This is a genomic window from Kitasatospora sp. NPDC059462 (genome assembly GCF_042749955.1).
Lineage (GTDB): Bacteria > Actinomycetota > Actinomycetes > Streptomycetales > Streptomycetaceae > Kitasatospora.
Genome location: NZ_JBHYUU010000051.1, coordinates 1 through 45,016 on the forward strand (window position 1 = coordinate 1; position 45,016 = coordinate 45,016).

At 72.5% G+C, this 45,016-nt stretch carries 42 protein-coding genes and 1 pseudogene; 24 read left to right on the top strand and 19 right to left on the bottom strand.

The genetic code is table 11. The annotated features are described in order from the left end of the window. The first annotated feature begins 106 nt into the window (after window positions 1-106). The 3 genes from ACFXAM_RS15800 (at window position 107) to ACFXAM_RS15810 (ending at window position 3,054) form a co-directional block, all read left to right on the top strand. Window positions 107-1,432, top strand: a complete 1,326-nt coding sequence (locus ACFXAM_RS15800) for a hemolysin family protein (RefSeq protein WP_380291451.1) — start codon at window positions 107-109, stop codon at window positions 1,430-1,432. A gap of 75 nt (window positions 1,433-1,507) precedes the next feature. Further along, window positions 1,508-2,503: a tryptophan--tRNA ligase gene (gene trpS / locus ACFXAM_RS15805; protein ID WP_380291519.1), complete on the top strand. Its 996-nt coding sequence runs from the start codon at window positions 1,508-1,510 to the stop codon at window positions 2,501-2,503. Beyond that, complete coding sequence (locus ACFXAM_RS15810; protein ID WP_380291453.1) at window positions 2,500-3,054, top strand: 2'-5' RNA ligase family protein; 555 nt, start codon at window positions 2,500-2,502, stop codon at window positions 3,052-3,054. Before trpS ends, ACFXAM_RS15810 begins: the two co-directional genes overlap by 4 nt. Here the strand turns inward: ACFXAM_RS15810 and ACFXAM_RS15815 are convergent. Together ACFXAM_RS15815 and ACFXAM_RS15820 are read right to left on the bottom strand one after the other, a co-directional pair. After that, window positions 3,039-5,579 carry a CDP-glycerol glycerophosphotransferase family protein gene (locus ACFXAM_RS15815; RefSeq protein WP_380291455.1) on the bottom strand — a complete coding sequence of 847 codons (2,541 nt, stop codon included), beginning with the start codon at window positions 5,577-5,579 and terminating at the stop codon, window positions 3,039-3,041. The two genes, ACFXAM_RS15810 and ACFXAM_RS15815, sit on opposite strands and share 16 nt — an antisense overlap. A gap of 209 nt (window positions 5,580-5,788) precedes the next feature. Next, window positions 5,789-9,364, bottom strand: coding sequence for a CDP-glycerol glycerophosphotransferase family protein (locus ACFXAM_RS15820; protein WP_380291457.1), 3,576 nt, complete (start codon window positions 9,362-9,364; stop codon window positions 5,789-5,791). Window positions 9,365-9,514: 150 nt separating this feature from the next. Here ACFXAM_RS15820 and ACFXAM_RS15825 point away from each other — a divergent pair, with 150 nt between their 5' ends. Both ACFXAM_RS15825 and ACFXAM_RS15830 read left to right on the top strand, forming a co-directional pair. Next, entirely contained in the window at window positions 9,515-10,516 is a 1,002-nt protein-coding gene (locus ACFXAM_RS15825) for a glycosyltransferase family 2 protein (protein ID WP_380291458.1), read from the top strand. A gap of 72 nt (window positions 10,517-10,588) precedes the next feature. Beyond that, entirely contained in the window at window positions 10,589-11,557 is a 969-nt protein-coding gene (locus ACFXAM_RS15830; protein ID WP_380291460.1) for a YihY/virulence factor BrkB family protein, read from the top strand. Window positions 11,558-11,572: 15 nt separating this feature from the next. Here the strand turns inward: ACFXAM_RS15830 and ACFXAM_RS15835 are convergent, their stop codons facing one another. Beyond that, window positions 11,573-12,787: a D-alanyl-D-alanine carboxypeptidase family protein gene (locus ACFXAM_RS15835; protein WP_380291462.1), complete on the bottom strand. Its 1,215-nt coding sequence runs from the start codon at window positions 12,785-12,787 to the stop codon at window positions 11,573-11,575. A gap of 146 nt (window positions 12,788-12,933) precedes the next feature. Here ACFXAM_RS15835 and ACFXAM_RS15840 point away from each other — a divergent pair, with 146 nt between their 5' ends. Further along, window positions 12,934-13,191, top strand: coding sequence for an SCO4848 family membrane protein (locus tag ACFXAM_RS15840; protein ID WP_380291463.1), 258 nt, complete (start codon window positions 12,934-12,936; stop codon window positions 13,189-13,191). 89 nt (window positions 13,192-13,280) lie between these two features. Here the strand turns inward: ACFXAM_RS15840 and ACFXAM_RS15845 are convergent, their stop codons facing one another. From ACFXAM_RS15845 to sdhC, 4 genes are read right to left on the bottom strand one after another with little or no spacing between them, the layout of a single operon-like run. Beyond that, window positions 13,281-14,054 carry a succinate dehydrogenase iron-sulfur subunit gene (locus ACFXAM_RS15845; RefSeq protein ID WP_344343381.1) on the bottom strand — a complete coding sequence of 258 codons (774 nt, stop codon included), beginning with the start codon at window positions 14,052-14,054 and terminating at the stop codon, window positions 13,281-13,283. After that, window positions 14,054-15,796: a succinate dehydrogenase flavoprotein subunit gene (gene sdhA, locus ACFXAM_RS15850; protein ID WP_380291464.1), complete on the bottom strand. Its 1,743-nt coding sequence runs from the start codon at window positions 15,794-15,796 to the stop codon at window positions 14,054-14,056. The genes ACFXAM_RS15845 and sdhA overlap by 1 nt, the downstream gene beginning before the upstream one ends. Window positions 15,797-15,835: 39 nt before the next feature. Further along, window positions 15,836-16,327, bottom strand: coding sequence for a succinate dehydrogenase hydrophobic membrane anchor subunit (locus tag ACFXAM_RS15855; RefSeq protein WP_030300556.1), 492 nt, complete (start codon window positions 16,325-16,327; stop codon window positions 15,836-15,838). An 8-nt stretch (window positions 16,328-16,335) separates the two neighbouring features. Beyond that, complete coding sequence (gene sdhC, locus ACFXAM_RS15860; protein ID WP_093861779.1) at window positions 16,336-16,716, bottom strand: succinate dehydrogenase, cytochrome b556 subunit; 381 nt, start codon at window positions 16,714-16,716, stop codon at window positions 16,336-16,338. Window positions 16,717-16,982: 266 nt separating this feature from the next. Between sdhC and ACFXAM_RS15865 the strand changes: the two genes are divergently transcribed. Further along, entirely contained in the window at window positions 16,983-17,771 is a 789-nt protein-coding gene (locus ACFXAM_RS15865; RefSeq protein WP_380291465.1) for a hypothetical protein, read from the top strand. A gap of 11 nt (window positions 17,772-17,782) precedes the next feature. On the opposite strand, the gene ACFXAM_RS15870 is transcribed toward ACFXAM_RS15865, so the two are convergent. The 3 genes from ACFXAM_RS15870 to ACFXAM_RS15880 form a co-directional block, all read right to left on the bottom strand. Continuing rightward, the gene (locus ACFXAM_RS15870; protein WP_380291466.1) at window positions 17,783-18,433 is read right to left on the bottom strand and encodes a 2-oxo-4-hydroxy-4-carboxy-5-ureidoimidazoline decarboxylase; all 651 of its coding nucleotides are present in this window, start codon (window positions 18,431-18,433) and stop codon (window positions 17,783-17,785) included. Between the two features lie 154 nt (window positions 18,434-18,587). Beyond that, window positions 18,588-20,246 carry an alpha/beta hydrolase gene (locus tag ACFXAM_RS15875; RefSeq protein WP_380291468.1) on the bottom strand — a complete coding sequence of 553 codons (1,659 nt, stop codon included), beginning with the start codon at window positions 20,244-20,246 and terminating at the stop codon, window positions 18,588-18,590. A gap of 100 nt (window positions 20,247-20,346) precedes the next feature. Continuing rightward, on the bottom strand, window positions 20,347-21,090 hold the full coding sequence (locus tag ACFXAM_RS15880; RefSeq protein ID WP_380291470.1) for an SDR family oxidoreductase: 744 nt from the start codon (window positions 21,088-21,090) through the stop codon (window positions 20,347-20,349). Between the two features lie 104 nt (window positions 21,091-21,194). Here ACFXAM_RS15880 and ACFXAM_RS15885 point away from each other — a divergent pair, with 104 nt between their 5' ends. From ACFXAM_RS15885 to ACFXAM_RS15920, 8 genes are all read left to right on the top strand, one after another. Beyond that, on the top strand, window positions 21,195-22,823 hold the full coding sequence (locus ACFXAM_RS15885; protein WP_380291472.1) for a methylmalonyl-CoA mutase: 1,629 nt from the start codon (window positions 21,195-21,197) through the stop codon (window positions 22,821-22,823). Between the two features lie 232 nt (window positions 22,824-23,055). Then, window positions 23,056-24,309: an amidohydrolase gene (locus ACFXAM_RS15890; protein WP_380291474.1), complete on the top strand. Its 1,254-nt coding sequence runs from the start codon at window positions 23,056-23,058 to the stop codon at window positions 24,307-24,309. A 269-nt stretch (window positions 24,310-24,578) separates the two neighbouring features. Next, window positions 24,579-25,643 carry a BMP family protein gene (locus ACFXAM_RS15895; RefSeq protein ID WP_380291476.1) on the top strand — a complete coding sequence of 355 codons (1,065 nt, stop codon included), beginning with the start codon at window positions 24,579-24,581 and terminating at the stop codon, window positions 25,641-25,643. A gap of 213 nt (window positions 25,644-25,856) precedes the next feature. Beyond that, complete coding sequence (locus ACFXAM_RS15900; protein ID WP_380291478.1) at window positions 25,857-27,518, top strand: ABC transporter ATP-binding protein; 1,662 nt, start codon at window positions 25,857-25,859, stop codon at window positions 27,516-27,518. Window positions 27,519-27,522: 4 nt separating this feature from the next. After that, entirely contained in the window at window positions 27,523-28,710 is a 1,188-nt protein-coding gene (locus tag ACFXAM_RS15905; RefSeq protein WP_380291480.1) for an ABC transporter permease, read from the top strand. Continuing rightward, window positions 28,707-29,975 (top strand): ABC transporter permease, encoded by a 1,269-nt coding sequence (locus tag ACFXAM_RS15910; RefSeq protein ID WP_380291482.1) that lies wholly within the window; start codon window positions 28,707-28,709, stop codon window positions 29,973-29,975. Before ACFXAM_RS15905 ends, ACFXAM_RS15910 begins: the two co-directional genes overlap by 4 nt. Beyond that, window positions 29,972-30,370, top strand: coding sequence for a cytidine deaminase (locus ACFXAM_RS15915; RefSeq protein ID WP_380291484.1), 399 nt, complete (start codon window positions 29,972-29,974; stop codon window positions 30,368-30,370). Before ACFXAM_RS15910 ends, ACFXAM_RS15915 begins: the two co-directional genes overlap by 4 nt. 107 nt (window positions 30,371-30,477) lie before the next feature. Beyond that, window positions 30,478-31,755 (top strand): thymidine phosphorylase, encoded by a 1,278-nt coding sequence (locus tag ACFXAM_RS15920; RefSeq protein WP_380291486.1) that lies wholly within the window; start codon window positions 30,478-30,480, stop codon window positions 31,753-31,755. A 32-nt stretch (window positions 31,756-31,787) separates the two neighbouring features. Here ACFXAM_RS15920 and ACFXAM_RS15925 read toward each other — a convergent pair whose 3' ends face one another. The 3 genes from ACFXAM_RS15925 to ACFXAM_RS15935 form a co-directional block, all read right to left on the bottom strand. Beyond that, the gene (locus tag ACFXAM_RS15925) at window positions 31,788-32,018 is read right to left on the bottom strand and encodes a hypothetical protein (RefSeq protein WP_380291488.1); all 231 of its coding nucleotides are present in this window, start codon (window positions 32,016-32,018) and stop codon (window positions 31,788-31,790) included. Next, on the bottom strand, window positions 32,015-32,740 hold the full coding sequence (locus ACFXAM_RS15930; RefSeq protein WP_380291490.1) for an alpha/beta fold hydrolase: 726 nt from the start codon (window positions 32,738-32,740) through the stop codon (window positions 32,015-32,017). The genes ACFXAM_RS15925 and ACFXAM_RS15930 overlap by 4 nt, the downstream gene beginning before the upstream one ends. A 124-nt stretch (window positions 32,741-32,864) precedes the next feature. After that, a complete protein-coding gene (locus ACFXAM_RS15935) occupies window positions 32,865-34,151 on the bottom strand; it encodes an MFS transporter (RefSeq protein WP_380291491.1) in 1,287 nt (428 codons plus the stop codon). Window positions 34,152-34,256: 105 nt separating this feature from the next. On the opposite strand from ACFXAM_RS15935, the gene ACFXAM_RS15940 reads away from it, so the two are divergent. The 3 genes from ACFXAM_RS15940 to ACFXAM_RS15950 all read left to right on the top strand — a co-directional run bounded on the left by ACFXAM_RS15940 (window position 34,257) and on the right by ACFXAM_RS15950 (window position 37,095). Continuing rightward, the gene (locus tag ACFXAM_RS15940) at window positions 34,257-35,210 is read left to right on the top strand and encodes a LysR family transcriptional regulator (RefSeq protein ID WP_380291493.1); all 954 of its coding nucleotides are present in this window, start codon (window positions 34,257-34,259) and stop codon (window positions 35,208-35,210) included. A 174-nt stretch (window positions 35,211-35,384) separates the two neighbouring features. Further along, window positions 35,385-36,533 (top strand): adenosine deaminase, encoded by a 1,149-nt coding sequence (locus ACFXAM_RS15945; protein WP_380291495.1) that lies wholly within the window; start codon window positions 35,385-35,387, stop codon window positions 36,531-36,533. A 205-nt stretch (window positions 36,534-36,738) separates the two neighbouring features. Continuing rightward, the gene (locus ACFXAM_RS15950) at window positions 36,739-37,095 is read left to right on the top strand and encodes a hypothetical protein (protein ID WP_380291497.1); all 357 of its coding nucleotides are present in this window, start codon (window positions 36,739-36,741) and stop codon (window positions 37,093-37,095) included. A gap of 131 nt (window positions 37,096-37,226) precedes the next feature. On the opposite strand, the gene ACFXAM_RS15955 is transcribed toward ACFXAM_RS15950, so the two are convergent. Beyond that, complete coding sequence (locus ACFXAM_RS15955) at window positions 37,227-37,409, bottom strand: PspC domain-containing protein (protein ID WP_350554659.1); 183 nt, start codon at window positions 37,407-37,409, stop codon at window positions 37,227-37,229. Window positions 37,410-37,636: 227 nt separating this feature from the next. Then, on the bottom strand, window positions 37,637-38,560 hold the full coding sequence (locus ACFXAM_RS15960; protein ID WP_380291499.1) for a zinc-binding alcohol dehydrogenase family protein: 924 nt from the start codon (window positions 38,558-38,560) through the stop codon (window positions 37,637-37,639). A 93-nt stretch (window positions 38,561-38,653) separates the two neighbouring features. On the opposite strand from ACFXAM_RS15960, the gene ACFXAM_RS15965 reads away from it, so the two are divergent. Beyond that, complete coding sequence (locus ACFXAM_RS15965) at window positions 38,654-39,088, top strand: MarR family winged helix-turn-helix transcriptional regulator (protein WP_380291501.1); 435 nt, start codon at window positions 38,654-38,656, stop codon at window positions 39,086-39,088. Between the two features lie 3 nt (window positions 39,089-39,091). Here the strand turns inward: ACFXAM_RS15965 and ACFXAM_RS15970 are convergent, their stop codons facing one another. Continuing rightward, window positions 39,092-39,925, bottom strand: coding sequence for a MerR family transcriptional regulator (locus ACFXAM_RS15970; protein WP_380291503.1), 834 nt, complete (start codon window positions 39,923-39,925; stop codon window positions 39,092-39,094). Between the two features lie 122 nt (window positions 39,926-40,047). On the opposite strand from ACFXAM_RS15970, the gene ACFXAM_RS15975 reads away from it, so the two are divergent. Then, window positions 40,048-40,524, top strand: a complete 477-nt coding sequence (locus tag ACFXAM_RS15975) for an Lrp/AsnC family transcriptional regulator (protein ID WP_380291505.1) — start codon at window positions 40,048-40,050, stop codon at window positions 40,522-40,524. 20 nt (window positions 40,525-40,544) lie between these two features. Here ACFXAM_RS15975 and ACFXAM_RS15980 read toward each other — a convergent pair whose 3' ends face one another. Beyond that, window positions 40,545-40,667, bottom strand: coding sequence for a hypothetical protein (locus ACFXAM_RS15980; protein ID WP_380291507.1), 123 nt, complete (start codon window positions 40,665-40,667; stop codon window positions 40,545-40,547). 229 nt (window positions 40,668-40,896) lie between these two features. Next, window positions 40,897-41,262, bottom strand: coding sequence for an ATP-binding protein (locus tag ACFXAM_RS15985; protein ID WP_380291509.1), 366 nt, complete (start codon window positions 41,260-41,262; stop codon window positions 40,897-40,899). 211 nt (window positions 41,263-41,473) lie between these two features. Between ACFXAM_RS15985 and ACFXAM_RS15990 the strand changes: the two genes are divergently transcribed. The 3 genes from ACFXAM_RS15990 to ACFXAM_RS16000 are packed head-to-tail and all read left to right on the top strand — an operon-like array spanning window position 41,474 to window position 42,999. Then, window positions 41,474-42,358, top strand: coding sequence for a helix-turn-helix domain-containing protein (locus ACFXAM_RS15990; RefSeq protein ID WP_380291511.1), 885 nt, complete (start codon window positions 41,474-41,476; stop codon window positions 42,356-42,358). Between the two features lie 10 nt (window positions 42,359-42,368). Beyond that, window positions 42,369-42,569, top strand: a complete 201-nt coding sequence (locus tag ACFXAM_RS15995; protein ID WP_380291513.1) for a DUF397 domain-containing protein — start codon at window positions 42,369-42,371, stop codon at window positions 42,567-42,569. Window positions 42,570-42,600: 31 nt separating this feature from the next. After that, complete coding sequence (locus ACFXAM_RS16000; RefSeq protein WP_380291515.1) at window positions 42,601-42,999, top strand: hypothetical protein; 399 nt, start codon at window positions 42,601-42,603, stop codon at window positions 42,997-42,999. A 127-nt stretch (window positions 43,000-43,126) separates the two neighbouring features. Here the strand turns inward: ACFXAM_RS16000 and ACFXAM_RS16005 are convergent, their stop codons facing one another. Then, window positions 43,127-43,585 (bottom strand): hypothetical protein, encoded by a 459-nt coding sequence (locus ACFXAM_RS16005; RefSeq protein ID WP_380291517.1) that lies wholly within the window; start codon window positions 43,583-43,585, stop codon window positions 43,127-43,129. Window positions 43,586-43,908: 323 nt separating this feature from the next. Here ACFXAM_RS16005 and ACFXAM_RS16010 point away from each other — a divergent pair. Continuing rightward, window positions 43,909-45,016: pseudogene (locus tag ACFXAM_RS16010) on the top strand (hypothetical protein); the annotation flags it as partial.

Below are 45,016 nucleotides of genomic sequence, written 5' to 3' on the forward strand. Positions count from 1 at the left end.
GGTTTTGTTTTTCATCCCCCGGCCGGCGCCCCCGCCCCCCGGGCCCCCCCGCCGGCCGGGTGGCCCCCCCCGGGGCGCGGGGGGCCCGTCGCCCTACACTCCCGCTGTGACCGAAACCTTCGAGGACGCCGCGCTCGTCCTCGTCTTCATCGTCCTGGGCGGCCTGTTCAACGTCGCCGAGATCTCGCTGATCTCGCTGCGCGAGGGCCAGATCCGGACGCTGGAGGCCCGCGGCACCCGGCGGGCGGCCCGGGCCGCGCACCTCGCGGCCGACCCCAACCGCTTCCTGGCGGCCGTCCAGGTCGGCGTCACCTGCATGGGGTTCCTCTCCGCGGCCTTCGGCGCCGACACGCTGGCCGGCAAGGTCGCCCCGCTGTTCGTGCGGGCCGGGCTCTCCGAGGGCGTCGCCGACGCCACCGCGCTGGTCGGCCTCACCCTGGTGATCAGCTACGTCTCGCTGGTGCTCGGCGAGCTCACCCCCAAGCGGATCGGCCTCCAGCGGGCCGACTCCATCGCCGTGCTGGCCGCGCCGGTGGTCGACGTCATGTCGGTGGTGCTGCGCCCGGCGATCTGGCTGCTCGGCCGCTCCACCGACCTGATGGTCCGGCTGTTCGGCGGCGACCCGGCCGCCGGGCGCGGCTCGATGAGCTCCGAGGAACTCCGCGGCCTGGTCGCCGCCAACACCGAACTCGGCAGCGACCAGCGGACGTTGATCGCCGATGTGTTCGCCGCCGGGGAGCGCCAGCTGCGCGAGGTGATGGTCCCGCGCACCGAGGTGACCTTCCTGGACGCCGAGCGCCCGCTCGCCGAGGTCCGCGCCCAGGCGGACTCCTCGCCGCACTCCCGCTACCCGGTGGTCGAGGGCAGCTACGACGCGGTGACCGGCTTCGTGCACGTCCGCGACCTCTACGGCGCGCGCGGCGAACGCGCGGTCAAGGTCCGCGACCTCGCCCGCCCGGTCAAGCTGCTGCCCGGCACCAAACGGGTGCTGGAGGCGATGGGCGAGATGCGCCGCGAGGGCCATCACCTGGCGATCGTGGTCGACGAGTACGGCGGCACCGCCGGCATCGTCACCCTGGAGGACCTCGTGGAGGAGGTGATCGGCGAGATCCGCGACGAGTACGACACGCCCGAGCCCGTCCCCACCCGGCGGCTGGCCGGCGGCGGCATGGAGCTCGACGGCCTGCTCAACCTGGCCGACTTCGCCGGGGAGACCGGCGTCACCCTCCCCGAGGGGCCGTACGAGACGGTGGCCGGCTGCCTGGTCGCCGCGCTCGGCCGGCTGCCCGCCGACGGCGACCGGGTGCGGATCCCGGCCGGCCCCGGCGTGGAGGTGCTGCTGACGGTGGCCAAGCTGGAGGGCAGGCGGATCGCCCGGGTCGGGGTGAGTGCGGTCACACTGGCCGGGCCGCCGGGGCCGGAGGTTTCCTGACCGGTCGGTGGAGCTGGAACAATGGCCCGCATGGTCAACGCAGCGGTCACTGGTCCGGTCAAGGACCGTCCCCGGGTGCTCTCCGGCATCCAGCCCACCTCCGGCTCGTTCCACCTCGGCAACTACCTGGGCGCGGTGCGCCAGTGGGTCGACCTGCAGAAGGAGAACGACGCCTTCTACATGGTCGTCGACCTGCACGCGATCACCATCGAGCAGGATCCGGCGACGCTGCGCCAGAACACCCGGATCTCCGCCGCCCAGCTGCTCGGCGCGGGCCTGGAGCCGGAGCACTGCACCCTGTTCGTCCAGTCGCACGTGCCCGAGCACGCGCAGCTGGGCTGGGTGATGAACTGCCTCACCGGCTTCGGCGAGGCCTCCCGGATGACCCAGTTCAAGGACAAGTCGGCCAAGCAGGGCGCCGCCGGGACGTCGGTGGGCCTGTTCACCTACCCGATCCTCCAGGTGGCCGACATCCTGCTGTACCAGGCGGACGCCGTCCCGGTGGGCGAGGACCAGCGCCAGCACGTGGAGCTCACCCGCGACCTCGCGGAGCGCTTCAACACCCGCTACAGCCCGACCTTCACGGTCCCGAAGCCGTACATCCTCAAGGAGACGGCCAAGATCCAGGACCTCCAGGACCCGGCGATCAAGATGAGCAAGTCGGCGTCCTCCGCCAAGGGCCTGGTGAGCCTGCTCGACGAGCCGAAGGCCAGCGCCAAGAAGTTCAGGAGCGCCGTCACCGACACCGGCACGGTGGTCTCCTACGACGAGCAGGAGAAGGCCGGCGTCTCCAACCTGCTGCGGATCCACTCCGCCCTCAGCGGGCAGTCGATCGAGCAGCTGGTGGCGCACTTCGAGGGCAAGATGTACGGGGCCCTGAAGACCGAACTGGCCGACCTGTTCTCCGAGTGGGTGACGCCGTTCCAGGAGCGCACCCGGACCTTCCTGGACGACCCGGCCGAGCTGGACCGCGTCCTCGCGCTCGGCGCCGAGAAGGCCCGCGCGGTGGCGTCCGAGACGCTGGCCCAGGTGTACGACCGGATCGGCTTCCTCCCGGCCGCCAAGCGGTGACTCCGCTGACGCGCCTGCCCGGTGGTGAGGGTCTCCCGGAGACCCTCACCATCGGCGTGTCCGTCGGCGTCCCGGATCCGTACGGCACCGCGATCCAGGACGCGCGGGCCGGGCACGGCGATCCGCTGGCCCGGTCGATACCCACGCACGTCACGCTGCTGCCGCCCACCGACGTCCCGGCCGAGGCGCTGCCGAAGATCGAGGAGCACCTGGCCGCGGTGGCCGCCGCGCACCGGCCGTTCCGGATGGTGCTGCGCGGCAGCGGCAGCTTCCGCCCGGTCTCCCCGGTGGTGTTCGTCCGGGTCGAGGAGGGCGAGCAGGAGTGCCGGCTGCTGGAGGCGGACATCCGCTCCGGCCCGCTGGCCCGGGAGCTGGCCTTCCCGTACCACCCGCACGTGACGGTGGCGCACGGTCTCACGGACGACGTGCTGGACCAGGCCCACGAACAGGCCCGGTCCTTCCACGCGGCCTTCCCGGTGCCCGGGTTCGGCCTGTCCCGGTTCGACGCCGACGAGGTCTGGCGTCCCTGGCGGGCCTACGGCTTCGGCTGACCGGCGCGCCCGGCGGGACCGCCGAGCTCCAGCATCCGGTCGACCACCCGGCGGGCGGCGGCGCCGTCGTCCAGCGCGCAGTGCACCTCCTGGAAGCGCCGGTAGCGCTCGGCGTACCCGGCGGGCACGGCGCCCCCGGTGTCGGCGAGTTCGCGCAGCGCCGCGACCAGCGCGGCCGAGTCCTCCAGCAGCGGGCCGGGGGCCTGCGCCTCGAAGTCGAAGGCGAAGCCCCGCAGGGTGTCCCGGTAGTGCGCCAGGTCGTAGGTGAAGAACAGCACCGGGCGGCCGGTGATGGCGAAGTCGAAGAGGATCGACGAGTAGTCGGTCACCAGGACGTCGGCGATCAGCAGCAGCTCCTGCACGTCCGGGTAGTCGGCGCAGTCCACGGCGAAGCCGTCCCCGGTGCCGGTCAGCGGCTCGCGGACGTGCGTGTGCGGCCGCAGCAGCAGGACGTGGTCGTCGCCGAGCGCCCGCCGGGCCCGGTCGAGGTCCAGCCGCAGGTCGAGCCGGAAGCCGTCGCCGTCCGGACGCGGCCGGTCCTCCCGCCAGGTCGGCGCGTAGAGCACCACCCGCCGGCCCTCGGGGATGCCGAGCCGCGCGCGGACGGCCGCCGCCCGCCGCCGGTCGGGGCGGGCCAGCACGTCGTTGCGCGGGTAGCCGGACTCCAGGATCTCGCCGCGGTAGCGGAAGGCCCGGCGCAGGATCGGGGTGGCGAAGGGGCTGGGGGAGAGCAGCAGGCTCCAGTGCGGGGTCTCCCGGTCGAGGGCGGCGAGGTAGCCGTGGTCGGCGAGCCAGGTGTTCTCGACGTCGTGGGCGATCCGCTTGAGCAGCGCGCCGTGCCAGGTCTGGACGACGACCTGGCCGGGGCGGCGGCGCAGGAAGTCCGGGAAGTGGGTGTTGCCGACGAGGTAGCGGCTGGTGCCCAGCGCCCGGTACCACTCGGGGCTCCAGACCCGTACCGCGCGGACCCCGGGCGGCAGCTCGGCCTGGGCGTCGTCGACCACCCACAGGTGCTCCAGCGGCGTGCCGCGGCGGGCGAGTTCGGCGTGCACGGCGCGCGGCGAGTCGGCGTAGCCGAGGCCGCCGAAGACGTCGTACAGCACGGCCTCGCGCAGCGGCTCGCGGCGGGCGGCGGGGTAGCCGGCGGTGCGCTGGCGGGCCTGCGTCCAGGCGCTGCGCTCGGTGGCGCTGAGGACGGGCGTGGAGTCCAGCAGCAGGGTGTCGTGCCAGCGGCGCTCCAGCACGATCCGCTTGCCGCCGGCCTGGGTGGCGGCGGGCAGCGCGGCCAGGACGGCGGGCGCGGCGGTCAGCGGACGGGCCGGGCCGGTCCCGCCGACGGGGTGCAGGGCGGCCTCCCACAGGCCCTTGCGCAGCGGCAGCGCGGTGCCGTCGGAGCCGGTGCGGGTGACCGGCAGCCGGACCGTGAACCGCGCGTCGGGGCCGAGCTCGACCGGGTGGCGGACCTCGGTGCCGCTGCCGCCGTGCCGCAGCACGAGTTCCAGCGGGCCGGGGGCGGGGCAGTGGCCGGAGAGCTCGAAGCCGCCGGGCCGGGCGGCGAGCCGCTCGACCCAGCCGGCGGCGGGCCGCACGCACAGCTGGAGCCGGCCGTCGGCGAGGTGCTTGAGGTGCAGCACCCGGTCCTCCGCGCCGGGCAGCGGGTGCTGACCGGCGATCGGACCGCCGCGCTCGTCCAGGACGAGCTGCTCGACCGCGCCGTCGGGGTCGACCAGGTCGGCGTCCCAGTGCTCCAGCTCGCCGGTGCCGCGGCCCTCCGCGGTGAACAGCGCGTACGGCAGGCGCACGGTGACGGTCCGTCCGGTGCGGTGGGCCGGCTCGGTGAGCACGGTGGCGCTCTCGCGGTGGCGCAGCCGCAGCACGGTGCGGGCCTGGCCGGGGTCGGCGGTGGTGAGGTGCAGGCCGATCCCGTCGGGGCCGGGCTCGGCCCCGTCGAGGCGGACGGCGGGGCGTTCGAGCCGCAGGACGAGCCGGCCGTCGGCGAAGTGCGGCTGGAGGCGGATGTCGTGGTCCACCCAGCGTGCGGGCGGGTACTCGCCGGAGCCGCACCAGTAGGGGGCGAGGCCGCCGTACTGGCGGCGCAGCCGGGTGGGGCGGCCGAGGGTGAACAGGGTGGCCTCGACGCTCCAGTCGCCGAGCAGCCAGCCGTCGGCGCCGCGCAGCCGGCGGGGTTCGACCAGGGCGGTGAAGCCGGCCCAGTCGTGGTTGTGCTCGGGCTGGGCGCTGTCGTCGGTGATCTCGGGGAAGCGGCGGGGCCGGGTGGGGACGTGGACCGGCTCGTCCTGGTGGTGGCGGCGCAGGGTGAGCCAGGTCCAGGCGGAGCCGGGGTGGGCGGTGGACCGGTCGTCGGGGCGGGCGAAGCCGGTGAGTTCGAGGCCGCGGCCGCTCCAGCGGGCGCGCAGCAGCCCGAGGGAGGCGTTCTCCTCCTCGCTCGGCAGCGGGGCGCCGAAGCGGGCGTCGCCGAAGCGCGGCGCGGCGTGCGGGAGGACGAAGCGGGTGAGGACAGCCATTTCCACGAACCTTTCTCGGCGAGAATTTCCATCTCACCCGGAAAAGCATCCGAGGTCAATTTGGGAATGGCGTTGTAATTAGCTGAAAAGTTCCTCGGGGAAACGCGAGTTCGAAATTCCGGAATATCGTGCGAGGCCGTGCCGGAAAGCGCCGGAGGCGCCCGGCGCGGTGTTCGCGTCGGGCGCCTCCGGCACCGGTGGAAGGCCGGTCAGGCCTCGCGGCTCAGCATCGCGTCCACGGCCCGGGCGGCGGCGTGGCCGTCGTCGAGGTCGCAGTACTTCGCGCGGAACGCCGCGTACTTCCCGGCGTACTCGGCGGTGATCCGGTCCACCTGGCCGAGCGCCGTGACCAGCTCCTCGGAGGTGGCCAGCAGCGGGCCGGGCGCCTCCGCCTCGAAGTCCAGCGAGAAGCCGCGCAGGTTGTCGCGGTAGTGCGCCAGGTCGTAGGTGAAGAACAGCACCGGCTTGCCGGTCGCGGCGAAGTCGAAGGTCGACGCCGCGTAGTCGGTCACCAGGACGTCGGCGACCAGCAGCAGCTCGGCCATGTCGGGGTAGCTGCTGACGTCCCAGACGTAGCCGTTGCCGGCCTCGGCGATCTGCTCGCGGACGTTGGCGTGCCGGCGGACCAGCAGCACCTGGTCGTCGGCGAGCGCGGCCCGCGCCGCCTCCAGGTCCAGCTGGAGGTTCAGCTGGTAGCCGCCGTAGTGGCGGCGCCGGTCCTCGCGCCAGGTCGGCGCGTACAGCACGACCTTCTTGCCCTCGGGCAGGCCGAGCCGCTCGCGCACCCGCTCCGCGGTCTTCTCCTTGTCGGCGGAGAAGAACAGGTCGTTGCGCGGCAGGCCGCTCTCCAGGATCTCGCCCTTGAAGTCGAAGGCCCGGCGCAGCACCGGGGCCGCCCAGGTGCTGCCGGCCAGCAGGATGCTCCAGTTCGGAACCTCCTTGGCGAGGCCCTTCAGGTAGTGCGCGTCGGTGAACCAGACCTTCTCGAAGTCGTGGCCGACCTGCTTCAGCGGCGAGCCGTGCCAGGTCTGCAGGACGATCTGGCCGGGCCGGCGGACGAAGAAGTCCGGCAGGTGCGCGCTGGTGACGACGTACTTCGCGGTGGCCAGCGCCTCGAACCACTCCGGGCTCCAGAGCCGGACGGCGCCCGCCGACTGCGGCAGGTCCGCCTGGAGGTCGTCGGTGCCCCACAGGTGCTCCAGCGGCAGGCCGCGGCGCACCAGCTCCTCGTGGATCGCCCGCGGCGAGTCCGCGTAGAGACCGCCGAGCGCGACGTTGTAGAGCACCGTGTCGCGCAGCGGCAGCCGGCGGGCGGCCGGGTAGTCGGCCGTCCGCAGCTGGCGCTGGCGCCAGCCGCTGCGCTCCTCCGGAAGCAGTATGTTCTCCGACTCCAGCTGCAGGCCGTCGTGGTGGCGGCGCTCCAGCACGATCCGCTTGCCGCGGGCCTCCACCTCCAGCGGCAGCGCGTCCCAGCAGGTGGGCGCGATCAGCGCGTAGGAGGCCATGTCCGGGTGGAAGGTGGCGCCGACCGGGCGGAACGAGATGTTCCAGCCGCCCTGGGCCAGCGGCACGTTGCCCGCGAAGGACGCGGTCGGCACGGCGGGCAGCGCGGTGCGGAACCGGCCGTCGGAGATCTCCACCGGGTAGACGTGCTGCTCCTCGCCCCAGTGGTGGCGGGCCACCAGCTCCCAGCGGTGGGTGCCGGGCAGCGGGAAGGTGCCGCTGAGCAGGAAGCCGTCCGCGCCGCGCGCGGTGACCTCGTGCACTATCGGCTGCAGCAGCTGGTCCAGGAACTGCAGGTAGCCGCCCGGGGAGGGCTTGGTGTACAGGGCGCGCCGCTGCTCGGGCGCGGCGTCCGCGTTGAGCACCAGGTTGAGCTGCTCCGGGGCGTTGCGGTCGTCCCAGGCGAGCGGCGTGGTGGTGCCGTCGGCCAGCACCAGGGTGGTGTCCCAGCGGTCGCGGGCGCGCTCCTCGGCCAGCGGGTCCAGTTCGGCCCAGCTCTCGCGGACCTCGGTCAGCTCGGCGACCGGGAAGGAGGCGCGGAACTGCTGCAGGCTGCCGACCGGGGTGCCCGCGGACACCGGGAAGAACAGCTCGCGCTCGGACTCCACGTGGGTGAGCCGCAGCTTGGCCCCGGCCAGCCGGACGCCGGAGCGGGCCGCGCCGGCCACCTCGACGGTGCCGTCCTGCGCGGTGAGCCCGGTCACCCGGATCCGCACGTTCTCCACCCGCAGGTAGACGCTGCCGTCGCGGACGAACGGCACGATCCGCACGTCCGGCTCGACCCAGTGCGAGGGCAGGTAGAGCGCGGTGTCCGCCCAGCCGGCCCAGATCCGGCCCTTGTAGACGCCGCCCTTGCCCGCGCCGGCGACCAGGACGCGCCAGTTGCCGTCCTTCCACTGGCCGCGGTGCTTGAGCTTCTCCGGGTCGACGGCGACGGTGAAGCCGGCCCAGTCGCAGTTGTAGAGGTCGTGGTGGTTGGTGGCGGTGGCCTCGGGGCTGTACTGGGTCTTCATCGGCACCGCGATGACCCGGCGGCCCTTGGCCTCGCGCAGCACCAGCGTGCGGACCATGTCGTGCTTGTTGGCCGCGCCCAGCTGCTCCGGGTACGCGTGGCCGGTCAGCCGCAGCCGGCCGCCCTCCCAGCGCGACTCGTACAGCCGGCTGCGGATGACGGTGGAGTTGCGCAGGCTGAGCAGGCCCGGCGGCACGCTCTTGCGGCCGCCGCGCAGGAACGGGTAGTCGGCGTACGGGCGCAGCAGACCCTTGGCGATGACGCCGCCGTTGCTCTCGCCCTCGTACTTGATCTGCTCGACGAACTCGTCGATCCGGCCCTGCAGGGTCAGGTGGTACTTCAGGCGCAGCGGCGCGCGCAGCTTCTTGACCTGCTCCGGGCCGATCGAGCGCAGCAGCCGGCTGACGCAGCGGATGTAGGCCTCCCGGTACTCCTTGTCGCCGTCGACGACGGACCAGAAGAACATCGGGATCTCTTCGACGAGGGTGTTCTCGTCGTAGGTCTTCAGGTACTCCGCGAAGCGCGGCTCGGTCTGCTTCTTCAGCCAGCCGCGGACCAGCTCGACCGAGGTGACGCGGTCGATCAGGCCCTTGGGGTTGGTGCGCATCTGGGTGATCGACATCTCGCCGACCTCGCGCTCGCGCCAGTGGTAGATCGGCTCGGAGAGCACGTCCACGCTCTTGGCGAGGTAGTGGTGCGGCACGCTGACCGGGGCGTCCTCGTACAGGATGCCCTCGGGGTAGAGGATGCCGGCCGCGTCGAAGAACGAGCGGCGGTACACCTTGTTCCACGCCGTGCGGTCGGTGACCAGCGACGGGATCTCGGTGATGTGCGTCTTGAGCACGGTCTTGGCGAACGGGCGGCTGTGGCCGCCGGACTGGTAGTAGCCGATCGCGCGGAACCGCAGCACGTTGCCGGTGGCGAAGTCCGAGCCGGTCTCGTCCAGCGTGTTGATCATCAGCTCGTACGCGCTGGGCGGCATCGAGTCGTCGCTGTCGACGAAGCAGAGGAACTCGGCGTCCGGGTCGATGTGCCGGATGCCGGTGTTGCGGGCCGCGCCGAGGCCCTTGTTGACCTGGCGCACCAGCCGGAAGCGGGAGTCCTTGGCGGCGTACGCCTCGGCGAGGGCGGCGCTGTTGTCCTTCGAACCGTCGTCGACCATGACGCACTCGAAGTCCGTGAACGTCTGGGCGGCGATCGAGTCGAGGCACTCCACGAGGTAGCGCTCGACGTTGTAGATCGGGACGACGATGGAGAGGCGGGGAGCCATCGGCTACGCAGGCCTTTCTCGGGAAGGAGCGTGGCAGCCCGTTCGGGGTCTGACCGCACTTTGATCGGTGCGTACGTGCCCGTCGATCCTACCGTCCGGCCCGCGGACCCCCGGGGCCCCCGGTCGTCCCGCCCCACTACCCTGGGGCCCATGCCCCGCTTCAGCGTGATCGTCCCGGTATACGGCGTCGAGGAGTACCTCCCCGAGTGCCTCGCCTCGGTGCTCGGCCAGGACGGCCCGGACTTCGAGCTGATCGCGGTGGACGACCGCTCCCCGGACGGCTGCGGCGCCCTGCTCGACGGGGCCGCCGCCCGCGACGCCCGGGTGCGGGTGCTGCACCTGCCGGAGAACGTCGGCCTCGGCCGGGCCCGCAACGCCGGCCTGGAGGTCGCCACCGGCGACTACGTGCTCTTCCTGGACAGCGACGACACCCTGACGCCCGGTCTGCTCGCGGCGGTGGACGACCGGCTCGCGGCCGGCGGCGACCCGGACGTCCTGGTCTACGACTACGCCCGCACCTACGCCGACGGCCGGGTCGTGCGGGCCGCCTCCGCGAAGGTCTTCGGCGCCCCCTCCCGGGACGTCTTCGGCCTCACCGACCGCCCCGACCTGCTCGAACTGCTCCAGGTGGTCTGGAACAAGGCCTACCGCCGCGACTTCGTCACCGCCCAGGGCCTGACCTTCCCGGCCGGTTACTACGAGGACACCCCCTGGACGTACCCGGCGCTGCTCGCCGCCCGGAGCATCACCCTGCTCGACCGGGTCGGCGTCCACTACCGCCAGCGCCAGGAGGGCGGCAACATCCTGGCCACCGCCAGCCGCAAGCACTTCGACGTCTTCGGCCAGTACGACCTGGTCTTCGCGTTCCTCGACGGCCGCCCCGACCTGGAGCGCTGGCGCCCGGTGGTCTACGGCCGGATGCTGCACCACCTCAACACCGTGGTCTCCCGGCCGGGCCGGGTCCCGCCCGGCGACCGCCGGGAGTTCTTCCGCCGCGCCGCCGAGCACTGCGCCCGGCTGCGCCCGGCCGGCTACCGGCCGTCCGGCGGGGTGGCGGGGCTGCGCACCGAACTGCTCGGCCACGGCCGGTACACCGCCTACCAGGCGGTCCGGGCGCTGGCCCGGGCCCGGCGGATGGTCCGCCGCCCCTGAGGGCGAGGGCCCGTCGGGCCGGCCCGGCCGAGCCTGACGGCTGTTCGGGGGATGCCCGGGTATAACCGGACGGTGGACTTCCTGACCCGTCTTCCGGTGATCGGCCCGCTCGTCGCGCGGGTGCTGCGCAGCCGCCCGTACCGCGCCTACGAGCACTTCACCGCGCTGCGCGGCAACCGGCTGGCCGGCGCGGTCACCTTCTTCGGCTTCCTCGCGCTCTTCCCGCTGCTGACGGTCGCGCTGGCGATCGCCGTCGCGACGCTCAGCGACAGCCGGGTCGAGGACATCCAGCACCGCATCTCCGACCAGCTGCCCGGCATCTCGGACGCCCTCAACCTGCCCTCGCTGGTGGCCAACGCGGGCGCGGTCGGGCTGGTCAGCGGGGTGCTGCTGGTGCTGTCGGGGCTCGGCTGGGTGGACACCATGCGGACCTCGATCCGGGACCTGTGGCAGCTGCCCGACGAGGAGGGCAACCCGCTGCTGCGCAAGGCCTGGGACTTCGTGGTGCTCGGCGGCCTGGGCGCGGTCTCGCTGGTCTCGCTCGGCGCCTCGGCGGCCGGGACGACGCTGGCGGGCCGGATCGCCGACTGGGCGGGCCTGGGCTCCGCCGGTCACCTGCTCACCGCGGCCGGCCTGCTGATCGCGGTGGCCTCGGACATGCTGCTCTTCGCCTACCTGCTGGCACCGTTCCCGCGGATCGGCCACCAGCACCGGCGGGACGTCCTCCAGGCGGCGCTGATCGGCGCGGTCGGCTTCGAGCTGCTGAAGATCCTGCTCTCCTCGTACCTCGGCTCGGTCGCCGGGCGCAGCCTCTACGGCGCCTTCGGCGTGCCGGTGGCGCTGCTGCTCTGGATCAACTTCGTCTGCCGGCTGCTGATGTTCTGCGTGGCCTGGACCGCGACCGCGGACCCGGAGGCCGCCCGGGAGCGGGCCAGGGAGCGTGCCCGGGCCATGGTCGAGGCCGCCGACCGGGAGGCCGGCGAGGCGGACGACACGCCCGGGGCCCGGGACACGACGCGGGCCCGGCCCCAGGAGGACTGAGACCGGGCCCCGGGGTCAGCGGGCGGCGCGTCGGCGGCCGAGCAGCAGCAGGGCGCCCGCGCCGCCCGCCGCCAGGGCCAGCCCGACGGCGACCCAGCCGGCCGGCCCGGGCCCGCCGTCGTCCCCGTCCGCGGTGTCGGTGGTGGCCGGGGCGGCGTCGGTGGTGGCCGTGGGCGTGGGGTGCGGCGGCGGGGCGGGCGCCCCGGCGGTGCCGCCGGCCTGGCCGGTCGGCGCCGAGGTGACGCTCTCGCCCTCCTCGACCAGCTTGCCGACCGGGGTGACCTTGCCGGCCGCCGCGAAGCCCCAGTCCAGCAGCGCGGCCGTCTCGTCGTACACCTTCTGGTAGCTGGACGGGTGCATGACCGTCACCAGCAGGGTGCGCCCGCCGCGTTCGGCGGCGCCGACGAAGGTGGAGCCGGCGTTGGTGGTGAAACCGTTCTTCACGCCGATCAGGCCGGGGTACTTGCCGAGCAGGCGGTCGGTGTTGGCGATCCCGAAGCTGCCGCGCTGCCCGGTGTTCTTGTCCACCGCGCCGGGGAACATCGCGTCGCGGGTCGCGCAGTACGCCCGGAAGTCCGGGTTGCGCAGCCCCGCCCGGGCGAACAGCGTGAGGTCGTAGGCCGAGGAGACCTGGCCGTCGGAGTCGTAGCCGTCCGGCGAGACCACCTTGGTGTCCCGGGCCTGGAGCGCCTCGGCCCGCGCCTGCATCTCGGTGACGGTCTGCTGCACCCCGCCGTTCATGTGCGCGAGGACGTGCACCGCGTCGTTCCCCGAGCTCAGGAAGACCCCGCGCCAGAGGTCCTCGACCTTGTAGTCGAGGTCCTCCTTGATGCCGACCAGGCTGCTGCCCGCACCGATCCCCTGGATCTCCTCGGGCGCCACCCGGTGCACGGTGTTGCGGTCGAACTTGGGCAGCACGGTGTCCGCGAACAGGATCTTCAGGGTGGACGCCGGGGCGAGCCGCAGGTGCGGATTGCCGGCCGCCAGCACCTCTCCCGACGTCGCGTCGGCCACGATCCAGGACTGTCCGGTGAGGTCGCCCGGCAGCGCCGGGGCGCCCGCCAGCGGATTGACCTGGACCCCGGGCAGTCCCAGCCGCTCCCCGCCGATCACGGCCGGCGGGGGCGGCGGCTCGAACGGGGCCGCGACGGCTGCCGGGGCGGCGATCAGGAGCGGGAGCGCCGCGGCGGGCGCGGCGAGCAGACGTGCGAGCTTCGAGCAAGTGGGCACCAGCAGACGGTACCCAGTCCGGGCCCCCGCCGTCCGCCCGGTTGCCCCGCCGGACCGCAAGGAGGGCCCCACCGTACGCCGAACGGACGCCCCGCATACTGGGAGGGCACACCGTCTTCACCTCCCCGCCGCACCGAGGACCCCCCATGAAGCTCAGCCGCCGCACCTCCTGGTTCCTGACCGCCTTCGGCGTCTGGTCCATGATCATCTGGACCACCTTCGTCAAGAACCTCTGGAAGGACTCCGGCGGCCAGGCCTTCACCGGCGGCGACCACTCCCAGCCGACCGCCTTCTTCTGGGTCCACCTCCTGCTCGCCGTGACCTCCTTCGTCCTCGGCGTCGCGATCGGCGGCATCGGCGTCCGCGGCCTGCGCGCGACCCGGCGGGAGACCGCCGCCGGCTGACGCGCCCGCCCCGGCGGCCCGCGCCGGACAGCCCGAAGGCCCCCGTCCGCAGCGGACGGGGGCCTTCGTCGTACGGGGCTGCTCCGGGATCAGAAGCGGCGGGTCACCAGGGCCCGCTTCACTTCCTGGATCGCCTTGGTGACCTCGATGCCACGCGGGCAGGCCTCCGAGCAGTTGAAGGTGGTCCGGCAGCGCCAGACGCCCTCACGGTCGTTCAGGATCTCCAGACGCTGCTCCGCACCCTCGTCGCGCGAGTCGAAGATGAAGCGGTGGGCGTTGACGATCGCGGCCGGGCCGAAGTACTGGCCGTCGTTCCAGAACACCGGGCAGGACGACGTGCACGCGGCGCACAGGATGCACTTGGTGGTGTCGTCGAACCGCTCGCGGTCCTCGGCGGACTGCAGGCGCTCGCGGGTCGGGTCGTTCCCCTTGGTGATGAGGAACGGCATGACGTCCTTGTACGCCTGGAAGAACGGGTCCATGTCCACGACCAGGTCCTTGAGGACCGTCAGGCCCTTGATGGCCTCGATCGTGATCGGCTTCTCCGGGTTGACGTCCTTGATCAGGGTCTTGCACGCCAGCCGGTTGCGGCCGTTGATCCGCATCGCGTCGGAGCCGCAGATGCCGTGGGCGCAGGAACGGCGGTAGGTGAGGGTGCCGTCCTGCTCCCACTTGATCGTGTTGAGCGCGTCCAGGACGCGCTCCTTCGGGTCCATCTCCAGCTGGTAGTCGACCCACACCGGCTCCGGGTGCTCCTCCGGGTTGAACCGGCGGATCCGGAAGGTGACGGTGATCAGCTTGGTGCCACCGGCCTCGACCGCGTCCAGAGCGGCCGAGTGCTTCTCCACGGTCGGAGTGCTCATCAGTACTTACGCTCCATCGGCTGGTAGCGGGTCTGCACGACCGGCTTGTAGTCAAGGCGGATGGAGGTGCTGCCGTCCTCGGCGACCTCCTGGTACGCCATGGTGTGCTGCATGAACTTCACGTCGTCACGGGTCGGGAAGTCCTCGCGGTAGTGACCGCCGCGCGACTCCTCGCGGGCGAGCGCGGAGACCGCCAGGACCTCGGCCAGGTCGAGCAGGTTGCCGAGCTCGATGGCCTCCAGCAGGTCCGTGTTGTAACGGAAGCCCTTGTCCTGGATGGAGACGTTCTTGTAGCGCTCCTTCAGCGCGGCGACGTCCTCGACGGCCTGCTTCAGGGTGGCGCCGGTGCGGTACACCATCGCGTTGGTGTCCATGGTCTCCTGCAGCTCCTTGCGGATCTGCGCCACGGACTCGGTGCCGGTGGCCTCGCGCAGGCCGTCGACCATGTTCTGGACCAGCTGCTCGGCGTTCTCCGGCAGCGGCACGAACTCGTTCGCCTCGGCGAACTCGGCGGCGGCGATGCCGGCGCGGCGGCCGAACACGTTGATGTCCAGCAGCGAGTTGGTGCCCAGGCGGTTGGCACCGTGCACGGACACGCAGGCGACCTCGCCGGCCGCGTACAGGCCCGGGACGACGTCGGTGTTGTTGCGCAGCACCTCACCCTCGATGTTGGTCGGGATGCCGCCCATGGCGTAGTGCGCGGTGGGCTGGATCGGGATCGGGTCCGTGTAGGGCTCGATGCCGAGGTAGGTGCGGGCGAACTCGGTGATGTCCGGGAGCTTGGCGTCCAGCTGCTCCGGCGGCAGGTGGGTGAGGTCCAGGTAGACGTGGTCGCCGTCCGGACCGCAGCCGCGGCCTTCGCGGATCTCGGTGTAGATCGCGCGGGAGCAGACGTCACGGGACGCGAGGTCCTTCATGACGGGGGCGTAGCGCTCCATGAAGCGCTCGCCGTCCTTGTTGCGCAGGATGCCGCCCTCGCCGCGGGCGCCCTCGGTGAGCAGGATGCCCATCCGCCAGATGCCCGTCGGGTGGAACTGGAAGAACTCCATGTCCTCCAGCGGCAGGCCGCGGCGGTAGGCCACCGCCTGGCCGTCACCGGTGAGGGTGTGGGCGTTCGAGGAGACCTTGAACATCTTGCCGGTGCCGCCGGAGGCGAACACGACGGCCTTGGCCTGGAAGACGTGGATCTCGCCGGTGGCCAGCTCGTAGGCGACGACGCCGGCCGTGCGGCCCTCGTTGATGAGCAGGTCGAGGACGTAGAACTCGTTGAAGAACTCGACGCCGTGCTTGACGCAGTTCTGGAACAGCGTCTGCAGGATCATGTGGCCGGTGCGGTCGGCCGCGTAGCAGGAACGGCGGACCGGGGCCTCGCCGTGGTTGCGGGAGTGGCCGCCGAAGCGGCGCTGGTCGATCCGGCCCTGCTCGGTGCGGGAGAAGGGCAGGCCCATCTTCTCCAGGTCGAGGACGGCGTCGATGGCCTCCTTGCACATGATCTCGGCGGCGTCCTGGTCGACCAGGTAGTCACCACCCTTGACCGTGTCGAAGGTGTGCCACTCCCAGTTGTCCTCCTCGACGTTGGCGAGGGCGGCGCACATGCCGCCCTGGGCCGCGCCGGTGTGGGACCGGGTGGGGTAGAGCTTGGTCAGGACGGCGGTGCGGCTGCGCTGCGTCGACTCGATGGCGGCGCGCATGCCGGCGCCGCCGGCGCCGACGATGACGGTGTCGTACTGGTGAATCTGCATGGGGGTTCTAACTCGCCTCTGGCCTCTGTCGATGTCCGATTAGATGTTCGGGTCGAAGGTGAAGATCACCAGGGTTCCGAGCAGCACGGTGAAGACCGTGGCGGTACCCATGAGGCCCTTCAGCCAGAGCCGGGTGGAGTCCTTCTCGGCGTAGTCGTTGATGACCTGGCGCATGCCGTTGGCGCCGTGCAGCATGGCCAGCCAGAGCATGGTGAGGTCCCAGACCTGCCAGAACGGCGAGGCCCAGCGGCCGGCCACGAAGGCGAAGCCGATCTTGGAGACGCCGCCGTCGAGCACCAGCATGATCAGCAGGTGGCCGAGGATCAGCACCACCAGGACGATGCCGGACAGGCGCATGAACAGCCACGCCAGCATCTCGAAGTTGGTGCGGGTGCGGCGCGGGGTCTTCTTGGTCCGCTGGCGGGCCGGCTCGATCACGAAGGCGTCGGCCGGGTTCCCGGTGCCGAGGCCCTTGCCGGTGTGCGCCTGCGCGGAGGGGACCACCACAGCGTCGGAGATTTCCGTGGACATGTCTCAGATCACTTCCCGAACCAGGAGGTCAGCGTGTGCTGCAGGATCGGGTAGAAGGCGCCGGCCATCAGGACGACCCAGACTCCGACCACGGACCAGAGCATCTGCTTCTGGTACTTCGGGCCCTTCGACCAGAAGTCGACGGCGACGACGCGCAGGCCGTTGAGGGCGTGGAACAGGATGGCGGCCACCAGGCCGTACTCCATCAGGTTCACGAGCGGCGTCTTGTACGTCTGGATGACGGTGTCGTACGCCTCGGGCGACACCCGCACCAGGGCGGTGTCCAGGACATGGGCGAACAGGAAGAAGAAGATGAGGACGCCGGTGACTCGATGAGCCACCCAGCTCCACATGCCTTCCCGGCCGCGGTACAGCGTTCCAGCCGGCACGGAAAAACCCTCCGGAAGCGATTGGGGGCTCGGCCGGCTTCGGTGTCGGTCAGCCCGGCCGGGTACGGTCCACCGGCCGCGAGCATCCTATCGACGCGCTGTCGGGAACCGCCTCCGGGGGCCCGAGGTGTGATCAAACAGGCACTTCTGGCCTAGCTGACCGGGAACCGCCGTGCGATTTGCGACACGGAGTGACGAATAGGTGGCGGAAAGTCGCGCTACGGTGGGCGACCCCCGTCCGCGCCGACACCCCCGCCGAGGCCCCCGTGCCGCATCCCGCTCCGCGCCCGCCCCGCCCCCTGCTGCTGTCCGCCGTCCTGCTCCTCGCCGCCGGCTGTGCCGCCCCCGCGGGCGGCTCGGCCGACCTGGCGTCCCCCGCCGCCGCGCCCCGCGAGCTCTCCGCCGCCGAGCTGCGGGCCGCCGCGGTGACCGACGCCGAGCTCGGGACCGGCTTCACCGTGACGGTGATCACCCCCGGCCACGGCGAGACCGGCCCGGACGGCGGCCGGGAGGCCGCCGACAAGCCGGTCTGCCAGCCGCTGCTGGACGCGGTGGCCCCGGCGGCCGCCGCCGCCCGGGCGGGCGCGTCGGCCTCCGCCGCGCCGGTGCCGGCGGTGCCCTACGCGGAGACCGATCTGAGCGTGGCGCTGGCCGCCGACCCGGCGGGCAGCCTCTACGGGGGGCTGCTCGGCTACCGGGGCGACCGGGCGGCCCGGCTGCAGGAGGAGCTGGAGGGGCTCTTCGGCCCGTGCGCGGAGTTCCTCTCCACGGCCCCGCCGCCCCCGGCGGAGAAGGGCCGGGGCGTGACCCGCACCGCGCACCGGCTGAACCGCAACGACACGCCCACGCCCGAGGGAGCCGACGCGGCGACGGGTTTCACCCTGACGAATGAATCGGGCTCGGTGGTGCTCGCGCAGCGCGCCGTCCTGGCGAGGGTCGGCCCGGCCCTGGTGGTGTTCAGCACGGTGGGCGTCGGCGCCGAGCCGGCCCCCGCGCCGGACGAGCGGGTCGTCCGGCGGCAGGTGGCCAAGCTGCGTGCGGCCCAGCGGGGCTGAGCGCCCCCGGTTCAGCGGGCCGCGGCCCGCGAATGGGTGGCGACCAGGTGCTCCAGGCGGGTGAGGGCGATCCGGCGCAGCTCGTCGGCGGCGACCAGGCGCTCCTCGTCGGGATCGTTGGCGAGACGGGTGCGGATCGAACCGAGGACGGTGTCGAGCATCTCCTCGGGGTCGATGCCCTCCAGGCAGACCACGAAGACGTGGCCGTACCGGGCCTCGTACGCGGCGTGCGCCGCCCGCAGGGCGGTGTGCGCCGCCTGGCTGCCGGGTGCGCGCATGCCGAGGAGCGGCTGCGGCATCCAGCTCTCGTCCGCCAGCGCCTCGGCCAGGTCGGCCGGACGCAGGTCGTACGAGGCCTCGCTGGCGGCGGCGAGCAGGGACTCTATGTCGGGGTAGGGCCGGTGCGCGGTGAGCCGCAGGGCCCAGCGGTGGCTGCCGCAGCAGGCCAGGAGGGCTTCCTCGGCGGCTCCGGCGTCGGCCTCGTTGAACCGGTGCAGCCCGAGGAGGGTCGGCTCGTCCCGGGGATCGAGCCTCGGTGACGGGATGTCGCTGGCCAGCGGGTCCTCCTCGTGAGGGCGGGAAGGTGCCGGTGATGGGGGCGGTGGGAGTGGTGGATGACACGGCGGTGAAGCCCGGTGAAGTACGAGGCTGCGGAACGGCATCCAATGCCCGTCCGGCTGTGGCTCAAAGGTAGTTGAGCGCTCATCAGTTGGGGAGGGCGCGCGCGGATTTCATCCGAACGAGCTATCAAGTTGTGACGTTGACACCCCGGTGTCAGCGCCCTCCCCGTCGTCACCGGCTACGCCGCGCGACGCGTCACTCGCACTTCGTCCCGGCGGCCGGCAGCGTGCCCTCGGTGAGGTACGCGGCGTAGGCGGCGTCGATGCAGCCGTTGCCCGAGCCGAAGGCGCCGTGGCCCTCGCCGACCCGGGTGAGCAGGGTGGCGTTGGCGAAGCCCTTGGCCAGCGACTCGGCGGCCGCGTACGGGGTGGCCGGGTCACCGGTGGTGCCGACCACCAGGATCGGGGCGGCGCCCTCGGCCCGGACGGTGTGCGGCTTCTCGGGGGTCTTGAACGGCCAGTTGACGCAGGAGCCCTCGCTGAAGTCCTCGACGGTGACGTCCTTGGCGAGCAGCGGCGCCTCCTGCTGGAGCTTCTGCACCGCCTGCTGCGCCGCCTCGGCGGACGGCGCGGGGGAGGCGCCGTCGGCGCAGCGGATCGCGACCAGGGCCTCCGACTCGGGGGAGTAGTGGCCCTTCTCGTCCCGGCCGTTGTACATGTCGGCGAAGCCGAGCAGGCCGTCGCCCTGGCCGGCCTTCATCGCCAGCGCCAGCGACATCCGCAGGTACTGCCACATGGTCTTCTCGTCGCCGTAGAGCAGGGCGGTGACGCCGGTCCAGCCCGTTCCGCTGCCGACCTTGCGGCCGTCCTTGGTGGGCAGGGGCTTGTCGCGCAGCCCGTCGAGGAAGTCGGCGGCCTTCTTGGCGGCCTTGTCCTTGCTCTTGCCGAGCGGGCACTCGTCGGCGTGGTTCTCGACGCAGTCCACGGCGAAGCGCTCGAAGGACTTCTCGAAGCCGATGATCTGGTTGACGCTCTTGTCCAGCCCCTGCTCGGCGGGGTCGACGGCGCCGTCGAGGATCAGCCGGCCGACGTTCTTCGGGAACTCCTCGGCGTAGAGCGCGCCGAGGTAGGTGCCGTAGGAGATGCCGAGGTAGTTGAGCTTCTGGTCGCCGACGGCGGCGCGCAGCACGTCCAGGTCGCGGGCGGTGCTGCGGGTGCCGACGAAGGGCAGCAGCTTGCCGGACCTGGCCTGGCAGGCGGCGATGAAGTCGGCGGCGTTCTTCTCCGCCCGGGCCTTGGCCGCGGCCGGGTCGAGCGGGCTGTCCTCGGCGTTGAGCGCGTCGCGCTGCTTGTCGTCCAGGCAGGTGACCGGGGAGCTCTCCCCGGTGCCGCGCGGGTCGAAGCCGATCACGTCGAAGCGGTTGTGCAGGGTGCCCTCGAACTGCGTCTCGCCGTACTTGACGGTCTCCACGCCGGAGGCGCCGGGACCGCCGGGGTTGATCACCAGCGAGCCGAGCTTCTGGTCCTGCTTGGCGGCCGGGTTCTTGATCAGCGCGAGGTCGATCGCCTCGCCCGCCGGGTCGGCGTAGTCGAGCGGGACGTGCAGCTTGCCGCACTTCATCAGGGAGAGGTCGATCTTCTGCTCGGCGGCCTTGGCGTCCGGCGGGCAGGCGGCCCAGGCGATCTGCTGGCCGTAGAAGGGCTTGAGCGCCGGGTCGTCGGCGCCGGTGGGCTTCACCGTCGGGGTGGGCGTGGGCGTCGCGGTCGGGGTCTCGGCGGCGGCGCTCGACGGTGCGGGGGCGGCCTGCTCCTGAGCCGGCTTCTCGTCTCCTCCGCAGGCGGTCGCGAGGAGCAGGCTGCCGGCCGCGAAGGCGGCCAGCAGAAGGCGCGGGCGGGTGGCCCGGTGAGTGTTCATCGCACGTATGTACCACTCACGGGTGACAGTTCGGATGCTGACCCCCCTGTCGCCCCACCGCCCGCGCCCTCCCGGACCGCGGTCCGGGCCTGGCGGCGCGTCAGAGCTCGCGGTGCACCTTGTGGTTGGCCGCCTGGGCGCGCGGGCGGACCACCAGCAGGTCGACGTTGACGTGCGACGGCCGGGTGACCGCCCAGGCGACGGTGTCGGCGATGTCCTCGGAGGTGAGCGGCTCGGCGACGCCCGCGTACACCGCGGCGGCCTTCTCCTCGTCGCCGCGGAACCGGGTCACCGCGAAGCCCTCGGACTTCACCATGCCCGGGGCGATCTCGATCACCCGGATCGGCTCCCCGCACAGCTCCAGGCGCAGCGTTGCGGCGATGGTGTGCGCCGCGTGCTTGGCCGCCACGTAACCGCCGCCGCCCTCGTACGCGGCCAGCGCGGCGGTCGAGGAGAGCACCAGGACGGTGCCGTCGCCGCTCGCCCGCAGGGCCGGCAGCAGCGCCTGGGTCATGTGCAGCACGCCGAGCACGTTGACCTGGTACATGGCCAGCCAGTCCGCCGGGTCCCCGGTCTCCACGCTCTCCGCGCCGATCGCCCCGCCGGCGTTGTTCACCAGCACGTCCACCCGGCCGATCGCCGCGGCGAAGGCGTCCACGGCGGCCCGGTCGGTGACGTCCAGGGTGTACGCCCGGCCGCCGGTCTCCTTCGCCAGCGCCTCGATCCGCTCGGTGCGGCGGGCGGTCAGCACCACCTCGAAGCCCTCGGCGGCCAGGCGGCGGGCCGTCGCCGCGCCGATCCCGCTGCTCGCACCGGTGACGACGGCCACCTTCTGCTCGGTCATTGCCACTCCTGAGATATCCCGGTCGGTTCGACCGATCATCTCAAGGCCTTCGGCGCTACATTGCGAGAGGAGTGGACCCGCCCGCCGACCCCGCGGAGGACCCCATGACCGCCGACCCGCCCGCCGGGCCGCCCCCCGGCCCGCGCCGCACCGAGTCCGGCTTCCCGTTCGCGCCGGTGTACGGCCCCGAGGCCCTGGCCGGCCGGACCCCGCAGGAGCGGCTGGGCCGCCCGGGGGAGTACCCGTTCACCCGGGGGATCCACCCGACCATGTACACCGGCCGGCCGTGGACGATGCGCCAGTACGCGGGCTTCGGCACCGCCGCCGAGTCCAACGCCCGCTACCGGCAGCTGATCGCCGGCGGCTCCACCGGCCTCTCGGTCGCCTTCGACCTGCCCACCCAGATGGGCTACGACTCGGACGCCCCGCTCGCCGCCGGCGAGGTCGGCCGGGTCGGCGTGGCGGTCGACAGCGTGGAGGACATGGCCGAGCTGTTCGCGGGCATCCCGCTCGGCGAGGTCTCCACCTCGATGACCATCAACGCCCCGGCCGCCGTGCTGCTGCTCCTCTACCAGCTGGTCGGCGAGGCCCAGGGGGTCGCGCCGGCCGGGCTCACCGGCACGGTGCAGAACGACGTGCTGAAGGAGTACATCGCCCGCGGGACGTACATCTTCCCGCCGCAGCCCTCGCTGCGGCTGGTCGCCGACCTCTTCCGGTACTGCCGGGCCGAGATCCCGCGCTGGAACACCATCTCGATCTCCGGCTACCACATGGCCGAGGCCGGGGCCACGCCTGCGCAGGAGATCGCCTTCACCCTGGCCGACGGCATCGCGTACGTGCGCGCCGCGCTGGCCGCCGGTCTGGCGGTGGACGACTTCGCGCCCCGCCTCTCCTTCTTCTTCGTGGCCCGCGCCACCCTGCTGGAGGAGGTCGCCAAGTTCCGCGCCGCCCGCCGGATCTGGGCCCGGGTGATGCGCGAGGAGTTCGGCGCCCGGGACCCGCGCTCGCAGCGGCTGCGCTTCCACACCCAGACCGCGGGCGTCCAACTGACCGCCCAGCAGCCCGAGGTGAACCTGGTCCGGGTCACGGTGCAGGCGCTCGCGGCGGTGCTCGGCGGCACCCAGTCGCTGCACACCAACTCCTTCGACGAGGCGCTGGCGCTGCCCACCGAGAAGGCCGCCCGGCTCGCCCTGCGCACCCAGCAGGTGCTCGCCCACGAGACCGACGTGACCGCCACCGTCGACCCGTTCGCCGGCTCCTACGCGGTGGAGGCGCTGACCGACGAGGTGGAGGCCGCGGCGCTCGGGCTGATGGCACGGGTCGAGGACCTGGGCGGGGCGGTGGCGGCGATCGAGGCCGGCTACCAGAAGGCGGAGATCGAGCGCAGCGCCTACCGGATCCAGCGGGAGACCGAGGCGGGCACCCGCACCGTGGTCGGGGTCAACCGGTTCCGGCTCGGGCCGGGGGAGTTGGCGGCCGAGGAGCCGTACCGGCCGCTGCGGGTGGACCCGGCGATCGAGGCCCGGCAGGCCGGGCGGCTGGCCCGGCTGAGGGCGGCCCGGGACGGCGCCGCGGTGGGCCGGGCGCTGGACGCGCTGCGCCGGGCCGCCGGGGGGCGGGAGAACGTGCTGTACCCGATGCGCGAGGCGCTGGCCGCGCGGGCCACCGTCGGCGAGGTCTGCGACGCGCTGCGCGAGGTGTGGGGCCGGCACGTCCCGGTCGAACGCTTTTGAGCCAATGTGCGGCGCGCGCGGGGCCCGTGCGGAGCCGTCCGGGAGGCCGTCAACCGGCCGGTGGAGCCTGCCGTGACCTTGATCGTCGATGGTCGTTGCACAGAGCAGGCACCATGGGGAAGGCGGCTGAAACAAGATGTCATACCCACCAACGCGGCCGGTATGCGCCCATCCGGGGACTTCTTTGCGGGAAGTCGGGCCAAATCCCCCCAACAGGCCTACCCTTGTTGAGATGAACCGTCGTGAGTCCGCCCAGTCGGCCGTCACCCTCACCGCTGCCCGCCCCGCCGCCGGTCTCCGCGACCGGGTACGGGAGCTGGAGCCCGAGCTGATCGCCTTCCGGCGGGACCTGCACCGGCACCCGGAGCTGGGCCGCCAGGAGTTCCGAACCACCGGCCTGCTGCGCGACCGCCTGGTCGCCGCAGGCCTCGCCCCCCGGATCCTGCCGGGCGGCACCGGAATGCTCGTCGACATCGTTCCCGAGTCCGCCCCGCGCGGCGCGGAGTTCCTCGCCTTCCGCGCCGACATCGACGCCCTGCCGATCGACGACGCCAAGACCGACGTCCCCTACCGTTCGAGCGTCCCCGGCCGGGCCCACGCCTGCGGCCACGACGTGCACACCTCGGTGGCGCTCGGCACCGCGCTGGTGCTCGCCGGGGCGGCCCGCTCCGGCGAGCTGCGGCGCCCGGTTCGGATGGTCTTCCAGCCCGCCGAGGAGGTCATGCCCGGCGGCGCGCTGGACGTGATCGCGGCCGGCGGGATGGAGGGCGTCGGCCGGATCTTCGCCGTGCACTGCGACCCCAAGGTGGAGGTGGGCCGGATCGGCCTGCGGGTCGGGGCGATCACCTCCGCCTGCGACCGCCTGGTGCTCCACCTGGACGGCCCCGGCGGCCACACCGCGCGCCCGCACCTGACCACCGACCTGGTCACCGCGGTCGCCCGCACCGCCGCCGAGCTGCCGGCCGCGCTGGCCCGCCGGATGGACCCGCGCTGGGGCGTCTCGCTGGTCTGGGGCCGGATCGCCGCGGGCTCCGCGCCCAACGTCATCCCGCAGCACGGGGAACTGGAGGGCACCGTCCGCTGCCTGGAGCTGGCCGGCTGGCGGGAGGCACCGGACCTGCTGCATGAGCTGATCGCCCGGCTCGCCGAGACCTACCGCGCGAAGTGGACGCTCGACTACCACCGGGGCGTGCCGCCGGTGGTCAACGAGGCGGTCTCGGTGGGGCTGCTGGAGGCCGGCATGACCGCGCGCTTCGGCCAGGACGGCGCCGAGGTGGTCGAGGACACCGAGCAGTCGCTCGGCGGGGAGGACTTCTCCTGGTACCTGGAGCACGCCCCCGGCGCGCTCGCCCGGCTCGGGGTGCGGACCCCCGGCGACACCACCGTCCGCGACCTGCACCAGGGCCGCTTCGACGTGGACGAGCGCGCGATCGCGATCGGCGTCGAGCTCTTCACTGCGCTGGCCCTGGAGCCCGGCACGCTCTGACACCGGCACCGCCGCCGACCGGAAGCCGGACACCTGCCGAAGGTGTCCGGTTTCGTCGTCGATGTCCCGATAATTCAGATTCCGTACACGGGGGCGGACCGGCCCAAAGCACCCTTCGCGCAAGGGAAAGGGGCGTCGGGGCGGCCGTCAGACCACGGTTTGATAACAACCCGAATGCTCCGGCGGCCCGTAACACAACCGTGTTCTACGCGCGTTACGGTGGCGTCCGACCACGCTAAATCGGTTGCGTGTGAGAAGGAGAAACTCCCTTGCGCCGTTCCACTAAGCTCGCCGCGGTTGTGCTCTCGGGTTCCCTGGGCATCGCCTCGCTCGCCGCTTGCGGCGCAAAGAGCAACGACACCACCGCCTCCTCCGGCTCGTCCGAGGGCGGCCTGAAGGTCGGCATGGCCTACGACATCGGCGGCCGTGGCGACCAGTCCTTCAACGACTCCGCCGCCCGCGGCCTCGACGAGGCCAAGAGCAAGCTGGGTGTCGCGGTCACCGAGGCCGACGCCAAGACCGGCGAGGCGGAGGCCGACAAGGAGACCCGCCTCAAGAACCTGGTCTCCGCGGGTTACAACCCGATCATCGCGGTCGGCTTCGTCTACCAGCCGGCGGTCAACAAGATCGCCAAGGAGAACCCGAACGTCAAGTTCGCGATCATCGACTCCACCGACGCCGAGCAGCCCTCGAACGTCACCTCGCTGCTCTTCGCCGAGCAGGAGGGCTCCTACCTGGCCGGTGTCGCCGCCGCCAACAAGTCGAAGTCCAAGCACGTCGGCTTCATCGGTGGTGTGCAGTCCGAGCTGATCAAGAAGTTCGAGGCCGGCTACCGGGCGGGCGTCAAGTCCGTCGACCCGCAGATGCCGGTCGAGGTCACCTACCTGACCACCCCGCCGGACTTCACCGGCTTCGCCGCCCCCGACAAGGGCAAGGAAGCCGCGCAGGGCCAGCTCGACAAGGGCGCGGACGTCATCTACACGGCCGCCGGCTCCTCCGGCAACGGCGCCATCGAGGCCGTCGCCAACAAGCAGGGCGCGCTGGCCATCGGCGTCGACTCCGACCAGGCCTCCCAGCCGGCCCTGGCGAAGTACAAGAACAGCATCATGACCTCGATGGTCAAGAACGTCGACAAGGCGGTCTTCTCCTACATCGAGTCGGTCAAGAACGGCCAGCCCTTCACCGGTGTGAAGAACTTCGACCTCAAGGTCGACGGTGTCTCGCTCGCCACCACCGGCGGCAAGATCGACGACATCAAGGGCAAGCTCGACGAGGCCGCCAACGCCATCAAGAGCGGCCAGACCACCATCCCGACCGACCCGTCGAAGCTGTAAGGCTCCCGGGCTCGACCGGACGTCACTGCCGCTGCCGCCTGCCCGGCAACGCCATGATGGACGCAACTCAGGGAGGGGCCCGGAAGGGTGCGCTCAGTGCGTACCCCCCGGGCCCCGTCCCGTCTCTCCCCCCTTCCCGCTTTGGCCCTCCAGCGCAACGACGCGCCTCCAGACCACCAGGAGACCGCCATCACCGCATCCGACCCCGCCCCGATGACGGGCGGTAACCCCAGCGCGGGGACGGCGACACCGGCCGTCGAACTGCGCGGCATCACCAAGCGCTTCCCCGGCGTCGTGGCCAACCACGACATCAACCTCACCGTCCGCACCGGCACCGTGCACGCCCTCATGGGCGAGAACGGCGCCGGGAAGTCGACGCTGATGAAGATCCTCTACGGCATGCAGAAGCCGGACGAGGGCACCATCGCGATCAACGGCGACCTGTGCGAGTTCAACACTCCGGGCGACGCCATCGCGCGCGGCATCGGCATGGTGCACCAGCACTTCATGCTCGCCGACAACCTCACCGTCCTGGAGAACGTCGTCCTCGGCGGCGAGCACCTGTACGGCATCGGGGCCAGGGCCAAGGAGAAGATCGCGCAGCTCTCCGAGCAGTACGGCCTGGGCGTGCGCCCGGACGCACTGGTCGAGGACCTCGGGGTGGCCGACCGCCAGCGCGTCGAGATCCTCAAGGTGCTCTACCGCGGCGCCAAGATCCTCATCCTCGACGAGCCCACGGCCGTGCTCGTCCCGCAGGAGGTCGACGCCCTGTTCGACAACCTGCGGGAGCTGAAGTCCGAGGGCGTCACCGTCATCTTCATCTCGCACAAGCTGCACGAGGTGCTCTCGGTGGCCGACGCGATCAGCGTCATCCGGCGCGGCACCACCGTCGGCGACGCCGACCCGAAGCAGGTCACCGCCCCCCAGCTCGCCGAGCTGATGGTCGGCAGCGAACTGCCCTCCCCGCAGAGCCGCGAGTCGACCGTCACCACCACCGAGATGCTGCGCGTGGACGGCCTGCGGATCGCCAAGACCGACGCCGAGGGCATCGAGCGCGTCGTCCTGGACGACATCTCGCTGCGCATCCACAAGGGCGAGATCCTCGGCATCGCCGGTGTCGAGGGCAACGGCCAGGCCGAACTGGTCGAGGCCGTCATGGGCATGCTCCCGCTGGACGCCGGCAGCGTCACGCTGGACGGCAAGGACCTCTCCGGCACCCTCACCCGGGCCCGCCGCGAGGCCGGCATCGGCTACATCCCCGAGGACCGCCACCGGCACGGCCTGCTGCTGGAGGCCCCGCTCTGGGAGAACCGGATCCTCGGCCACGTCACCGAGCGCCCGAACTCCAACGGCGTGCTGCTCGACCCGGCCGCCGCCCGCAGGGACACCCAGCGGATCGTCGAGGAGTACGACGTCCGCACCCCCGGCATCGAGGTCACCGCGGCCTCCCTCTCCGGCGGCAACCAGCAGAAGCTGATCATCGGCCGCGAGATGAGCCACGACCCCAAGCTGCTGATCGCCGCCCACCCCACCCGCGGTGTGGACGTCGGCGCCCAGGCGCAGATCTGGGAGCACATCAAGAACGCCCAGCGGGCCGGCCTCGCCGTGCTGCTGATCTCCGCCGACCTGGACGAGCTGATCGGCCTCTCCGACACCATCCGGGTGATCTACCGCGGCCGGCTGGTCGCCGACGCCGATCCGGAGACCGTGACCGCCGAGGACCTCGGCACCGCGATGACCGGTGCCGCCAGCGGCCACATCGAGTCCGAGCCGGAGGCGGTCGCCCAGGCGCAGGCCCTCGCGGCCGAGGGCACCGCGGCCGCGCCGTCCGACACCCCCACCGACACCGCCGACGACCAGCAGGCGGGGGAGTAGCCACATGACCAGTCCCAAGCCCGCTCCCGCCGCGCCCGCGGCCGCCGCCAAGGGCGGCCTGGCGCAGCGGTTCAGCGGCGAGAAGATCGTGCTCGCCCTCGCGGCGCCGGTGCTCGCCGTCGTGCTGTCCGTCGTCATCTGCTCGCTGCTGCTGGCGACCTCCGGCAAGAACCCGTTCGACGCCTGGAACGTGATGATCACGTACGGCACCAAGTCGGACGGCCAGGTGGCCATCATCAACCGGTCCACCACGTACTACCTCGCCGCCGCGGCCGCCGCCTTCGGCTTCCGCATGAACCTCTTCAACATCGGTGTCGAGGGCCAGTACAAGCTCGCCGCGCTGTTCGCCGCGTTCGTCGGCAGCCAGGTCGACCTCCCGGCGGTCATCCAGATCCCGCTGCTGCTGCTGACCGCGATGCTGGTCGGTGGCATGTGGGCGGCCGTGGCCGGCCTGCTGAAGGTCTACCGCGGCGTCAGCGAGGTCATCTCGACCATCATGCTGAACTCGATCGCCACCGCGGTGGTCGGTCTGCTGCTCGTCCCCGGCATCTTCGCGCCGGAGAAGGGCACCACCAGCAACTCGATCCAGACCGACCCGATCTCGGAGTCCAGCCGGTTCTTCTCGATCGACACCGACGGCGGCCCGCTCTGGGGCTTCGTCGTCATCGCGGTCCTGGTCGGCGTGGCCTTCCAGTTCACCCTGAACCGCACCCGCTTCGGCTTCGACCTGCGCGCCACCGGCCGCTCGGAGAGCGCGGCCACCGCGTCCGGCGTCAACGTCAAGCGCATGGTGGTCACCTCGATGGTGGTCTCCGGCGCGCTGGCCGGCCTCATCGGCCTGCCGGAGCTGATGCAGAACTCCTACAACTTCGGCCAGAGCTTCCAGGCCGGCCTCGGCTTCCTGGGCATCTCGGTCGCCCTGCTCGGTCGCAACAGCCCGATCGGCATGGTCTTCGCCGCCCTGCTCTTCGCCTTCCTCGACGCCACCGGCTCGCAGCTCCCGCTGCCGCAGAACGGTGAGTTCCCGTTCGAGATCGTCGACGTCATGAAGGGCACCATCGTCATCTGCGTCGTCGTCGCCTACGAGCTGGTCCGCCGCTACGGCCTGAAGCGCCAGCAGCAGAAGGTCGGCGCCGAGCTCGCCGCCCAGGCTGCCGCCGCGGCCGCCCAGAAGAAGGAGGTGTCGGCGTGAGTACGGCCACCGCTGTTCGCGCGAAGACGCCCGGCGGCGCGCCCGCCAAGAAGCGCAAGATGTCCTGGCCGGTGGTGCTGCTGCTGGTCGCGGGCGCCCTCGTCCTGTTCTCCGCCGTCGGCATGATCACCGACAACCACGCGCTGACCTCCTCCGGCCAGATCACCGCGGCGCTGGGCGCGGCGGTCCCGATCGGCATGGCCGGTCTCGGCGGTCTCTGGTCCGAGCGGGCCGGCGTCGTCAACATCGGTCTCGAAGGCATGATGGTCGCCGGCACCTTCGCCGGGGCCTGGGGCGGCTACCTGGTCAACCCCTGGTTCGGCCTGGTGGCCGGCATGCTCGGCGGTGCGCTCGGCGGTCTGCTGCATGCGGTCATCACGGTGACCTTCGGCGTCGACCACATCGTCTCCGGCGTCGGCATCAACCTGCTGATCCCCGGCATCTGCGCGTACGTCAACCGGATCTACTACAAGGACTACATCGCGTTCGGCGCCGGTGCGAACCAGTCCCCGCCGGCCGATCCGCTGCCGTACCTGACCGTGCCCGGCCTGTCCTCCTGGCTGAAGGACATCGAGTCCCACCACTGGTTCCTGGTCTCCGACGTCGCCGGCGTGCTCGGCGGTCTGGTCACCAACCTGTCGGTCGTCGTCATCCTGGCCGGCGTGCTGATCGTCGCCAGCTACTTCGCGCTCTGGCGGACCGTCTTCGGCCTGCGGCTGCGCTCCTGCGGCGAGAACCCGACGGCCGCCGAGTCGCTGGGCGTCAACGTCTACAAGTACAAGTACCTGGCGGTCATCGCCTCGGGCGCCTTCGCGGGCCTCGGCGGCGCGTACCTCTCGCTGGTCGCCGCGCACTTCTACAAGGACGGCCAGACCCTGGGCCGGGGCTTCATCGGCCTCGCCGCGATGATCTTCGGCAACTGGATGCCGGGCGGCCTCGCCGTCGGCGCGGGCCTGTTCGGCTTCACCGACAGCCTCCAGCTGCGCGACCCGGAGTCGGTCCACGTGCTGATCCTGGTGGTCGCCATCGCGATGGTGCTGCTGGCGGCGTGGCACGCGTACCGCCGCAAGCCGACGCCGGCGCTGATCTCCCTGGTGGTCTCCGGCGGCCTGTTCGTCTGGTACTTCACCACCGACGAGGTGCAGCGTCCGCTGATCGTCGCCACGCCGTACGTGATCACCCTGGTGGTGCTCTCGCTGGCCTCGCAGCGGCTGCGGCCGCCGAAGGCCGACGGCCAGATCTACCGCAAGGGGCAGGGCAAGTGACGGCCCCCGCCGAGGTGGTGGACTGGGCCGCGCTGCGGACGGCGGCGCGCGAGGCGATGAGCCACGCGTACGCGCCGTACAGCAGGTTCCCGGTCGGTGCCGCCGCGCTGGTGGACGACGGCCGGGTGGTCACCGGGTGCAACGTGGAGAACGCCTCGTACGGGCTCGGGCTGTGCGCCGAGTGCGGCCTGGTCTCCGCGCTGCACGCGAGCGGCGGCGGCCGGCTGACCGCGTTCACCTGCGTGGACGGTGCCGGGGCGCTGCTGATGCCGTGCGGCCGCTGCCGCCAGCTGCTGTACGAGCACGGCGGGCCCGATCTGCTGATCGAGCTGCCGTCCGGCGTGCGTCCGATGAGTGACGTGCTGCCCGACGCGTTCGGGCCCGAGCGGCTCTAGCACTCGCGTTTGTTACGCGCGTAGAGTGTCGCGAGCGGGGCTTTCCGCCCCTGCCTCGCGACACTCTTCGCTTTTTCCGAAACCCATCCGGGAGCAATGGAGCAACCATGGACGCCATCTCCGTCATCAGGACCAAGCGCGACCGCGGAGAGCTGAGCGACGCTCAGATCGACTGGGTCATCGACGCCTACACCCGCGGCGAGGTCGCCGACGAGCAGATGTCCGCCCTGGCCATGGCGATCCTGCTGAACGGCATGAACCCGCACGAGATCAGCCGCTGGACGGACGCCATGATCCGTTCCGGCGTCCGGATGGACTTCTCCTCGCTGGCGCAGCCCACCAGCGACAAGCACTCCACCGGCGGCGTCGGCGACAAGATCACCCTGCCGCTCGCCCCGCTGGTCGCCGCCTGCGGCGCGGCCGTCCCGCAGCTGTCCGGCCGCGGCCTCGGCCACACCGGCGGCACCCTCGACAAGCTGGAGTCCATCCCCGGCTGGCGCGCCCTGCTCTCCAACGAGGAGATGCTGCAGGTGCTCCGGGACACCGGTGCGGTCATCTGCGCGGCCGGCGACGGCCTCGCCCCGGCCGACAAGAAGCTCTACGCGCTGCGCGACGTCACCGGCACCGTCGAGGCGATCCCGCTGATCGCCTCCTCGATCATGTCCAAGAAGATCGCCGAGGGCACCGGCGCGCTCGTCCTCGACGTGAAGGTCGGCTCCGGCGCCTTCATGAAGAACATCGAGGACGCCCGCGAACTGGCCCGCACCATGGTCGGCCTCGGCACCTCGGCGGGCGTCAACACCGTCGCCCTGCTCACCGGCATGTCCACCCCGCTCGGCCTCACCGCCGGCAACGCGCTGGAGGTCCGCGAGTCGGTCGAGGTGCTGGCCGGCGGCGGCCCGGCCGACGTCGTCGAGCTCACCCTCGCGCTGGCCCGCGAGATGCTGGCCGCCGCGGGCGTGCACGGCAAGGACCCGGCCGACGCGCTGCGCGACGGCTCCGCGATGGACCACTGGCGCCGCATGATCGCCGCCCAGGGCGGCGACGTCGACGCCCCGCTGCCGGTCGCCCGCGAGCAGCACGTCGTTGCGGCCCCCGCCTCCGGTGTCCTCACCACCCTCGACGCCTACGCGGTGGGCGTCTGCGCCTGGCGCCTCGGCGCCGGCCGCGCCCGCAAGGAGGACCCGGTGCAGGCCGGCGCGGGCGTCGAGATGCACGCCAAGCCGGGCGACACCGTGATCGCCGGCCAGCCCCTGCTGACCCTGCACACCGACACCCCCGAGCGCTTCGACTACGCGATCGAGGCCCTCGCCGGCGGCATCGAGGTCGCCCCGGCCGGCACGGTGTTCACCCCGGCCCCGATCGTCCTGGACCGCATCGCCTGACGGTCTTCGGGGGCCTGCTCACGTACGCCGGATCAGGCGTACGTGAGCAGCCCGCCGGTGTCGATCGTCCAGGGGCCGACGGCGACGGTGTGGGCGTTGAGCTGCCGAGCGATGCGGATCACGGCGAGTTCGTGCCTCCTGACCGGCGGCATCAGCATGACGATCTCGCCATCGGCGATCTCGATCTTCCCTGTCCCGGGGATCTGCGGCAGCTGATCGGCGATCTCGCGCAACCGGCCGTACGCAGCAGGATCGGTGCTCATATTCCGGAGTCCAGCGACGGCAGTCGCCGGCCGGGCGTTCCTCGGCCGGCTGCGGTGAGGGTGAGCCTCAGGAACTCCTCGGGGGCCTCGCGGACGAGGTCGTGGCCGGTGGGGAGGGCGTGGACGGTCCAGGCGGGGTCGGTGCGCAGGCGGGCGTACGTCTCCAGGAACGGGGAGTCCGCGAAGTTCTGCGCGTGCAGGTAGACGCGGGGGACGTCCAGGGCGTCGGCGGCGCCGGTGAGGGTGACCGGCTGGAGCAGGCTGGCCAGCGGGTGGACGGTGGCGCGCGGGTCGAGGGCGGGGTTCCGGCCGACCAGGGTGTGGCCGCCGCCCGCTGCGGCGCCGGCCAGGTAGCGCTGCTTCCACACGTCGTTGGCGATCGCGTACGCGGACTCGCCGTCGCGCGGCACGAAGGCGTCCGCGTGGACCAGCCCGGCGATCCGCTCCGGCGCGCGGTCGGCCACCGCGGAGGCGACCATCCCGCCGTAGCTGTGTGCGACCAGCACGGCGTCGGTGACCCGCTCCGACTCCAGCAGCGCCAGCACGTCCTGGACGTGGACGTCCAGGTTGACCCCGCCCACCGCCCCGACGTGCCCCCGCTCGCTCACCCCGGTCAGGGTCAGCGGGTGCGCCTCGTGCCCGGCGGCCCGCAGCCCCTCGGTGAGCGGCCGGTACCACCAGCCGCCGTGCAGCGCGCCGGGGATGAGGATGAAGGTGGCCATGGTGCGTTCCTCCGTTCGCCGTACTGGTGGGACGGGGGGAAGCTACGGCGGATACCTGACAGCGAACGTCAGGTATCCGCCGGAGCCCCGGACCACCGGACCCCCGGGTCGGCGGACCCCCGGGTCAGCGGGTCGTGGGGAGAGCGGCCCGGCGGGTGGCGGTGTGGGCCCGGCGGGTGGCGTAGAGGGTGACGGCGGCGGCGAGGGTCATGGCGGTGAGGCCGATGGTGGCCGCGCCGGGCCAGCCGGTGGCGTGGTAGGCGTCGGCGCCGATGGTGCCGCCGAGGCTGTTGCCCAGGTAGTAGGCGATCAGGTAGAGCGCGGAGGCCTGGGCGCGGCCCTCGGTGGCGGTGCGGCCGACGGCCGAGGAGGCGGTGGCGTGGCCGGCGAAGAAGCCGGCGGTGATCAGCACCAGCCCGAGCAGGGCGAGGACCAGGGAGTCGGCGAGGGAGAGCAGCAGCCCGAGGGCGGTGGTGCCGATCGCGACGTACAGGGCGCCCCGGCGGCCGAGCCGGCCGGCCAGCCGGCCCGCGGCGGCGGAGGTGCCGGTGCCGACCAGGTAGACCACGAAGATCGAGGCGGCGACCGACTCCGGCAGGTGGAAGGGTGCGGCGATCAGCCGGTAGCCGACGGTGTTGTAGACCGCGCCGAACACGGCCATGAACAGCAGCCCCAGCGCGTACAGCCGCAGCAGCAGCGGGTTGCGCAGGTGCCGGCCGACGGTGCGGGCGAGGGCGCGGGCGTCCACCGGGGCAGGGGTGAAGTGCCGGGCGCCGGGGATCAGCAGCCGGAACGCGAGGGTGGCGAGCAGGGCGAGGGCGGCGGAGGCGGCGAGCCCCCAGCGCCAGCCGAGGCCGGCCGCGACCCAGCCGGAGAGCAGCCGTCCGCCCATGCCGCCGATGCTGTTGCCCGCCACGTACAGGCCCATCGCGGAGGCGAGCGCGGAGGGGTGGACCTCCTCGGCGAGGTAGGCCATCGCGGTGGCGGGGAGCCCGGCGAGCACGGCGCCCTGGAGGACCCTGAGCACGACCAGGGTGGTGAGGTCCGGTGCGAACGGCAGGGCGAGCGCGAGGGCGGAGGCGCCGAGCGTGGAGGCCGTCATCACGGCGGTGCGGCCGTACCGGTCGGAGAGCGCGCTGGCGGGGAGCAGGGCGAGGGCGAGGCCGAGGGTGGCGGCGGAGGCCGTCCAGCTGGCCTGGCCGGGGGTGAGGCCGAGGTCGTCGGAGAGGACCGGCAGCAGGCCCTGGGTGGAGTAGAGGAGGACGAAGGTCGCGATGCCGGCCGCGAACAGGGCGAGGTTGGCGCGGCGGAAGGAGCGCTGCCCGGGGCGGTGGCGGTCGTCGCGGTGCGGCATCGGCGGGGTGAGGGCGTCCGGCGTGGGCGCGGACGCCCTGGTACTGGAGGGCTGCATGACGTCGACGTTAGGACGGCCGGGCTGATGCGTCCAATGCATCAACCGTCCATAATCCATGCACGGGCGTATGAGCCGAGCGTGTGGCGATGACAGGAGGCCAGGATGGACACGGGTGCGGAGCCGGTCCGGCTCGCGGAGCTGGGGCCGGAGCTTCCCGCCGTGCAACTCGCGCCGCTGCTGGCGCAGTTCGCCGCGGTGGCCCGGCTGGAGCACGTGACGCAGGCGGCGGCGCTGCTAAGGATGCCGCAGCCGACGCTGTCCCGGGCGGTGGCCCGGCTGGAGGCGGAGCTGGGTGTCGACCTGCTGGCCCGTCAGGGCCGGACGGTCCGGCTGACCCGGGCCGGCCGGCTGCTGCTGGCCTCGGTGGAACGGGCGCTGGCCGAGGTCGAACGCGGCGCCGAGGCGGCGCGCGCGGAGGCCGATCCGGAGACGGGCCGGGTGGCGTTCGGCTTCCTGTACACCATGGGGACGGACGCGGTGCCGGCCCTGCTGCGGGACTTCCGGGCGGCGTACCCGCTGGTGCGGTTCCAGCTGGTGCAGGACTACGTGGGCGCGATGCTGGACCGGCTGCGCGCGGGGGAGCTGGACCTGTGCCTGGTCGCGCCGGTCCCGGACGACGACCCGGCGCTGGCCGCCCGGCGGCTGGACGAGCAGCGGCTGCACCTGGTGGTCCCGGCGGACCACCGGCTGGCCGGGCGGCGCCGGATCCGGCTGGCGGAGGTGGCGGAGGAGCCGTTCGTCGGGCTGGAGCCCGGCTACGGGATGCGGGCGATCACGGACGGCTTCTGTGCGGAGGCCGGGTTCGTGCCGCGGATCGCGTTCGAGGGGGAGGAGACGGAGACGCTGCGCGGGCTGGTGGCGGCGGGGCTGGGGGTGGCGCTGCTGCCTCCGGCGCTGGTGCCGCGGCCGGGGGTGGTCGAGCTGGAGGTGACGGCGCCGCGCACCCGGCGGGCGATCGGGCTGGCGTGGGCGGCGGGGCGGCCGCTGACCCCTCCGGCGGCGGCGTTCCGGGACTTCGTGCTGTCGCGGCGGGGGCGGCTGCTGGCGCACGACTGACGGTCGCGGGCGGGGGCGCGGCCGAAGACCGTCGGCGCGCGGGCCCGGTCCGGCCCGGGGCGTGGGGCGGGGAGGTTGCCCGGATCATCCCTTTGGTGGAATTCCCGGTGGACATTGGACGATTCGCCCCGTGGACGGTGGCCTGTCTACGCGCGTAGGAGCTACACTCCCGCAATGGAGAAGCAGATCCCCGTCACCACCGCGGGCACCGGCCCCCGGATCCCCACCCCCGACCAGATCGCCCGCGCGCCGAAGGTGCTCCTGCACGACCACCTCGACGGCGGCCTGCGCCCCGAGACCGTGGTCGAGCTGGCCGCGGCCGTCGGCTACGAGGGCCTCCCCACCACCGACCCCGAGGAGCTCGGCGCCTGGTTCCGCGAGGCCGCCGACTCCGGCTCGCTGGTCCGCTACCTGGAGACCTTCGCCCACACCTGCGCCGTCATGCAGACCCGCGAAGCCCTGATCAAGGTCGCCGCCGACTGCGCCGAGGACCTCGCCGCCGACGGCGTCGTCTACGCCGAGGTCCGCTACGCCCCCGAGCAGCACCTGGAGCGCGGCCTGACCCTGGACGAGGTCGTCGAGGCCGTCCAGGAGGGCTTCCGGCTCGGCGAGGCCAACGCCCGCGCCGCCGGCCGCCGGATCCGGATCGGCACCCTGATCACCGCGATGCGGCACGCCGCGCGCTCCTCCGAGATCGCCGAGCTGGCCAACCGTCACCGGGACGCCGGCGTCGTCGGCTTCGACATCGCCGGTGCCGAGGCGGGCTTCCCGCCCACCCGCCACCAGGCCGCCTTCGACTACCTCAAGGGCGAGAACAACCACTTCACCATCCACGCGGGCGAGGCCTTCGGCCTGCCGTCGATCTGGGAGGCCCTGCAGTGCTGCGGCGCCGACCGCCTCGGCCACGGCGTGCGGATCGTCGACGACATCACGGTCGAGGACGACGGCACCGTCAAGCTGGGCCGCCTGGCCGCGTACGTGCGCGACAAGCGCATCCCGCTGGAGATGTGCCCGACCTCCAACCTGCAGACCGGTGCGGCCACGTCGTACGCCGAGCACCCGATCGGGCTGCTCAGCCGGCTGAAGTTCCGGGTCACCGTGAACACCGACAACCGGCTGATGAGCGGCACCAGCATGAGCCGCGAGTTCGCGCACCTGGTCGAGGCCTTCGGCTACACGCTGGGGGACCTGGAGTGGTTCACCGTGAACGCGATGAAGTCGGCCTTCCTGCCGTTCGACGAGCGGCTCGCGATGATCAACGACGTGATCAAGCCGGGCTACGCCGAGCTCAAGGCCGAGTGGCTGTTCAGCGCCGGCAGCTGAGCGCGCCCGCTCCGGTCGGATGAACGCCGCGTGCCGCCAAGGGGGTTGGCGTTCATCCGACTTCTCGCTCGGGCGGGTGAATCGCGTTGAACCCCGACCGGTCCCCTCACTACGGTGTGCGCGTCACTGCTGACAGGCCGTGGCGGCGGGCCCGTCGCGTCGGCCGCGCGTGTCGGCCACCGGACGAGGACCCAAGGGGAACCACATGAAGCAGGCCACTCTCAAGGCCGCCGGCACCGCCGCGCTCGGCATCGCGATCGCCGCGGTCGGCGCCGGCGGCGCGTCCGCCGCTCCGGCCGCCGCCGGCGGTCTCGGGCTTCCGACCGGTCTGCTGACCAACCCGGCCGCCACCAGTGCCCTCACCGACGCCGCGGGCAAGCTGCCGGTCGCCGACAAGGTCAGCTCCACCCTCGGCAGCCTCGCCCCCACCGCGGGCCAGCCGGCCGCCCCGCTCGCCGGCGTCACCAGCAACCGGGCCGCCCTGCCGAACGTGCCGGGCCTGGACAAGACCCCGCTCGGCGGGCTGACCCAGACCCTCCCGCTGCCGGGCCTCACCGGCTGACCGGCCCGCCGCCCGCGGCAGGTCCGCAGCACGGCCGGAGGGGCCGCCCGCTCCCGCAGGGGGAGGGGCGGCCCCTCGGCGCTTCCCGGCGCTTCCCGGCGCTTCCCGGTGTCTTCCGTTGCCTTCCGGTGTCACGGCTCCTGGGGCAGCAGCAGCCAGAGCGCCAGGTAGATGAGGAACTGCGGGCCGGGCAGCAGGCAGGAGGCGAGGAAGATCACGCGCATCGTCCACGGCGTGAGCCCGAAGCGCTCGGCGAGCCCGGCGCAGACGCCGGCGATGACGCGGTTGTGGCGGGGGCGGGCGAGGCGGCTCATGGCGAACTCCGTTGCTGTGGTGATGCCGTTGGCCGGTCCCTCCGGCTGGCGTACTTCCATGCTGCGCCGTCGCGGCGCCGAAAGCCTCAGCCCGCAAGCCGATCCCGCCCCCGACGCTGCTCCTGAGCAGGCATGACCGCTCTCAGGGTTCCGCTCAGGGTCGGCCCGGAGATTGCGGGGGTGGTGGGGTGGGAAGTCGGCCGGTCCGACTTCCTGTTCCGGGGTGGTCAGGGGACCAGGACCACCTTGCCGAGGTTGCGGCGCTGCTCGATGAGGGTGTGGGCGCGGGCCGCGTCGGTGAGGGGGAGCTCGGCGTGCACGGCGGTGCGCAAGGTGCCGGCGGCACGGTGGTGCCAGAGGTCGTCGCGCCAGCGGGCGTAGAGATCGGGGCGGCCGGTGGCGATCGCGCGGATCTGGAAGCCGGTCACCGAGGCGCCGCGCAGGAGGAGCTCGTACGCCTCGACGGTGCCGCCGCCGGAGCTGTAGGCGACCAGCCGGCCGCCGGTGGCGAGGGCGCGGACGGCGCTCGGGAGGAGGTCACCGCCGACGCCGTCGAGGATCGCGTCGTACGGGCCGCTCCGGTCGAGGTCCCGGTAGAGCACGACCTCGTCGGCGCCGAGGGAGCGGACGAAGTCGGCCTTGGCGGCGCTGCCGACGGCGGCGACGACGCGGCCCGCGCCGCCGGCCCCGGCGTACTGGAGGGCGAGCGTGCCGACCCCGCTCGCGGCGGCCGTGACCAGGACGGACCCACCCGGTTCGGCGCGTGCCGCCTCGTGGGCGCCGCGTGCGACGAGGCCGCTGCGGACCAGGGCCACGGCCTCGACGGCGGTGGCGTCGTCCGGGACGCGGGAAGCCATCGCGACGGGCAGGACGGCGTACTCGGCGTAGGCGTCGGTGAAGCAGAGCCCGGTGACGCGGTCGCCGGCCGCGAAGCCGCCGGCGCCGGGACCGGTGGCGACGACGCGGCCGGCGATCTCGCCGCCGAGGGGGAGGGGCTCGCGGCTGTCACGGAGCCTGCGGACGGTGGGCAGGGTGACGCCGATCGCCTGCACCCGGACCAGCAGCTCCCCGGTGCGGGCCTCGGGCACCGGCGCCTCCTCGGCGCGCAGCAGCGCGGAAGAGCCGTCGACCTCATGGCGGACGCGCAGCACAGGACCTCCCCGATCCGGCGAATTCATTGGGCAGCCCAACGGTAGGGCGAGAACCGTTGGGATGTCCAATGGAAATCGGAGTAGGCTGGGGACATGACCACGCCCCTCCAGCACATCCAGACCCTGCCGAGCTGGCTCACCGGCCGGGTCGCGGCGCGTGGCCGGGGCCTGGTCGCCGACGCGATCGCGGTGGAGGGGCTGAAGCTCCTCCAGCACGCCGTGCTCGCCGGTGTCGCCGAGTACGGTCCGGTGGCGCAGGCGGAGTTGGGGCGCCGCCTGGCCGTCGACCCCAAGGACATGGTCGGCGCGCTCAACCACCTCCAGCGGTCCGGCTACGTGCTGCGCGCGCCGGACCCGGTCGACCGGCGCAAGAACGCCGTCACCGTCACCGAGGAGGGCGTGGCCGTGCTCGCCCGCTGCGCGGAGCTGGCGGAGGCGGCCAACGCGGAGCTGCTGGCGCCGCTCAACCCGGACGAGCAGCGGCAGTTGATGGCCCTGCTGGAGAGGTTGCGTCAGGTGGAGGCGTAGGCGCTACGCCGTCGTCGGGCGGGGGCGGAAGGGGACGGTGACGTCCGAGGTGTGCTCGTGCGGAGCGGCGGTCTCGAAGTTCGGGTAGTACACCTCCCGGTTGCCGCCGTGGCGCTCGTAACCCTGCTCCTCGACCCAGGCGGCGACGGCGTAGTGGACGGCGGCCACCGTGGCGAAGTCCTTGTGTTCCTTGGTGAGTTCGGTGTACGCCTCGCGGTGGGCGGGGTGGATCCGCACGGAGATCGCGCCGGTCGGCCCGACGGCGTTCAGCGTCGGGGCGCACACCTCCACCAGGCCGTCCGAGTCCTCGCTGACGTGGCCGTGGAAGATGCTGAAGATCGGCCCGGAGAGACACGCGCCGGTCGACCCGAGGTGGGCGACGAGCTGCTCGCCGGCCTCGTTCAGGAAGGGGACGAGGGTGGCTCCCGTGAGGTGCCGCTGGATGCAGAGCACCTGCTGTTCGGGAACGTCGCGTTCGGCGATCCGGTACATGGTCGAAGTCCTTCCGGTGAGTACGGTGCGGGCGTAGCCCACCGCGTACCGGCGGGCCCTGTGCGTGCGTTCCTGCTCGCGCCAGTGGGCGTCGAGCAGGAGCGCGGACTCGTCGCCGTCCGCGTCGAGCACGGCCGCGATCCGGGCCAGTGGCATGCCGACGGCGCGCAACAGCGCGATCCGGCGGGCCCGTTCGACCTGGGCGAGGCCGTAGCGGCGGACCCCGGTGTGCGGGGCGACGTCGGCGGGGGGCAGCAGGCCGCGTTCTCCGTAGAGGCGCAGGGCCTTGGGGCTGAGCCGGGTGAGGGCGGCGAGCTCGCCGATGGTGATCAGGTCCTCGTGCACGGGGGCTACTCTGCGCCTTGTCCCTGGGGCAGGGGCAAGCGAGGATGTCGGCTGGATTGACTGGTGTGACATCTACCGGTCGGGGGGTTGTTCCGCCGTGGAATCACCGGCAACCTGGGCGCATGACCGAGATTCTTGACGCGACGGACTGGGCGATCCTGGCCGAGCTCCAGGAGGACGGGCGGATCGCTTTCACGGAGCTGGCGCGGCGGGTGAACCTGAGCGCGTCGGCGACGACGGAGCGGGTGCGGCGGCTGGAAGCGGCGGGAGTGATCACGGGGTACCGGGCCGAGGTGGACCTGGAGCGCACGGGGTTCCCGGTGACGGCGGTCGTGCGGTTGAAGTACCCGGGGCCGGCGGTGCGGCACGAGCCGCTGCGGCGGTTGCTGGAGGAGCGGTCGGAGATCCTGGAGTGTCTGCGGACCACGGGGGACGACTGCTATGCGCTGAAGATCGCGACCACGTCGATGGGGCATCTGGAGGAGATCGTCGACGAGCTGGCGCAGTTGGGGAGCACCACGACCCATCTGGTCCTGAGCCGCCCCCTCGCACCCCGGGGCCCCGGGGTGCCCCGGTCGGGGGCGGCCGGACAGGAGTAGCAACACTGCTCCCGTTTCGTTCAGCAGTTGTGCTCGTTCTCCTCGGTGTCGTGGACCTTGAGTGCGGTGATGACGCCGGTGACGACGGTGGCGAGGGCGAGGGCGAGGAGGACGGCGAAGGCTGCGCCGATGAGGAAGTCCACGAGGTCCTGAGCCCCTCGCGGAGGAGGGCGAGCAGGTTGAGCAGGGTGGCCACGGAGGTGTCGCCGAAGTCGACGAGGAGTCGCCCGTCGATGGTGCTGCCGCTGACGGCCGCGGAGCCCCACTGGATGCCGAACGGCTTTCCGCGATCGTGGAGTTCGCGGAGCAGGGCGGTCACCTCGGGCTCGCTGTAGGTGCGCAGGATCTTGTCGTGGGGTTCGAGAGGGGCGTTCACGCGGTGGCCTCCAGCTCGAACCAGACCACCTTGCCGTGCTTCGCGGGCTCGGCGCCGAAGCGGTCGGTGAGGGCCTGGACGAGGTGGAGTCCGCGGCCCGAGACCGCGTAGGGGTCGGTGCAGGTGCGCAGTTCGGGCAGGTCCGGGCTGTCGTCGCAGACCGAGACCCGCAGCGTGCGCGGGCAGAGGGCGGCGATGACGTGGGGCGCCTGGGTCCCCGCGTGCTTCCAGGCATTCACAAACAGCTCATGAAGGGCGAGTTCGGCGTCGTGGATGGCGTCCGCGCGCCAGCCGGCCGTGGTGAGGAGGGCTCGCAGCTCGTGGCGGACGACGAACCAGTCGGGCGGGGTGGGGGCACGCATGGGGACCTCCGTGAGGTGGGGAGGAGTGACTCACCGACGGAGGGCCGAACAGTGATTGACGATCCGTCGCGTGATCGGTGCACCACTGAGAGTAGGGTGAAGAGTTAAAACGTTGCAACTAGTGCGACAAGGTTGACCCTTGTGGGTGATGCTTGGCCGGTGGCATCGGGTCGAGCCGATGCGGAACACTCGGGGAGAGGGAAGGAGCGCTGTGGGGCTCAGGGGAGAGATCAGCCAGCGGCAACGCCGCTTCGGCGAGGAGTTGCAGCGCCTGCGGCTGGCGGCGGGCTTGTCTGCACCGGAAGCCGGAGCACTCGTGGGGATGAAGAGTCCGGCCGTCAGCCATACGGAGGCGGGTCGAACAGGCCTCAACCAGGAACGGTTGGGGATCTGGCTCGATGCCTACGGCTGTGAGGACCCGGTCTACCGGGCCAAGCTCGCGGACATGGGGCGGCGGACGGGCAAGGGATGGTGGTCGGAGTTCGCCGACCGGGTGCCGGATCTTGCGCTCGATCTGGCCGAGACCGAGGACAGCGCGGCTCGGATCGACAACTACGAGACGTTCTACGTGCCCGGTCTCCTCCAGGTGTCCGCATATGCCGAAGCGATCTACGAAGACGCTCATCGCGACCGCAAGTTGGACGTGGAAGCCGAGATCGACTTCCGGATCAACCGGCAGCGGATCCTGACCGACCTTCCGCGCCGGGAGTTCCGTTTCGTGATTCACGAAACGGCTCTGCGCCTGCGTTTCCCCGGAGACGCCGTGATGAGAGCGCAGCTGGCGCACCTGCTTGAGGTGTCCGAGCTGCCCAACGTGACCATCCAGGTTCTACCGTTCACGGCACTGAAGAAGCCGCCGCACACAGGCCAATTCCTGCTGTTGGACCCGGGGTCGGCGGACCTCTCCACCATTGTTGTGGATCACCCAAGCCACACCGAGTATCTTGGCGACCGGCACTCGATCGAGACGTACCGCAGAACGTTCAACAAGCTGAGCGATCTTGCGCTGCCTCCGGTCGACACCGGCCAGTCGTCCCTCTCGGCGCGCGACTCGTGGGGGCTCATCCGACATCTTCTCTACCTGCTCCAAGCGTGAAGGGCGCCTGATGCCAGAACTGCGTTGGCAGAAGTCATCGTTCAGCGGATCAAACGCGGGCGGTAGCTGTGTTGAACTTGCCACGGGCGCGGCGGGCCTTCGTCATCTGCGGGAGTCCGATGACCCGCAGAGCGTTCTGGTCATCGAGGTAGCGAAGCTCGATTCCCTCCTGCTGGCCGTCAAGGCCGGCGAGTTCGACCATTTCTCCTGATCAGCAGCCCAGTTCCGGAGGATTTCCACCGATGAACGCCAACGCCTGGCGTATCCGGCTCATCGTTCGCACCACCCAGGTCGGCGTCATCGGCGGGGCGCTCTGGGGCGCCCTGGTCGCGCTCGTCGCCTTCCGCTACACCTCGGTACCCCTCGGGGCCATGGTGGGCCTGCTCTTCGGCACCTTCGTCTCCATACCCACCGGCTCCCTGCTCTCCGCCCTCCCCAAGCGGCTCGCCTTCCACCGCTGGGCCGCCCCCGTCCTCGGCGCCGTCCTCACCGCCTCCGCCGGCTACCTCGTGCTCGCCCGCATCCTCCGTGAGCCGCACGCCCTCCTCCACCTCGGCGTCGCGTTCCTCTTCCTCCTCTCCACCACCCTCACCGCCGCCGCCTTCTTCCTCGCCGTCCGCAGCCTCCGCCGGACCGCCTGACCACGCGCCGCGGCCGGGCACGGACAACCGTCCGGGCCCCGGCACAAGTCGGGGGCGCCCACCTGCAGCGCCACCTGCTGCCGGCGCCGGGAGTCGGCCATCGTGATCAGGCCGTGGCGCGGAGGGCTCAGCCGTGCTGCGGGGGAGCCTGCGGGGCCGGGGCCGGGGCCGGGGCCTGAGGTGCCGGGGGGTACTGGGCGGCCTGCGGCTGGTACGGCGCGGCCGGCGGGTACTGGCCGCCCTGCTGCGGGTACTGGGCGTCGGGCTGGTACGGCGAGGCCGCCGGGGCCGGCGGGGCGGCCGGCGTCTCGGAGCGCGAGACCAGCGCCTTCACCGCGTTGGCTATCAGCGCCACCGGCAGGATGAACGCCTTGAAGAACAGCGTGTACGAGCCGCCCTCGAAGACGAAGGCCAGGTAGTACGCGTAGCCGGTGAAGCCCAGGCCGGCGAGCACGTTGAGGATGCGCCAGCCGATCTTCAGCCCGCCGAGGTTGACGGCGCCGATGACCAGCAGCGCGATGCCGCTGACGGCGAGCAGCACGACGTACCAGGAGAAGAGCGGTTCGGCGTCGAAGTCGAGATTCACGAAGTGTTCCTGTTGTTCCGTGGGACGGGCGGACGCGCGGGGCAGACCGCCGGGGACGAGTGCGCACAGTACTGGAGCCCGCTGACATCCGTCCTCACGATTTCGTCACGGTGTCATCGCCGAATCCGTCCGGCGAACCTCCCTCCCACCCCTTGAAAACCGCTCAGGAAGCGTCCGCGCGTTCGGATATGATGCGCCCGTCGCTGGTGGTTGGGGGGCGAAGCAGCGACCCGGGTGAGAGTCCCGGAGCGGCCCCCCACCTCGGCGAACCGCCTGCTGCCGGGTTCGTCGGGTTCGCCCGCCTTTCTTCCGTGAGGTCCCCCTTGCGTACTCAGCACCGCAGATCCCTCGCCCTCGCCGCCGCCGCCACCCTGGTCTCGGGCGTGGCCCTGACCGCGGCCGCCCCGGGCGCGTCCGCGCTGCCGCGTTCCGGCGGCGCCACCGGGACGGTGCGGCAGGGCCAGGGCACCCCGGGCCCGGCGCTCGGCCCCCAGAACCCGCGCGGCCCGGTGACGGCCACCCTCACCGGCTTCCCCGCCGCCTTCACCGCCGGCGGTCCGGCCGCCGAGTTCACCGCCACCCTGCGCAACTCCGCCGACCACGCCGTCGACGTCACCACCGGCTTCACCGTCGCCAACGTCGACTCCGGCGTCCGCGAGACCCAGCTCAAGCTGGAGTACCAGGCCCCCGGCGGCGGCCCGTGGAAGCCCGCCGCGCTCAGCCCGGGCGCCACCGTCGGCGCCGCCTGGGAGCTCGACACCTTCGCCACCCGGCTGAGCCTGCCCGCCGGCGCCTCCGCGACGTACCGGCTGCGGCTCGCCGTCACCGCCGACGCGCCCGCCGGCCGGGCCACCGCCGGGTTCCGGGCGGTGGTCTCCGACCCGACCCTGCCGCCGGAGAGCCGGATCTCCGAGGCGAACACCCCGCACCAGGAGTTCACCACCGTCGCGGCCGGGCCCACCGGCGCGCCGACGACCGCCCCCGCGCCCGGCGTGCCCTACCTCGGCCTGGACGCGGTGCCCGGCTCCTTCACCGCCGGCGGCGAGGCCAGGCCGTTCCGGCTCACACTCACCAACCGCAGCGGCAAGGACGTCGCCTTCCGGCCCGAACTCACCCTCCGGGGCGCGGGCCTGACCGCCGGGGCGGCCTCGCTGGACTTCCAGACCCCCGACGGCCAGTGGCTCGCGGCCGCCCCCGACGACGGCCGGAGCGCCCCCGGGGCGCTCACCCTGGCGCTGCGCGCACCGGACCGGGACGCCTCCCCGGTCCGGCTGGGCGACGGCGAGTCCCGCACGCTCAACGTCCGGCTGGCGTTCGGTCCGGACGTCCCGGCGGGCGTCGTGTCGGTGCAGTTCGCCGGCAGCAGCCTGCCCCTCGGCGGGGGCGGCGCCGGGGTGCCGGCCACCAGGACCTCGGTCGACGTCACCGTGG

Bases quoted from the DNA above. Each gene is read 5' to 3' on its own strand.
- ACFXAM_RS15820 (WP_380291457.1), bottom strand. From the start codon at position 9,364: ATGGCTCCCCGCCTCTCCATCGTCGTCCCGATCTACAACGTCGAGCGC.
- ACFXAM_RS15905 (WP_380291480.1), top strand. From the start codon at position 27,523: ATGACCAGTCCCAAGCCCGCTCCCGCCGCGCCCGCGGCCGCCGCCAAG.
- ACFXAM_RS15955 (WP_350554659.1), bottom strand. From the start codon at position 37,409: ATGAGCCGCCTCGCCCGCCCCCGCCACAACCGCGTCATCGCCGGCGTC.
- ACFXAM_RS15940 (WP_380291493.1), top strand. From the start codon at position 34,257: ATGGACACGGGTGCGGAGCCGGTCCGGCTCGCGGAGCTGGGGCCGGAG.
- ACFXAM_RS15985 (WP_380291509.1), bottom strand. From the start codon at position 41,262: ATGCGTGCCCCCACCCCGCCCGACTGGTTCGTCGTCCGCCACGAGCTG.
- ACFXAM_RS15875 (WP_380291468.1), bottom strand. From the start codon at position 20,246: ATGAACACTCACCGGGCCACCCGCCCGCGCCTTCTGCTGGCCGCCTTC.
- ACFXAM_RS15950 (WP_380291497.1), top strand. From the start codon at position 36,739: ATGAAGCAGGCCACTCTCAAGGCCGCCGGCACCGCCGCGCTCGGCATC.
- ACFXAM_RS15920 (WP_380291486.1), top strand. From the start codon at position 30,478: ATGGACGCCATCTCCGTCATCAGGACCAAGCGCGACCGCGGAGAGCTG.
- ACFXAM_RS15975 (WP_380291505.1), top strand. From the start codon at position 40,048: ATGACCGAGATTCTTGACGCGACGGACTGGGCGATCCTGGCCGAGCTC.
- ACFXAM_RS15995 (WP_380291513.1), top strand. From the start codon at position 42,369: ATGCCAGAACTGCGTTGGCAGAAGTCATCGTTCAGCGGATCAAACGCG.
- ACFXAM_RS15900 (WP_380291478.1), top strand. From the start codon at position 25,857: ATGACGGGCGGTAACCCCAGCGCGGGGACGGCGACACCGGCCGTCGAA.
- ACFXAM_RS15935 (WP_380291491.1), bottom strand. From the start codon at position 34,151: ATGCAGCCCTCCAGTACCAGGGCGTCCGCGCCCACGCCGGACGCCCTC.
- ACFXAM_RS15930 (WP_380291490.1), bottom strand. From the start codon at position 32,740: ATGGCCACCTTCATCCTCATCCCCGGCGCGCTGCACGGCGGCTGGTGG.
- ACFXAM_RS15925 (WP_380291488.1), bottom strand. From the start codon at position 32,018: ATGAGCACCGATCCTGCTGCGTACGGCCGGTTGCGCGAGATCGCCGAT.
- ACFXAM_RS16000 (WP_380291515.1), top strand. From the start codon at position 42,601: ATGAACGCCAACGCCTGGCGTATCCGGCTCATCGTTCGCACCACCCAG.
- ACFXAM_RS15890 (WP_380291474.1), top strand. From the start codon at position 23,056: ATGAACCGTCGTGAGTCCGCCCAGTCGGCCGTCACCCTCACCGCTGCC.
- ACFXAM_RS15840 (WP_380291463.1), top strand. From the start codon at position 12,934: ATGAAGCTCAGCCGCCGCACCTCCTGGTTCCTGACCGCCTTCGGCGTC.
- ACFXAM_RS15945 (WP_380291495.1), top strand. From the start codon at position 35,385: ATGGAGAAGCAGATCCCCGTCACCACCGCGGGCACCGGCCCCCGGATC.
- ACFXAM_RS15815 (WP_380291455.1), bottom strand. From the start codon at position 5,579: ATGGCTGTCCTCACCCGCTTCGTCCTCCCGCACGCCGCGCCGCGCTTC.
- ACFXAM_RS15965 (WP_380291501.1), top strand. From the start codon at position 38,654: ATGACCACGCCCCTCCAGCACATCCAGACCCTGCCGAGCTGGCTCACC.
- ACFXAM_RS15825 (WP_380291458.1), top strand. From the start codon at position 9,515: ATGCCCCGCTTCAGCGTGATCGTCCCGGTATACGGCGTCGAGGAGTAC.
- ACFXAM_RS15855 (WP_030300556.1), bottom strand. From the start codon at position 16,327: ATGTCCACGGAAATCTCCGACGCTGTGGTGGTCCCCTCCGCGCAGGCG.
- sdhA (WP_380291464.1), bottom strand. From the start codon at position 15,796: ATGCAGATTCACCAGTACGACACCGTCATCGTCGGCGCCGGCGGCGCC.
- ACFXAM_RS15885 (WP_380291472.1), top strand. From the start codon at position 21,195: ATGACCGCCGACCCGCCCGCCGGGCCGCCCCCCGGCCCGCGCCGCACC.
- ACFXAM_RS15870 (WP_380291466.1), bottom strand. From the start codon at position 18,433: ATGCCGTTCCGCAGCCTCGTACTTCACCGGGCTTCACCGCCGTGTCAT.
- ACFXAM_RS15845 (WP_344343381.1), bottom strand. From the start codon at position 14,054: ATGAGCACTCCGACCGTGGAGAAGCACTCGGCCGCTCTGGACGCGGTC.
- ACFXAM_RS15880 (WP_380291470.1), bottom strand. From the start codon at position 21,090: ATGACCGAGCAGAAGGTGGCCGTCGTCACCGGTGCGAGCAGCGGGATC.